We start from the raw sequence: 57,671 nt of genomic DNA on the forward strand, positions 1-57,671 counted from the left end.
CATTTGGAAGCCAGAGATTTTTGGTGTGCCCAGAAGGACACAAACGTGATTACCTGGAAAAGGCATTATTCACTTTGTTTATAGTTATCGCACAGGCAACTTCTAATGGTTGCCTTAATTCCGTTATTTGTTGATTTTATTATTTCTAATAAACAGTGTGATTTTAATTTCAACAATGACTCATGTCCGCTTATTTTATGCCCAAATTATGGTACTATAGCCCAATTTGAGATCATGAAGCACAGGTTTAGCGAGCAAGAATGTTACCTAAAGAAATAGCTGAATTACTCCAAAATTTAAATTCAAGCAAGGCTGACATCAGCCAGACCAGACTGAATAAAAAAATCATCCAGTATTTAAGTTCAAAAACAGATTATGATGAAACGCTTCTCAAAAATGTCATTAAACAACTGAATGCGGGTTGCTGTGCAGGTTATACCGCATTGTGGGGTTATTCTCATTGTCTAACCAACCAACCTGTGCGCAAAACGGATGATAATACGCCTATCCCACGAAATGACATTGTCTATTTCTACGATCTGCTGAGCGCTTTGTCCCTATGGGATGGCGAGTCTCCATTGGATGAAAAACTGGATAAGGAAATGGAGTATTTCCTGGGAAACCTGCTTTTTTTCCAACAACTCAATGAGTTCCTGCGCGTAGGCAATGGCAATTTGAGTGCTTTAGAGGATACGCGACGGGGTAACCAGTCTTTCCGGGAGGAATACTCCATTGCGGCCATGTTTAATAAGGAGCAATTGGAAAAACTGCTCCAAAACCACGCCGTATTTCCTGAGAATAAATTCATCAATATTACCCACAGTGTGCTTTCAGACAACAGTTATACTCGTTATCACGCATTAGGATTAATGAGGCGTGGCAATCGTTATTATTTATACAATTCAAACAGCCCCAAGGGTGAGAAAGAGTTTACCTCCATTCCTGCATTGGTTAATTACCTCTTTCAAGTTTCTGCCGGTTCTGTTCCATGCCAATTTCTGCCTTTTAGTTTTAAAATCTTTGATATTCCCTCCGATAAAACGCATGAGTACCCTCCCCAACGCGGCATTTTAGACAATCTTAAAAGTGGCATAGAGCGTGAAAATGGATGGGATGGCTTAGCAATGGCCGCATGGGTAGGCTGTGAACAGTCCGCGAAGTATTTCCTGGAAAAAGGAGCCAAACCTTATCTTCTCAACCTGTGGAACACAAACCCTATTGCCATCGCCGTCCGAGGCGGGCATGCCCCCTTGGTGAAGTTGCTGGTAGACAAAAGCCCTGTTAACGAATTATTGAACCTTTTCTGGACAGCCATTCGCTTAGGCTACACTGAAATTGTTAAAATTTTGGTGACAATGACGTCCATTAAAAACCACCTCAATGTATCACGGCGTGGTATTACCCCCTTAATTTCTGCAATCAAGCATGATCACCTGGAAATCATCGCCATTTTATTAGAGGCTGGGGCTGATTCCACCGGAGGCCCTTTGATGCATGCCGCAGAAAAAGGGAATTGCCAGGTTTGCGCGCTGTTATTGGAAAAAGGGATAACCGGTTACTTGTCTGGAGGAATAGGGCCACTGGAAAAAGCGGCACAACAGGGCCATGGTCAACTCGTTGATTTATTCATCAGCAAAGGGTATCAACCCTCATTACAAGCGGTACAGCTCGCCATATTTGGCGGGCATTTTGACTTGGCCGAAGCGCTGCGCAGCAAGCTCAAGGTGCATGAAGGCACCCCTACTCCTGCCTCTAAAAAAGAAAATCCCAAGGCTGAAATCCCGGATGTAACCAGCACAGCCGAATACAAAGCGTACACCGCAATGAAACAAAAACAACGGTTGAACTCCCCTACTCCCCCCCCTGCAAAGCCAGGACTTCCTCCTATGCCAGCAACGAAACCGCAACCTTCCAACAACCAGGATGAAGCCCAGCTTGAAGAAATAAAAAAAATAAGAGCAGAAAAAAACCGGCAGTTTAAAGAGGACAAATTCATGTCTTCTGTGCGGGAATCCGCGCCGAAGTTTTTTAGCTTATTACTCAAAATTCCTCAAACCAAGCATTCTGCTCATTGCTTTTTTGGGGGAACGAAGGCAAAAAGCGACGCCCAATTTTTTCACCTGCAAATCAAGAAAATAAAAAAAGCGTTGGACAATAAGACCGTGAGCGTAGAAGAGGCATTATGGCAAGCTTTCACATTGGCTCATTTTGTGGGTTCAAAGCCCTCTCAAGCGCAGTTTAATGGCCACTTTGATCAATTTGTGCAACAAGCCTTTGCCACAGCCCCTTCAACGCACAACCATACTGAGACGATTAAAAAGGACATTTTTCAGTTAGTGACAAAAAACAGGGAAATAAGTCAGGAGCAGATTTTATGGATCAAGGCGATGTATACGCATCAACGTCAGAAGCAATGGTTCTCGCGTCAAAGCGCCGCATCCGGTGAAATTTTAAATGCCACAGACAATTTAACGGATGAAGAACGCTATCAGAAGCTTAGCCTCTATTTTTTTAATGGTGAGAATCAACATCGCCGTCTTCACAAGATTATGCAAACTGTATTTTTAGATACCCTGACCATTACTCAACCTAAATAATTCCTCACAGCACTAGTATTCAGTTGAATAACGGCCAGGCATGATCTGGCGATTATGAATCGCTCTCAGGCAGGCCGCCACATCCTTTCTTTACAAAATCGCCAAGTTAAATAAAAACCAGATAAGGGTTTTCATCATAGGATTTACCATTTTCATCAACGTACTCTTTGTGCATCTGCTTGGCCATGCTGTTTGCTTTTTTACAGGTCTCAGCCATTTTTGCTGCATCGCCTCGATTCAAATAATGCCCTATCAGCGCGCCAACTTCTCGCGGCAATCCGGGGTTGTCTTCTGCAGGCGATAAATCATTTTCCAAGCCGGCATAAGGTCTCCACATCATGAGCATCCCGCTGGCTGCTCCAAGCGAATAGGCCTTTTCTTCTTTGGAGTGATAACGTGCGTCATTATTACGCCAGCGAGTCAACCGATTACACAGCAGGATTTCGCTTTGATTTAATTTCATGATTCTTTATCTCTCAATAGGCCGATTCGCTTATGTATTTGTCCATCAGCCTATGCCATACTTTTAAACAGACCGTTTTAGCTCAAATAGCCAGGAATAGCATGGCCGATATTATTAGTCTTAAGAAAAAAAGAAAAGCGAAAATTCGTTCTCAGAAAGAAAAAAAAGCCAGTGAAAACCGCATCAAATTTGGCAGAACCAAAACAGAGAAAAAACGGGATACGCTGGAAAAAGAAAGGCATGAACGCCAACTGGATGGCCATAAGCTGGAAAAGGAATGACGTCTGGCCTTATTGCACAGAATACCCAAACGTCATGCCCAAAACCCAGAATGATTGATGGTTTAGACCTCCATACTCAGTCTGCGCAACGCATCGCTTTGTGTGTTTTCCTCTCCTTTAGAAGGTGTAGGTGAGGATGAAAATGCAGCGGTATCTGGAATTGCCGCCGCAGTCTCTGGACATGAAAAAAAGGACGACTTCCATTGGTTTGAATTGACTAACGCACCCCGGGTAATGCATCGTTGCTTAGGTGAAGCAACGACTCCTTCCGGTTTTTTAGCGTCGATCAGGATGGTTTCATTGTCCATTAATAAGGACTGAATCGTTGCTAAAAAAGCCTCACGTTGCTCAGGTTGATACATCCACTCGCCAATATTGCTGACATAGACCGTATCAATACGCATGGCATTATTAATCAGCAGATTTTTAACGGATTTAAACACGTTATCGGCACAAATGCTTTCGGTGATGACAGCGATTTTATCGGTCACTGCCAATGTGCGAATGTGCTTATAACGCTCGGTCGTGTAAAGCCAGCTTGTTTCACGACGCCTTTCCAAATCGACCTCTTCAAGCACAGTGAAATGATCAGGATAAGGCGGTTCGTCACTGACATTAAGACAAAATTTGATGCTTTTTGGCTTTATTTTACCCAGAACCGAGGAGCGTGACGTATCCCTGCTGCCGCCATAATGGTATTTTTTAACAAACGCAGTCATTTTTTCAATGAAGGCGTCCTGGTCCTCACACTGTCTCACGTATTTTAAGGCTGTGGCTAAGAACAAGGTGTTTTCAGGATTAATATCACAGATTAACCCTCTGGAGGATAAACGTTGAGCCATGATGTCAAAATTATGCCAGCCAGAAAAACCAACGTGCACCCCTCCTTCCACGCGAGGGAATAAATCCAAAGTCTGGGCAGTCTGTACAACACCACTTTCATTGGTGTTGATGTATACCCCGCTTTGATTGGGGAAAGGATATAAAATGGCGTGATTTTCAAATTGACGAAGCCGTTTTGAAAAGGGATCTTCTTTCATTCCTTTGATGGGTTTGCGGGGAACCGGTACATAGTCTACCGACGATTGTTCAGGTTTCGATTCTGTTTTAAAGTTTTGCATGGCGTACAGCATCAATTCGACATGCACTACATTATAAGGGCGAATTATTAAGAAAAGATTAATCAGAGGTGTGAAGAGTATCCCAAACTGGATCTATCCCGAAACGTTCAGACGTTAACCCCTGTTAACGGTCCCTCTGCCGACAGCGGCAGAGGGACTAAACGCGGGCAATGGCTTAAGCATTCTGAGGTTGAGGAATTCTCTTCAGTTGCGCTTTCACTAATTTCGTGATCTCGTCCAGCATGTATTCGCAGGCATCCTGATTGTGCGGGTACTGTTTGTAAATCGTATTGGTTAAAAAAGCCGACAACGCCTGGGCAACCAATTGACGGCTCCGCAAAGGTTGCGGCAATTGCTCTACCGATTGCTGCAGGGATGACAACAGGTGTTGGCCGACAAAATTCATCGCTTTGGTATACTCTTCGGCCGTTAAGGCATCGTTTTGAGTCGCGTTCATGCTCTGTCCTTTCAATTCATAAGGCCCGCGATTATAGAGTGTCTCTCCACGGACTGCAATGCAAAGTCTCCGGTTAAAACATAAACAGGAAAGGCCAACTTTGCAGTTGCCTTTTAAAGGGTCAAATACCCTCTAAGGGATTAATTTGAAAATCCTGTAGACGGGCTATCGCCTGGCAATTCAAAACTCGCCAGTTTGCTCTGACTTTTTTCCAATGCTTTAACCTGGGAATTAAAAAACAGATTACCATGACCACAGATCTTCGTCCATTCCTCATCCTCTTTTGCTGTCACCATGACGCCGGGGTGCCACTCTTTTGCATTGGCCTTTTCTGTTTCTATCCTCATTTTCTCCCGTTTTAATGCCGGTTTTAATTCGATAAGTAATCGAATAACCATGTCTGCCGTTTTCTTTTCCCTGTAGTCCATCTGCAGGTAAACGTCATTTTGATTATCAACCAGCGGGTTTCCGTGCTCGAGATAATTTCGAAATGCTCTTAATTCAGCGTAGGCATTCGCTATCAAAGGACAAAGGGCTATTTCCTTGTAAGTCTTGATGGTTTCCAGGTGTTGCAGGACCTGGCCGATGTTGTATTCCAGTGCATCATTCAGGGTGGGCTTTTTCACCAGGCGGCCTGACAGAGGTTCTTTCCCCTGCTCCTGCTGCTGTTTATCCCAGTCCGCGGTCGATTTAAACGGTGCGTTGCTAATCCAGTACCCTTCGTTTATCAAAAAATCTTCCATGTCAGCCAAGGATTCGAGGGCGGCCTCCATGCGTTTCAACGGATTGAGTTGATGCTCTTTTTTTACTGGCTCAAGCAGGTATTTCGCTAATTTTCTAATGCCCTCCAAGCCTTGAAACCTGGCTTCTCTCTCATTCTCTCTTTTCTCGCTGGCTTCTTTTTCTTCCAACCGTTTCTTTTCTCTTTCGGCGAGCGTTAAGGAGGGTTTGGTAATGGCTTTGTCCAAAAAGGCGCTTAATTCCTTGTATTTTTCCCCTAACTCCTTGCGGGGCAGACATTGCAGAATCATCCCTTTTTGCTTTTTAGAAACCACCCCTGCCTGACCTGCAAAAATGGCTAAGCAGAGTTCAATAATGTCCGGAGTGGCTTTAAACTGTTCCAAACAGTGGATGAATTCCTTCTCATTTGCTGACAAGGCCTGTTTGGAAGACGGATCTTTCGACTCAATCTCCTGTTTACCCGAGTTATTGTTGCTGCCCTCACTGCCCTTCTGTACACTGACCATCTCACGTTTTAGCAGGTGTTGCCAGTAAGTTTCCGGATCATGGAGGTATACTCCAAGACTCTGTTCGCGTAACCAGATGAGATGGTTTAATTTTTTTCCAAACTCCTGTAAATCCTTGCCGAAAACCTGTTCCAGCCAAACGTTGTTGCTTAGAAATTGTCCTATTCGGTATTTTAAATCCCTTTCGTCCTGGTGAGTAATCGCATCGCGTATGACAATGAAAGCACGCCAATCCGTGCCTGGATCCAGATCAATTAAGAATTTGGAAAAATTTTTGCCGGTGATGAGCTCACCCAGGCTCTGAAGCCGGCGCAGAGCGGCATGTAATCCAACCTTTTTTGAAATATCAAAGGCAGAATTTCGACAAATTAAATGAAGGTGCTGTGGATCAGCTTCTTGCCATACCGGTATTTTCATTCGCGCATTGGTGTCGTGACTCAAATTCAATAATTTAATCAGACTGAAAATATCATTCAGGTAAGCAATAACGCATTTACTGACTGTCAATTCAGGTTTCGGAACTGCGACAGGCTTCTCAGGTGCGGTAAGAACCATACTTACCCCGTGAAAAAAATCCCTTAATGAAGGAAGATCTTTTTCAACAATGGACAACGCAGCATAGGGAATGAGCAATTGCAAATCACCCGCTTCGGCGATCAAATGGACCGCGCTGTCAAACAATTGCTTTGATTTTCCTTCACTTAACGAGGTGATTGTCTTCGCGGAAAAAGGTATGCTCGCCACTTTTTGCATGGACGGCTCAATCATGATGCCGCCAAGATGATCGAACGCAAGCCAATTAAACGATGATGCTTCAAGCACCTTATCAAATCTTTTTTTCAAATCCGGGGACAGTTTTTGAATCACGGAGCACATTTTGGATATCAGGATGCGGTTTTGTGCATCGCGTGTATCCTTTATAGCCTGGATTGCCAAACTGGAAAGCGTCTTAGGCATTTTTTTAAAGCGAGCAGCAATGTCATGGTATTTGATCAGAAAATCAATCAATTTGATAAGGTACAGCACCCGTTCCGCATCGGTTGGGAGGGTCTCAACGGCCTGCTTTTCGAGAGAGGTATATTCCTGCAAAAATTCAGGATGCTGGTCTTTCTCAAAAGAAGCAGTCGCCTTACGCTGTTTCATACCCATAATGCGATCGGCTTCCTCATCCTCTGCGCCGGCTGAAACCAGATGATAATAAAGATTAATATTGCCGTTATCCGCAACCAATCGTAATGGGCTGTGCGAATGCTGTTTCAAATTAACATTAATGGCGAGCGCTTGGCGATGGAGCAACAGTATTTTTATTAATTTCAAGCCTTCATTATCGTCTACCCCGCAATGCCGGCACGCCTGGTAAAATGCTTTGTCAAATTGATGCTCGGTCAGGAGTTTATAGATTGATTGACCATTGCTTACCTTACCAAAGTTAATTTTTTTAATGTCGAGCAATACTTCTTCAAACATGTTTCACCCCGATACTACCATTAATACTGCTGCATTCTAGTGATGAAACATTAAGGCAAAATTAATATGAACAAAAACAAATCAATCTCTGGCGATGCCCGCCGCTTAAGCTTCCCATAAGATTCAATTTGTACAATAGAGTCACTTTAAATTCATTATGATTTAAATCATGCCCTTTAGTATTGACCTGAAAACCGTGCAACAAACCAAACAATGGACTTTCAAGCACACCGAAGAAGCCCAGCGTCTACAAGCCCTTCTCGACCAAGGTGACCGCAAAGGTTATATCCAGCGGTTGCGTGAACTCAACGACAAGCACAAGTTCACCCGCACACAGGGTAAAGTGTATGAGTTGTTTGATGAAGGGGAAATGATTCAGGTCCCCATCAAGTTTCAAGTCAAAAAATCAGTCATTACCTGGTCATTTATCGCCCCTTTCGATAAAACCCACCAATCCTTTCGCGATGAGGTTTTTAATACCGCCGCTAAAGCGCATGCCTGTGTTGCCAATTCCTGTGAAACGTATTACCGGGGTACCGACCACCTTCATTTAAAAGAAATGCACAGCTACGCTGAAGAAGCCTTTTTCAATCACAACCACTACCGTACAGCCAATGGCGGCCCCATTACCCCGGTTGAAGTGTATGAGCATCTATTTGGTTTTTACGCGCAGCAGGAAGGCAGAAAATTCATACCAACCCCGTGGGAAAGGGATAACATCATTTTAACCTTTGCTGTGTACTGGGCTCATTTTAATGCCGATATCCGCTATGTTGCGTTTTCTTTTCTTCCTCACGAAGGGGGAAGCGAACAGGTGCTTCATCAATTAAAAGAAATTGCGCGTATTGGACGATTAACACCCGATCAGGCTGAAAAAGAAATGGATGCTTTTTTTGACTCTGAGCATGGACAAAACATGCTGCACCTTGCGAAGAATCACGACTTTCCCGATATCGAAAAAATCAAAGCGTTTATCACATCCAATTACCGCAAACTGTATAACAAGTACGCGCCAGCAATTGAATTGGAAATTGCGTCCAATACGTCGATGGAATCCTACGCAATGGCATCGACAACGTCGTCGACATCCAGCAGCAGCCGCTCAAGTCCCAGAGACGAATACTTGGCGGGCCCCGATCAGGCCTTTGATGAAATTGACCACCTCGAATACGAAACCTTTGCTCGCGATTTGACGAAGCACTGCCAAAGCGTCAGGAAAGAACTGCTGCAGGATTTGGATCTGGTCGATTTCCGCAAGGGACTCATGCTTTATTATGCGCTGTGTACTGCCCAGAAATGCGCTTTAGCCTACCCTAACGACAAGGGCATACGATTTCACAAGGACTTTTTAACCAACGAGCTCATTGAGCAAATGCTGGATGAATTGCCCTGCCTGAAACCGGGTGCATCATCTGTTCCGGGAAGCGATTCGTTGAATAAACTGGTTAACTGGATCAAAGAGGCACCGCCTGAGCTTGAAGCATGGATTAATTGGGTTCGTGTGAATGGCTCACGCGGTCTGGGTGCAGAAATAGGCGGAGTTCGCTCAAAATCAGGTCAAGTGGATCTCAGTCAGGCCATTCCCAAGGAAGACCGAAAGGCTTCTGACAATGTGGCAGAAATTGATTTTGAAAAAGTGGACCTACGAGAGGTTTTCTCTCCTCGCTCCTATTCATCCAAGGACGAAATCGAGGAGAGTCAGATTGATCCCGACGCCGAGGTATTGATTGATCAGCTCAACCGATATCTGCTGGACACGGTGAACCAACGATTAATCTCTTCCTCGCAACCGATGGAACCGTTTAAATCCAAAATTCAAATTATCGAATTGGCCTTGTCCGTGTTAAAGAACAAAGATGATGTCAAAAAACTCATCAGCTTGTCCACCTCTGAATTGGAGTGGAAAGCTTCTTCTACTGGCTTTAAAAGCAAACTGGAAAATCTCATTGAGGATGTGATTCGCATTAAGTCTACGACATCACAGAGTGAGTTGGTTGTAAATATAAAACTGTAACCTTGCCATGGTAGTATCCCTTCGTTTTTTTTGCTAAAGTAGCGCAAATTTAAATCATTATATGAATTATGCCGAAAAATGAGGGGAACTCCCACGAAAAACAATCCGTGCCGACGGGTGGCGCCAGCTGCAAACAATCAGAGCCTGAAAAAGAAAACGTCGATGCCTATGCAAAAAAACTGCAATGGCTTGCCTTGGGCAACGGCAGTTACAATCGGGTATGGCGCTCAACGGAACCGGATAGAGCAGGGCTTTATCGGGTCCTTAAGTATCCCCTGCTTTCTAACGACTCCTGCGTCAATGCCTTAAGTCATAATCAGAGAGGCGTAAGGCTCTGGAATGAAATTAATTCGCCATCCCGGACCGGCCTGCCTGAGGCCATAACCAGTCAATCAGGCTGGATAGCTCCCTACATTGCTAATACACGCCCAGCCACCGACGAAGAGACCGCCAATAAAGTGGTAGAAGTGTATCAGGCTACCCGACGCATAGTGCTGGATGCGGCAACCCGTGGCAATGTATTAACCCGTCTGGATACGGGAGAGGTCATTGTGGTTGACGTTGACTTGGCACTGAACCTGCGCAATTCCACTGCCAGCCTGAACTTTGCCGAGAATCTGCATGAGCGTTTTCAAAATTACTGGAATGATCTCGATTTAAACAAAAACATGCCGAACACATTGGAGGTTACTCGAAACCTGATTTTTCTTGAAGAGCAGTTACCAAGCAGAGACATTGATGTACTGATTTACGAAAATCATCTCACCCTGACCACCCTTAAGTCATTAAGCTGGTTAAGAAGACATAATAAGCCACTGACTCCGGGATTGTTTCTTAAGCTTTCAACACTCCGCCAGGCTGACATTGAGATCAGCGACATCCTATTTGAAAGCCTGACCAGCATTAATGAAGAAAAACAAAAAGGAAAGGAAAAAGAAAAGAAATCAGGAGCATATCCCTTTTTCATGCACGCCAACCAGGCCGCTATTCAAAACGAGCAAGGTAATCCAGAAACCAAACTGGCTTGCTAGTGTAAGATGGCTTGCGTAAACTCTCCACTTGTTGCGAGTGCTCGTCTGCGGACGCACTCATGAAAGACACTATAAAAATAAAGGTCATTGTTATACGATATTTCATTAGACTCTATGTAATGAATTATTTATAATTGTGGCGTTTATTTGTTCTTAGAATTCAAATAGATAGATTCATGCTTTATTTATCAGCAGTTAAGCGACCTAAAGGAAAGGATACGAAATGGGATATTCAGACACAGAATCATCAGACAACGAGCAAGGAATTACGTTTCTTACTCCTTCTGCTTTCTATCCGTTACCGGATCATCATAAAGATCGCATTCAACCGCCGACACGGACTCTCCCCACGCGAGGGACAAAAGCAGAGGCAGCTCCTGATAAATTAACCGGGCAACTCTTTGTTGCCATAGCCAATGGGATTACAAGTTATAACAATAAAGAGAAGCGGCAAGGCATTGATAACGGCTATCTCACCTTGTTTCGGCATGGTCATTATGGAGTAAAAAAGGCAGACAAATTAGAAAAAAGCCTCTCCCAAAAATCATACGGTGAAATGCTTAACCTGCTGGACGACTTTTTTAATTCATCGAATACTCACTACAACAACCATTCACTTGCTCTTTATTTATTGGACAAACTCAACGAGTTTTCGAAAACGCTGGACTCCGCTTACCAGCCTGAAACAGGCAGCATGGCATGGCCTTCCATACTAATGCACCTTAAAAAGTATGAGCAGGCGGACGAGTGCCTGAGCGTTGAGATAAAATCCACACTCTAGGGGTAAGCGATGTCGAGTCTGAAAAACAAAATTATCCTGATTACGGGTGCCTCCAGCGGCATTGGCGAAGCCTGCGCCCGGCTTTTTGCTTCACAAGGGGCGCAATTGATTCTGACGGCCCGCCGAGTGGACAGGCTTAAAGCCCTGGCAACGCAATTACAAAGCGAGTATGGCATTGCGCATCATGTTCATGGTCTGGATGTCAGCGATCCCGTCGCTGTCAAAACCTTTGTGGAAACCTTGCCCATGACCTGGCAAGGCATTGATGTATTGCTCAATAACGCAGGACTTGCCTTAAGCAGCGATCCGGTTCAGCAAGGCGTAATCGACAATTGGGAAACCATGATCGACACCAACGTCAAGGGGCTTCTTTACATGACTCGTCATGTTCTGCCCGGGATGTTGAAACGGCAGCAAGGGCATATTGTGAATATTGGCTCCATTGCAGGCCAGGAGATCTATCCCAACGGCAATGTGTATTGTGCGAGCAAGCATGCGGTCAGAGCCCTGTCCAAATCTATACGCCTTGACTTGATGGGCAGTCCCATTCGAGTCAGCGAAATTGCGCCCGGTGCGGTTGAAACGGAATTCAGTCTTGTCCGTTGGCAAGACGCGGAACGGGCGAAAACCTTTTATCAGGACTTTACCCCGCTTTCGGCGAAAGACGTCGCTGATGCCGTTTTCTATTGTATTTCCGCGCCGCCACACGTCAACATTGCCGAAATCACTATTCTGCCCACCGACCAGCGGTCAGCCAATCACATTCATCGCAGAAAATAACATCCTCTGACGACGCAAGCGTCTTTCTGTTTTCTGAATGACGACGGCAAGGCCCTGGGCGGATTCCTCACCAGGCAAGCAGGGAATAACATTTTTTATACAGTAGTCTATAGTTATTACATAATTCTCACGTTTGTCCGTTGTACATGGCCCCAAAAGAAAAACACCCATTGAAACAGACCTTTGAGGCCAGCAAAAGTGCATTCATTTATGTTGGGCTTTTCAGTCTTTTTATCAATGTCCTCATGCTCACAACCCCTCTCTACATGATGCAGGTTTTTGACCGGGTACTTACGAGCTATAGTTACGATACCCTGATCTATTTAACCTTGATTGCAGTATTGGCTCTTCTTATTTTAAGCCTGCTGGATGCAATCAGAACCTACATTATTATCCATGTCAGTGTCTGGTTTGAGCAGAAGTTGTCACCGCCTGCCCTGGCGCTCAGTCCTGACCAGATTCTTCTTGGCAATACCTATCCCGAACATGCCTTGCGGGATATTGCCGCAGTTAAGCAGTTTATTGGCGGCTCTGCCGTTTTTACCTTTTTTGATTCACCCTGGGTGCCCGTCTATCTCATCGTTATCTTTATGCTCGATCCTGTCTTGGGCTGGATCTCGACGACAGGGGCTCTCATTCTTTTTTTATGCGCGCTGCTCAATGAACTGTGCACCCGGAAACTGTTGCGTGATGCCAGTGAGATGGCGATAAGCACGCAACAGGAAATGGCAGCCAGTTTACGTAATGCCGAAGCCATTCAGGCCATGGGCATGTTGCCTGCCCTAATCAGCGCCTGGCACAAGAACAATGAAACGATTCTCAATTTCCAGATTAAGTCCAGCAAAATTTCCGGCAATATTCTAGCCCTGAGTAAATTTATCCGCTCTTCTCTGCAAATTTTTATCCTGGGTGTGGGCGCTTACCTGGTTTTAACCAATCGCATCACCTCCGGAATGATGATTGCCGGCTCCATTTTAATGTCGCGTGCCTTAGCGCCGGTTGAGCAAGCCATCAGTGCCTGGAAACAATACCAAAGCGCAAAACATGCCATTGACAGGCTTAAACCCCATCTGGCTTTTCAGTCGCAACGTTTAAGCGGTATTCAATTGCCTGCACCCAAAGGCTATTTGTCCATTGAAAATCTCTATTACATGCCGCCTGCCCTTCAGAAATTCGTGATCAACGGCATCAATCTCCACATCAAGGCCGGGGAAATGGCTGCTCTCATTGGTCCCTCGGCCGCAGGAAAATCAACGCTTGCCCGACTGATTGCCGGGGTTTTAAAACCCAATAACGGCAGTGTAAGACTGGATACCGCCGATGTCTATCAATGGGAACGAACCGATTTTGGCCGATACGTGGGTTACCTGCCCCAGGACATTGAATTATTCAATGGCAGTGTGAAAGAAAACATCGCCCGCATGGGAACAATCAACGATGCCGCCGTCATTAAAGCAGCAAAACAGGCTGGCTGCCATGAGCTCATTCTCAGGCTCCCTCAAGGATATGATACGGTGATTCACCGCAACAGCTTTGGTTTATCCGGAGGGCAACGTCAACGCATTGCTTTAGCCCGGGCCTTATATGGGGATCCGCAGCTTGTAATTCTCGATGAACCCAATTCCAATTTGGACAGTGACGGTGAGCTGGCACTTCTTAATGCCCTGCAGGAATTAAAGCGTCGTCAGGCCACAGTGATCCTCATCGCCCATCGTCCCCACGTCATTCATTTTGTTGATACTCTGGTTGTCCTTAATGAAGGCAAAATTCAATTCTCCGGTCCCCGCGATCAGATACTGAATAAGCTTAAAGAATTAGCCGCCGCTCAGGCTGACGCATCCTCTCAGTCCAAGGGGAATTAATGGACACTAACCAACTACCGCAAACTCCGGAAAAACCTGCCATAAGCAACGTGATTAAAGCAGGGCTTTCGATTCTTTTGTTTTTTATTGGCGGATTTCTCTTATGGTCCTTACTGTTCCATCTAGATGCCGCTGCCGTAGCGCAGGGCAAACTGGTGGTAGAATATGAACGCAAAACCATTCAGCACATGGAAGGCGGCATCATAAAAACCATTTATATTAATGAAGGCTCTGTGGTTAAAGCCAACACGCCCCTCATTCAATTGGACGACACACAGGCTAAAGCCACACTGGATTTATTACAGGGGCAACTGTATGAAAATTTAGCCGCGGAGGCACGCATTTTTGCCGAACTCAATAATGAAAAGCAAGTCCATTATCCCGCGCAATTACAGAAGGTAGCCCATGATCCTAAAGTAAAAAAAATCATTGAAGGCCAAAACAAATTATTTATCGCCCGTAACAAAAGTTATGAAGGACAAAGCAAAATTTTAAATGAGCGAATCGAGGAATATAAAAAAGAAATCAGCAGCCTTGATGCTCAGGTGATCGCCAATAACGAACAGCTCAAATTGATTGAAGAGGAGATCAAGGCCGTACAATACCTGGAGGAAAGGAAGTTAATTGATAAACCGCGGTTGCTGGCGCTTAAACGCGAAGCCGCGCGTTTAACCGGTGATCGCGGAGAACACCTGGGTTTAATTGCCAAAGCCCATCAGGGCATAGGCGAAATTCAGTCGCAACTGTTTACCATGATTGAAACCCGCCGCAAGGATTTATTGGAAGAACTCCGCGAAGTGCAACAAAAGCTTGCCGACCTGACGGAAAAATGCAAAGCAGCCGAAGATGTTTTAAAACGAACATTGATTACAGCACCGCAATCAGGTACTGTCATTGGCCTAAAAAAACACACCTCGGGCGGCGTCATTACCCCGGGACAAGACATCCTTGACATTATCCCGTCGGGTGATCAACTCATTGTTGAAGCTCAGATTGAACCACTGGACATTAATTCAGTTAAACCGGGCTTAACGGCGAAAGTCAGGCTTGTCGCTTTCAAGCAGAGAAATACGCCCCTGGTTGAGGGTATCGTGACTCAGGTGTCCCCCGATGTCTTCGAAGACCAGGCAACTAAAAAGCAATTTTACAAAGCCCGCATCATCCTTAACAAAGATGAACTCAATAAACTTAAACACGTTGCTCTCTATCCCGGCATGCCGGTTCAGGTGATGATTATTATTGAAAAAAGGACCGCATTTAATTATTTCATTACCCCGCTTCATGACAGTTTTGAGCGGGCATTCCACGAAGAGTGATGATGTAAAGACCGTCTGTAAAAACCATGCCTGGATTCATTTTTGCAATCTTCTTGATTAAAATTTATACAATACTATACTTTAATTTGTCTTAGTTGTAGAGGTGTAGCCATGACGATTATAACGGGCACCAACGGTGCTGATGTTATCGAGGGTGGCGCAGCAAATGACTTACTGCTAGGTGGTAATGGTAACGATACACTGAACGGCGGTTCCGGGAGTGATCTGCTCGATGGTGGTAACGGCAATGATCTGCTTGATGGAGGTAGTGGTTCGGATATTTTATTGGGAGGGAACGGCAACGATACTCTCCTTGGTGGTGCCGGAAATGATTTGCTCGATGGGGGCAATGGCAACGACACGTTAAATGGCGGCGATGGTACCGACATTCTCAACGGCGGCAATGGCAATGACGCCCTGGATGGCGGCGCCGGTTCTGATCTTCTTAGTGGCGGTAATGGTAACGATACCTTTACTTACCATGTCGAAAACAATCTCAATGCGCTGGATATCTACATTGGTGGTAATGGCAATGACACCCTCATCATCGAGGGTACTTCCCAGTTTTTTGCCCGCGCGGATGTTCAACAGGCACTTGCTGCATTTCAGGACGCCTGTAATAACCTGCTGTTTAATTTTGCCGCGTACGTCGAGGGTTGGAATTTAATTGTCAACACCATCGAGAATGTCATTCTTAAAGTAGTTGAACCCCTGAATGTCGCACCGGTTGCCAATGGGGATATTGTGAATGCGGTAGAAGACACGCCGCTGGCTATCCCCGTCGCCAATCTCCTCGGCAACGATACCGATGGCAATAACGATGCATTAACCGTTCAGTCCGTTGGCAATGCCGCTCACGGTACCGTGGCGCTTAACGATGGCGTTATTACTTACACGCCCGACAGTAATTACAATGGCTCTGACAGTTTCACCTACACCATCAGTGATGGGCGTGGCGGTACCAGCCAGGCCACGGTGACTGTGACTGTTGCAGCTGCCAATGATGCGCCAACAGGGGCAGTCATCATTAGCGGTGAAGCCATTGAAAATCAAACACTCACAGCCGACGCCAGTGCCATCAATGACATTGACGGTCTGGGTGTTCTCACTTACCAGTGGAAAGCAGATGGCGAAACGATTGATGGCGCTACGGGCAGTACCTATACGCTTACTGACGCAGACGTCGGTAAAGTGATATCCGTCGCTGTGAATTATACTGATGGCGGGGGGACCCAGGAAACCGTGGTTTCAGCAGTCACCGATCCCGTGCTCTCAGACAATGTCGCACCCGTTGCCATGGATGATGTGATTGATGGCAATGAAGACACCCCGTTGGTGCTTGCCGCGGGTGTATTACTGGCCAATGACACCGATGCCAATAATGACGTGCTGACCATCCAGTCGGTTGGCAATGCCACCAATGGCACAATCACCCTGGATAATAACGGTAACGTCCTGTTTACGCCAGCAGCCAATTACAATGGCCCTGCCAGTTTTACCTACGTTGCAGCAGATGGCGATGGTGCAACCAGTGAGGCCGTGGTTCACATCAATGTGGCTGCCGTCAATGATGCGCCCACTGGCGATGTGACAATTCAGGGGACACCTCAGGAGGGCCAGGTTCTCACTGTTAATGCCAATCTGGCGGATGTGGAAGGCCTTGGCGCCTTTGACTATCAGTGGTTTGCCAATGGTAATGTCATTTCAGGTGCTAATGGCAGTACTTACACATTAACTGAGGGGGATATCGGTAAAACGATCACCGCGACAGTCAGTTATACCGATGGAGCAGGCACTCAGGAAACAGTGCAATCCCTGGCAACTGGTCCTGTGGCTTCTCTTTTCGATGTGGATACAGACACCGCAACCGCTGTGAAACTGGAGAATGGGCAAGTGTTTGCGAACGATGTCCTGCAAACAGGGGTTGACAGTATTCGCACCAGCGATTTGGACGATGTCCTGGTGGTTAAAGACGTCATCAATGGGCTGGTTGTTAATTTGGCTGGCGAAGTGAATGCTGACGCCGTCGATTTGCGGGGCATTTCCGGTGTGACCTACACTGCCAGTACCGATGTGATCAGCAAAGACACCGACAGCATGACGGTTCATGATGTGGAGAACTTCCTCATTGGCGATCGCGGCAATACCTTTGTGATTGACCAGGGCGGCAACTACACGTTCCTGTTTGATCAATCCATCCCAAGCTCGATTACCGGAACCAATCCTCAGCCGTCAACAACCATCCAGATGATCGAAGGCACAGGTGCCACCAATGTGGGTTTGTTTGTTTACAATTCCGCAGGGCTTCCGGCGACTTCCAATGATATCCAGAAAATCAATCTGCAGATGCAGTTTAATAATGCGGGTCCCAACATTGACAACGTCGCGACACTGGATTTCCAAAACGGTGCTTATGCGTTCAATGCAACCGCCATTGAGTATGGATTAATTGCAGCCTTAATTGCGCTTGCGGCGATTGCCGCGTTGCAAAACCTCGGCATTCCTCAATCCACCTTCACGCAACAATCCTTCGGGGATGTTAAATTGTCATTAACCAGCAGCGGTCTTGATGCCACTCAGGATTCCGTGACCGCCAAACTGACAGGACTGCGTGAAGTGGTTGTCCCGGTAGGAAATGATGCAAGCTTTAAGCCCTGGACGATTATCTCCAATGACAGCGGTTTAAAAGGCATCGTCGACTTGACTCAGTTAGTCAGTATCAATGAAAACAACAGCAATCCTCCCCACTTGCAAGTGAATTGGGATGCGTCTGTGGACAGTGATCTGCCCGCTGTGTTGATTAGTGAACAGGGTCTCCTGACGTCCAATGAGCATGCCTTTTATAAATTTCAACACTACAAGTTGGGTCAAGGCAGCGATACCTTGAACGTGACAGCCTTGGATACCAATCCCAATGCCCTCGTGGAAATGGGCGAAAAAGCGGATGGCAGCGACCTGGATACGCTGAATCTGTTTAGGATTGGCGACCTGTTCAATCCGGTTGTCGCAGCCACCTACAATGGCACAACCGGTTTGTTGCAGATGGGATCCAATCAAATGCACGTGACGGGTGTCGAAAAGATTGTTGGTACCTCGCTGGCGGATAATATCACCGGCGATAGCGGCAACAACATTATCGATGGCGGCGCAGGCAATGATACACTGGCGGGCGGTGCAGGCAACGACACCTTTGTTTATACCGCTATGCCATCCGGCAATGACACCATCAGTGATTTCAATCTGATTGAAGATGCGTTACAGCTCACTGGGGTAACCATTGAGAGTATTAATTACTTCGGTCCCAACACCATCATTGATTTAAGCAATAATGGCATTGTCACGTTGCTCGGGGTTGTCGCCACCCAGGAGGACTTGATAGGATAATCCCCTTCTCTCTCCGAAACTACCCTGCCTGCAGGGTAGTTTTTTTGTCATGGACGATTTACTTATCCAGCATCAAATTACTGGTTTTGTTTAACCATCTGCTGCTGCACCTGGGCAATCTGTTGCTGCAGGCTGGTTTGTATCTGCTTCATTTGATTCTGGGTTTGGGCATTGACGGTTTGAATCTGAGTCTGCAATTGCGTTTGGACCTGTTTGATTTGTGCCTGAAGCTGCGTATTTAAAGCCGCCAATTGCTGCTGCTGTTGAGCCTGCAATTGCTTTAACTGGTTTTGAATTTCCGTGTTTAATTGTTGAACCTGATTATTGCCTGCGGCGTCAGCAGCATACAGAGTGTGAGTGAGGACAATACCACTCAACAGAGCGAGAATAGTTTTCATGATCAATTCCTTTTTTAAATGATTCCTTGTCACTTTACCGAATAACAGCGCCCTTGCAAAGACTAGGACAAATCGAGCAATCGCCGGGTAAAGGCTGTACGCAAGTAAAAACCACGGGGCAGCGTGAGAATTTTATTGCCTTCACTGTCAAATCCATAACACAATGAACGGGTGTTGGCGGCTTTGGGACGTACCTGCAAATAATGGCCGAAAGTCGCATCAATCTCTTCCAGCCGGCCCGTGGCAATCATGGTGGTCAAATCATGCCAGTCCGAGGCGAGTATGGCCTCTTCTTCGGCATTCGGCGACCACAGTATCCCACGCCCAATCCGTCGTTGCTCAAAAGGAATACGATTATCCCCTTCAACGGGTATCCACAAGACACGTTTTAATTTTTCAAAGCATTGCGAGTTAAGCCATTGCTGCTGATGGATAGTCATTAAGGGAATGCTGGTGACAAATGTGGACTCTGCAGGCGTACCCTGATGGCTTAGCGGGATGGTTTTGAGTTCTATGCCAAGGTTCTTGAAATCAGGCACCGGTTGACAACCGGCTGTTGCACCTAATGCCTGCTCAATGGCCAGACCCGCCCACCCCTTGCGCCGCGCGGCTTGTTCAGGGATGGACAGCGATAATTCAGCCGCGAGCTGGGCAAAATTCAACCCCTCAATGGCTTCGCAGCGTTGCAGCAACTCCGTTTCGCTGGCGGGGCTGCTATTTAATGAATAAGGCCTCATGTTCACCTTCTTTAATCTCCACACTGATGGGGGGAATCGGTGGTTTAATGCCGGCAGCCTTGAATTGAGCGGCAATGGCAAACAGGACTTTGGAGCGTATTTCAAAACGGGTATGCAACTGCACGTTAATAAAATAACGCACTTCAAATTCGATCAAGGCGTCATCAATTTGTTTCAGGAAAACCTGGGCCGGCGGATCGGCGACAATTTCGGGAATAATGGCCAACACATCCAGAATCAATTGCTGAATCATGACCGGATCATCTGCACGACTGACCTTGATAGGAATAACGGTGCGCACAATGCCGTCCTGGTGTGTCCAGTTAGTGAAGGGTTTGTTGAATGTTTCCGCATTGGGAATCAACACTTCCATGTTGTCCCAGGACGATACCCGCATGGAGCGTATGCCGATATGAGCCACCCGGCCTTCATAATTCCCAAGTGTAATGAGATCGCCTTCACGGACCGGGCGTTCAATCAGCAGCATTAAACCACCCACCACATTACTGGCAAAATCACGCAAACCAAACCCCATCCCTACCGCGAGACCGCCGATGACCATGGACATGCCGCTGAAATCAAATCCCAGCGCCCTTAAGGTGACAAACCCGCCAATGAGAATGACGGCGTATTGGGTAAATACCGACAGACTATTACGAATACCGGGATCACGCGCATCGCGATACAGCCAGCGGTAACTGAATTCGCGTGTCCATTTGGAAGCCCACATGAATACCGAAAGCAGGATTAAAAAATTAAGGATGCTGAAGGCTGTGATGTGTATCCCGGCCATGTTGATTAAGGGGTAATGGCCAAACTGGACCAGTTTAGCCATCACCAGAGAATCCGAATGCCAGCCAAACAGTTGAAACACGACATAGATTGAAGCGGCCAGCAATCCAACACGTAATATTTTATCCAGTGGTTTAAGCCAGACTTCAATCCAAAGCCAGCCATTGGTCATGGTGGAAATCATCCATTCCGACAACAGCTCCATGGCATCAAACAATAAACCGCGCATCAGCACGTAAGCAGACAATAACAGCAGCAACTGCATCTGGTAGCGGCTCAATGTCCAGGCCAGATTGATGTAACCGACCATGCCGATCACAGCGATAGCCATCAGGGTCAAAGGAATGAGAATGACAAGCAGCATCACCGCGTGTCGGAAATAGCGTTTCTTACTTTTCAAAACCGGATGAAGCAAATGGGTAATGATGTGACGGTTTTTCCAGGAAAGAATCGAAACCGCTACTAAAAACAGCATGAACAGTCGATTGAAAATATCCTGCAACAGCGTTGATAAGGGCAACAGGTAACTGATCACCATGAGCGCTGTTGTCCACCCGCCGGCTAAAAGCAGCCATTTTAAACGGTGATACAAGCGCACATCCGTCCCCGAGGAGTCGGTTACGCGCTCTAACAACACGAGCCTTGCAATCTGAATCAAGGTGCTGAATGCAAGTCCGACCAAGCTTAATTGCATCAGCATCTGGTAGTTTGCAAAAGGAATGTGGTTAAAATAAAACAGGCAGAGGAAAGCACCGGTGACGCCTAATAAAGGCAAGTTGCGGTTAAACAGTGTCAGTGTGCCTTCATACAAATGACCCGTTAACCGTGACCGCTCCTTGTCGCGGCTGCGTTGTTTCAATAAGCGGTACAGCACAGTAGTGGTGACGGTGATGAAACTTAGGGCCATCCACAGCAACACCGTCGGTAAAGTATCCAACCACTGGTAATTATCCCTGATTTTGAGTGTAAGGATCTTCAAATAACCATAGACCTGACTTGGAATCTTACTGGTCTGGCTTAAAATTTCTGGCCAACTGTCAAGACGGTATTCGGATAAGCTTTGCCTCACCGACAATTGTTTTTTTAACTCCTCCTGATGATTTTCCAGGTCCTCCTGCAGCGTTTGTTCCTGAATACCAATGCGGGCGATGCGATCATTGATGATGCCAGTTAACGCGGTGAAACTTTTTTTAAGCGCCTGTTCACTGACATGACTCTGTTCATTTTTCAGCATCGTGCGCATTTTACGCAAGGATTGTTCCATATCAGAAAGCTGGGCGATGGTCGTTTTATAGGTTTCAGCCACAGACTGCAACGTACGGATATCCGGATTTTTCTTAAGCAGAAAATCCGCCTTGGCCAATTTACGCTGCAGGTGGAGTTCCGCCATTTTATGCTGGGTCAGATTAATCAATTGGTTATTTAATAAGAGGCGGGCTTCCAGGGCATAGTTATTACGGAATTCCCCTTCACTTTTAATCTGCTGCTGCAGATCAATGCTCTTGTCATACAGGCTGAGCAGGCTGTCATTTAAACGTGTTTCCCTGGCATGAAGCGCATCCAGCTCTGCGCGCAACTGCTCTTTTGACTTCCACAGGCGCAGTGCCTGCTGGCGGCTTAACAGCAGTTGCTGATAACGCTTGGCCAACTCAATGTTGTCATTGAGCAGGCTGATGGTTTTTTTATTGATGTCGTTTAATGTGTTAATTTTTTCTATCTTTTGCTGAGCGTCCATGGGGGTCAGATCGGCCCCGGGAAATTGCTGCAACTGCTTTAAACGTTGAGTAAAATCATCCTGCAGTTTCGTCTGATTGACGAGGAAATTCTCATAGCTGGCTATTTTGGCTTTATTCAGTGCGATTAACGCGTCATTCTGCTCAATTAATTGCTTGTATTCGGTTTCATTCGACGGGATGGAAGGCAGTCTGGACTCATTCAAGACCAGGGTCAGGTTATTTTTTTCCTGAGCGAGATACTCGATTAATTGCCCGCTGTTCCCCTCAGGCTTGGCTAAAACAGGGGCACTTACAGCGAAGCACACTACACTGATTATTGCGTAGAACCAGTTTCTCCAGGAGGAAAAACCGGTTCTAGCCATTCTATTTCTGCACATTGGGAGCGAGTCGTATGCCTAAATCACCAAGCTGAGTCGCACTGACTCCGGTTGGTGCATTGGTTAATAAACACGATGCCGATTGCGTTTTAGGAAAAGCAATCACATCACGGATGGAACTGGAATACGTGAGCAGCATGGCCAATCGATCCATTCCCAGTGCGATACCGCCATGAGGAGGACAGCCGTATTGCAACGCATCCAGTAAAAAGCCGAATTTTTCCTGTGCTTCCTGCTCGTCAATACCCAATAATTCAAACACGGCCTGTTGCAATTGCGGTTGATGAATGCGGATGGAACCGCCGCCGATTTCATACCCGTTAATCACAATATCGTAAGCCTTCGCCAAGGTTTTAGTCGGTTGCTGCTTGAGCGACTCGATGTTCAGTTCCTGAGGGGAGGTAAACGGATGATGCATGGATTGTAATAACCCTGATTTGGCATCTATTTCAAACATGGGCCAGTCTACCACCCAAAGCAAACGCCAGCCGTCTTCAACCAGGTGCCGATCATGGCCCAGTTTGACACGCAAAGCCCCCATGGATTCATTGACGGTTTGTTCCTGACCCGCTCCGAAGAACAGGACATCACCGCTTTGCGCTTCAACACGGTCAAGAATGGCTTGTACACTGTCGGGTTTCAGGAACTTGATAATCGGCGATTGCAATCCATCCATACCCTGACTTCTATCATTGACTTTGATATAGGCTAAGCCTTTCGCGCCATAAATGCCGACAAATTGACCGTAGCCATCCAGGTCTTTACGGCTTAATTCACAACCATTGGGTAAACGCAGGGCAACCACTCGGCCATCCATGCGGTTTGCCGCCTCGGAAAAAACCTGAAAATCAGAATCCTTCACCAGGTCATCCACATCAACCAGTTCGAGCGGAATACGCAGATCCGGTTTGTCGCTGCCATAGCGGCGCATCGCCTCAGCGTAAGTCATGCGCGGCAGTTTTTCCGGTAAATCAACCTGCATTAATTCTTTAAAGACCTTTTTCAGCATGCCTTCAATCAGATTCTGAATAGCCTGTTCGTCGATGAAGGCCATCTCGATATCAAGCTGGGTAAATTCAGGTTGTCTGTCGGCACGCAGATCCTCATCACGGAAGCAACGAACTATCTGATAATACTTATCGAAACCCGACATCATCAGCAGCTGTTTGAATAACTGCGGCGATTGCGGCAAGGCATAGAACTGCCCGGGATGCACGCGAGACGGGACCAGGTAATCACGCGCGCCCTCCGGAGTCGCCTTGGTCAGCATGGGCGTTTCGATATCCATGAACTGCTGTTCGTTTAAGTAGTCGCGAATGCAGCGGATCATGGTGTGGCGCAGGGTCAGATTATGCTGCATGCCGCTTCGGCGCAAATCAAGGTAGCGGTAACGATAACGCAGATCTTCACTCACAGTCTGATTCTCATCCGGCAGGAATGGCGGTGTTTGTGACTGGTTTAAAATCTGCAGCGTCTGGCCAAGGATTTCTATCTTACCGGTTGGCATTTTTTCATTGATCATCCCGGATGGTCTGAGGCGTACTTTGCCTTCGATGCGAACCACGTATTCATGACGCAGTTTTTCAGCAATCGTGAACACGTCAGCCAATTCCGGTTCATACACCACCTGAACCAGGCCCGAGCGATCGCGGATATCGAGGAAAATCACGCCGCCATGGTCACGGCGATTATGCACCCACCCGCAAACACTGACGGATTCGTTAAGTAAAGTTTCATTGACTGATGTGCAATAATGTGATCTCATAAAACCGCCTGTTTAATTCGCTTGAGTTAATATTTCCGGCGTCAGCGTAGGAGGCATGACCCCCAGTGAAATGATGTATTTCAACGCCTCGTCAATCGTCATCCCAACTTCAATGACGTCCTTTTTTGGTACCATCATCAAAAAACCGGATGTCGGGTTTGGTGTAGTTGGTACAAAGACCGATACCATTTCCTCCGTGGTATTGGCAAAAAGCTGCGGCCCTGGGTTTCCTGTCATAAAAGCCAGTGACCATGAATCCTTGCGAGGGTATTCTATCAAAAGTACCTTGCGGAAAGCCTGGCTGTTGGTTGCAAAAACAGCCTGAATCACCTGTTTGGACGCATTGTAAATGGAGCGCACCAGAGGGATTTTTGCGAGCAATGCCTCACCCCAGCCAAACAGCCGCTGCCCCAGAATATTGGTCGCCACAATGCCGGTTAAAATTAGCAGCACCAGGGAAAAAATAACACCGAAACCGGGAATATCCACACCTAAAAGCCGTTCAGGCTGATAAGCGGAGGGCAAGAGCGCAATGGTGCTGTCCAGCAGGTCCACCATAAAACGCAAGACAACAAAAGTCACGAGAATTGGCAGCCAGACCACTAAGCCGGCAAACAGATAACTGCGTATGGATTTAGACTTCAATCACTTTCACCTTTGGTTTTCGTGCTGCCGGTATCGCTGCTTCCTGTGGCGCTATCTGCTTTCTTCTGACCGCTGGCGTCACTGCCGCCGGCCTCCGTTTTTTTAATTTCGGGCTTGTTTTTATTTTTAAAATCGGTCACATACCAACCGCTGCCTTTGAGCTGAAAGCCTGCTGCAGAAACCAGACGCACAGCGGTATTTTCAAAACACTTCGGGCATTGTTTTGCAGGCGCGTCGCTGACCTTCTGCATCAAATCAAAATGATGATGACAATTCGTACATTCATATTCATAAATTGGCATCAAAAATCTCCCAATGGTTGACAATGGCCCATTACGCAATGGAACCAAGGAATAAACGTTTTGAAAAAACAACGCTAAATTATAACGGACAAGTGGCGTGGCGACAACGGTCAAGCCAGTGGTTTAAGACGATAAACTACGCTGGAATGTGTTTCATGATCACGCTTATCTTGACATTATGCCTCGCAAACCAGACAGAGCTTGTCAAAAATCAATCGGTTCTGGCAGCCATTGCCCCTGAAAGGGAATATGGCCCAAATAAGGCATCCCCATCTTCTCGCGCAGGGTGTTAAGGTTTTCATCCAGGCAAAGCATGTGTTCATCCAGGCAGTTGGCAATCCAACCTGCACAGGGAATGGCATGCGCTTTTAACACCGCGGCCGTCAACAGCGCATGATTGATACATCCAAGCCGCATACCCACCACAATGATGACGGGAATTTGACTGAGTGTCAAAAAATCAATCCAGGTCTCCTGAGCATTGATGGGGACCATTAACCCCCCTGCCCCTTCGATCAGCAGCAGGTCAGGGCGTTTTACTGCTTTCGTCAGGCAATAATCAAGAATAGCCCTTGCATCCACAACCGTTCCTGCCCGCTCGGCAGCGATATGCGGTGAAATCGGCGGTTCAAACAGCCAATGACTGTTGTCTACGTCACTGCCGTCATGGTGCTTAAGCCGGCGGGCATCTTCGCTGTAAAGGCCACCATTCTCTTGGATGCACCCGGTGGCTAATGGCTTTAATGCCAAAACCTGCCTCCCCTGCCGACGATAAAAATCGATCAATTGGCAGGTAGCATAGGTTTTACCGCAATCCGTATTGGTACCGGTGATAAAAAAAGTCTTCATAACAGAAACTCAAATAATAATTGCAAATAATCGTCCTGATGCGACAGGAAGGGCATGTGCGCCGCCTTTTGGAAAAGCCGGTAATGAAAATCGGGGTATTTTTCTGCCATGACCTCCAGGGTCAGACGCGGCGTAATGGCATCAAGGCGACCGAAGACAAAACAGGCAGGCTTTTGGTAATTAAGCAAGGCTTCTCGTAAATCCCAATCGTTTAAAATCGTAAGACCTTGCTGCAGGGCTTCAATTGAAACCTTATCCGGAATCGGTGGAATCAGCGAATGATGACGGGATTGCAGTTGAATGAAATTCCTCATTGTCTGTTCGGGATCCCGCGCTAAATTGCTGAAAAAGCCGTCAAACACCTGTTTTTCAATTCCTGGCCACTGGTCTTTGCGAATAAAATGCGGTGAGGAAGCGGTAACCATCAATCGGGATACCCGCAGCGGCTCCTCGATGGCAAGCCGCATGGCATACAAACCGCCCATGCTCCAGCCGGACACAGCAAATTCGGCAGGCAAGGCATGAAGAAGCTCCTCTTTAAAGGAAGTCCACGCCATTAACGACGAGCGGCCAAACCCCGGCAGATCAACCAGATACACCGTAAAATGCGCGATCAGTTCGGCCGCCAGGGGCTCAAAAACGCGGTGGTCAAACCCCCATCCATGCAGCAATACCAGGGCCGGCCCTTTTCCTCTAATTTGAATGTTCAGTGTCATAAATGGCGTGGAGCTCGTTAAATAAATGGTCAATGTCTTTCGCTTCGTGCCGACAATTGAGTACCATGCGTAACCCGCTGTACTTGCGCGGTACCGTTGGTTCGCGAATGGCCTGACAAAAAATCCGGCGTTTGCTTAATTCCTGAGCATAATTCAGGGCTGCATGCGGACATCCCAGTTGCAGTTGCTGGATAGCAGTCATCGAATCGGCGAAGCGCAGCGGACTTTGCGCGGCTTTTTCACGAAAATAACGGACCAATCCCTCTAATTGCCGCCGCCTGTCATCGGCATCGTAAATCAACTGGAACGTCTTTAAAAGGCCATACACCAGGGCAGGACTGATGGCGGTGGAGTAAAGGTAGGGACGTGCATATTGCACCAGGGCATCCACCCAATCGCCACATCCAGCAACCAGCGCACCCTGTCCGCCGAATGCTTTGCCAAAGGTAATGATCCGAAGCGGTATCTGCTCTTGTGTTAGGGAAAAATGCCTGACCGCGCCCAGACCATGTTCGCCCATCACGCCAAACGAATGCGCTTCGTCGACGAGGCAGGGGACCTCGTGCGTTTCGCATAAATGACTGATGTCCTGCAACGGCGCCACCTGACCGCTCATACTGAAAAGTCCTTCGGTCACCACAACCGCCTGCGCGGTGTGGGCGAGTTTCTGCCTTAAATCCTCCGTGTCATTGGAGCGATAGCGGCTAAAACGGGCATCAGCCAGCTTCATGCCATCGTAAAACGAGGCATGGATGGCCTTATCAACAAGCAGGTGCCGTTCGAGCTGCGACAACAGATTAACCACAGCCAGATTGGCCGCATAGCCGGAGCCGAATACCATCGCCGCATCCGTTGCCAGCGCTGCGGCGATGGTTTGCTCAAACTCCGCATGAATGGGGTGGTAACCGCAAATGACGCCTGATCCGCCGCTGCCTGCGGGATAATATTCAAACCCCTGCTGATAGGCTTTTTTTACGCGCCGATCATTGCTTAACGACAAATAGTCATTACTGCAAAAATGCAGATAAGTACCGTCCACCGGCAATACCTGGCGCGTGCGGTGAAGGCCTTGTTGCTGCAATCCCTGTATTTTCTCCGAAAAAAGGGCAGAAAACTGACTCAAGAGAAGGTTTCCAGACCTAATTTACCAAACAGGCTATTGTCTTTATCGCGTTGCGGGTTATCTTCCGTCAGCAGTTTATCGCCAATGAAAACCGAGTTGGCACCGGCAAAAAAGCAGAGGGCCTGCAACTCATCGCTCATTTCAGTACGGCCTGCAGTCAGGCGAATCACGCTGTCAGGCATGATAATTCTGGCCGTGGCAATAGTCCTTACCAGCTCAATGCCCTCCACCTGGCGGGCTTTCGCAAGCGGCGTCCCTTCAACCGGAATCAGACGATTAATCGGCACGCTTTCCGGAGGGGTTTCCATGTTCGCCAGCGTCATGAGGAATTCGATACGGTCTTCGCGGGTTTCACCCAGACCCAAAATCCCTCCGCAACACACACGGATGCCCGCTTTTCTAACCTGTTCAAGGGTATCCAGCCGATCGCTGAATTTACGGGTCGTGACCACCTTGTCATAATAGGACGGCGAGGTATCAATGTTATGGTTATAATAATCAAGGCCGGCCTCTTTGAGGCACTTCGCCTGCTCACCGGTTAACATGCCAAGCGTCATGCAGGTTTCCAGCCCCATGTCTTTAACCCCCTTAATCATTTCCTGCAGCTGAGGCATGACTTTATCGGGAGGACAACGCCAGGCGGCGCCCATGCAGAAGCGCGTAGCGCCACCCTCTTTTGCTTCCCGTGCCTGTTTAAGCACCTGGTCAACCGGCATGAGTTTTTCTTTTTCGACGTGGGTTTGATGATGTCCGCTTTGCGAGCAGTATCCGCAATCTTCGGGGCAGGCACCGGTTTTAATGCTGAGCAGCGTCGCTAATTGCAAGCCATTGGCCGGGTGATGCGTGCGATGAAGGGTGTGCGCCTTGTGCAATAAATCGTTAAACGGCTGGGTATAAATGGCCGCGATGTCACTCATCGTCCATCCTGCGCTGGGTTTGTTCATAGACCTTCTCTTTTTATTTCAGTGCCGCCATGATAAAGTCGCCAATTTTCTTGTCAACCGAAAATTATATTATGGTTAACATAGCGCAGGTCATCGCGAAGGATTTAAACCATATCTGGCATCCCTGCATGCAGATGAAAGAGTTTGAAACCTACCCGCCGCTGGTAGTCCATGAAGCCAGGGGCAGCTACCTCTATACGGATCAGGGCCGCCTCATTGACGGCATCTCAAGCTGGTGGTGTAAATCCTTAGGGCATGGCCATCCTGCCATTGTTGATGCCATCCGGCAACAGTTACAGTATTTTGAACAGGTGATCGCTGCCAACACCACGCATCCCCTCCTCGCCGAATTTGGCGAAAAAATCGCCGAAATCACCAACAAACAACATGTGTTTTTTGCGAGCGACGGTTCCTCAGCCGTTGAGATTGCCATGAAACTGGCGCTTCATGCCATGCAGATCCGGGGCGAGAAGGAGCGTAACCAGTTTATTGCCTTACGCCATGCCTATCACGGAGAAACCTTAGCCACCATCAGCGTCAGCGACTTGGGCCTCTATAAAAAACCCTACGAAGGCTACGGCGTAAAATGCCACTTCATTCAGGAAGTACCTTATGTTCAAGGCCGTTTCGACCCCTTATGGGATGACAGCGAGGCGGCATGGCAGGCGATTTTGCCGCAACTGGAAAAGGTAAAGCACCAGACCTGTGCTGTCCTTGTCGAACCCCTGGTTCAGGGCGCAGGCGGTATGCTCTGTTACAGCGCCGACTTTCTTAAAAAACTGGCGCAGTGGGCAAACGATAATCGCATTTATTTCATTGCCGATGAAATCATGACCGGCATGGGCCGAACCGGGCAATGGCTGGCCTGCCAATGGGCAGGCGTTGAACCGGATTTGGTGTGTCTGTCCAAAGGATTAACTGCCGGCGCCCTGCCCCTGAGCTGCGTATTGATTGACCATGATGTGTATACTCTTTTTTATGATGATTATGCCTCGGGCAACTCATTCCTGCATTCGCATACGCACAGCGGCAATGCCCTGGCCGTCAGCGCCGCTTTAGCGGCCATCAAGGTCATGGAGGCAGAGGGGATTCCTGAGCAGGCGCGTGCATTGGGTGAGTTGATGCACGCCCTGATGCTCGACATTGCCGAAACCACCGGGAAACTCAGTCAGGTGCGAAGCCTCGGGGCGATTGTCGCCGCCGACATGGAGTCATTGCCAGGGCAGCGAATCAGTCAGCGATTTTATCAGGAGGCCTGCCGGCATGGCGCCTTATTGCGTCCGCTGGGCAATACTCTTTACTGGCTGCCACCCTTGAACGCGGAGGAGAAAACGATTAGGCAATTGGCGGAAATCACTCTAAACTCTCTGTATGGGGTGTATAAATAACAAAAAAATGATAAACGACATCCACAGCAGGCAGTTAAGCGCACAACAAACGTTAACCATCAGCTGGTTCCTGCTATCGCTTATCGTGCTGTTCCTGGCTCTTTTCTATGAATGGCGGCATTACCGTGAAGCCCGCGAGGATCAGATGGAACTGGTCGCAAAGGAGCGGGCATTTCAGTTTGATGAATTCATGGAAAATCTGATTCAAGGGACGTTTGCTTTAAATTTTACCCCTGACGAGTTCAATGCCTGCCAAACTCAGTTATTGCCAGTACTCACTGACTGGTTGTTTAACAACCCCAATGTCTCTGCCATTGCCATTACCGATCCGAAGGGAAAGACAACGTGTTCCACCTTAAACCTCACACCGCCTGTTTTTTTTCCTGCCTCATCGGCGCCTCATCTTCATGGGCCTTTTGAGTCTGGCCATCACAACCAACCGACATATCTGTTGCAGCAGAAGCTTGGGCAATACCATTTTACGCTGTATATTTTAAAAAGCATTTTTGAAAACCTGTTAAGGCCTCTCGAAGCCACCAGTTTCAAAGCCATCGCCCTGTACGACACACACCATAAAAAGCAGGTTTTTCAACTCGCTCAGCAGCAGCCTGATCCTTCCCCGGAAAAAAGCGTGATGCTGCGGATCCCATCCCAGACCCTGGATGATTACCAACTGCTGTTTACGGCAAAGCGTTTCGTTTATGAAAAACACTTTATTTATACCGAATTAATCATTGCCGCGGTGATTATTCTCCTCTCACTCCTCATTTACTACATTCTGCGAAAAGCCTTAAACCACCGCTTTTCGCTGGATTACGCCCTGCAGAATGGACTAAGGCAGGGGCATTTTGAACCGATGTATCAACCGGTTGTGGATGTAGCGAATAACCGGTTCTGCGGCGCTGAAGTTCTCATCCGCTGGCAGATGGATGCCAAACAGACCATCATGCCGGACTTGTTTATAGAAGAAGCTGAAGCCTCGGGGCTTATCGTACCCATGACCCTGCAACTGGTTGAAAAATCATTTCAGCAATGCGCTGAACTTCTTGGCAGCAATGAAGACTTTCACCTGGCGTTCAATGTCTCCGTCAATCATTTTCTCGACAGGCGTTTTTTTCCGCAATTCTATCAACTCTGCCGGCAATACGGCGTTAACAATCAGCAAATTATTCTTGAATTGACCGAACGGCAGCTTTTTAATAAAGAAGACAAAGACAGCATGCGCATCATGCAGGATCTCCGTGAACACGGCTATTCACTGGCCATTGATGACTTTGGTACAGGGCATGCCAGCATTCATTATCTGCAGCACCTCCCCTTTAATTACCTTAAAATTGATAAACTGTTTATCCAGGCCATTGGTACTGGTGCAATCACCGAAACCCTGAATCAGGCCATCATTAACATGGCAAATTCGCTTGACTTAGCCATCATCGCCGAAGGTGTGGAAACCATGGAACAATATGATTATTTGCGGCGTCATCATGTAGACTATATACAGGGATGGTACTTTGCCAGGGCCATGACAATTGAGCAGCTCATCACATTCATTGAGGAGAAAGCCAATGAAGCGATTCTTACAGCAGGCAGCTAGCCTGGCTTTATTCTGCGTTTCAGCCGCATCCATCGCACAAACACCGTCAGGAGACAACTTCTGGCTGTGCAAAGCCCATGATCAGGCCAATCGGGAATGGCTGGCGCAGAGCGTTTATTCAATTACAGCCATTAACAAAGCCTATGACGCCTGTAAAAAACAAAGCGAATACCCGGAAACCTGCAAAACGTCCAAGGCCGATTGTGAAGCCTTCGTTGATGGACGCTCCACCCGCCCGATGTGGCAATGCACGGCACTGGATTTTTCAGGAACCCCCTGGCTAAGCGACATCTACACGCACCGCGATGATGCTGCCCTGGGCGCCAAAGCCTATTGCATGGATAACAGCGGTATTCCCGAGACATGTTACATTAACATGATAACCTGTCGAAACATCAATGCGGCGAAACCCTGATGTATTGCATCGGTTTAACAGGGAACATTGCCAGCGGCAAATCCAGCGCTATCCGTTGTTTTAAAAATTTAGGCATTCCGGTGATCATTGCCGATGAGGTCGCCCGCGAGGTCACGGCCCCGGGCCAACCGGCACTTCAGGCCATCCAGCAGCACTTTGGCGATAAAATGCTTCACCAGGGCCGCTTGAACCGGTCAAAATTACGTCAGCTAATTTTTAAACACCCGGAGGAACGGCGGTGGCTGGAAAATCTGCTTCATCCCCTAATCCGGCAACGGATAGAAACCCGGGTTACGTCGTTTGAAGCCCCCTATTGCGTGATTGAAATTCCTTTATTGCTCGATCGCAGCCATTACCCCTATTTAAACCGAATCCTGGTCATTTTAAGTGAGCCTGAACGTTTGATTGAGCGGGTGATGACGCGCGATCAGCATACCCGGGAAGAAGCCCTGGCTATTTTAGCAACCCAACCTGACGAGGCCGCCAGACGGGCAATTGCTGACGATCTGATCATAAATGAAGGTTCCCTTGTAGAATTAGAACAGACTATTAATGATTTGCACGAAAAGTATTTGTTTCTTGCAGGCCAACCGTTGAATTCCACTCGCTAAGTATTGATTATTTTTAAAAACTCTTGTAAAGACAGGTTTTTATACTTTAATATTTCAAGTACAAAAAAACTGTTTAAACGTTGGCTAAGGATAGCATTTTTTATGCCTCAAGATACGATCACCTTTCAACTGGCAACCCATTTTTTGCCTAAAATTGCCTTGCGCCTTGAATGCCTTTATCAAACCATTGATCAAGCCTGTCAGGAAACTCATCCGGTCATCCATCATTATGCGTTAAAAAACATCATTGAAATCATTAAACTGATCGAAAAACCGGAATTAAAAAGCCGTTTTCTTAAAGAATTGATGCGGATAGAGCATTCAATCAACAAGTCCAATACCATCGTTGCGAGCACGCTTTACGATAATCTTTATACTCAGATTCAATCCTTAACCCACGCAGCCGGCCTGTTTGGCGAAGGCATTCATCAGAATCCGTTTCTGCAATCAATTCGCCTGACACAGCCTACCCAAAGCAATGATTGCGAAATGTACTCCCCGCAATTGCTTCTCTGGCTGGAATCCAATCCCGGCGAGAGACAACGCGATTTGGCCATCTGGTTAAACCACCTGCGTACCCTGCAGGGCACCGTCAACATTTACCTGCGCTTACTTCGCGATACCGCCCAATTCGATGAAATAGACTTATTCAGCGGCTTTTACCAACGTGCTTTACCGCCGAAGACCTCGTGTCATCTTATTCTTTTGCGCATCGACAAAACCTTTGGCATTGTCCCGCGCATGCAACTGGGTCATCATGGTTTAAGCCTTCGCCTGTGTGAAGCATCCACCATGAGGGAAATTCGCGAAACACATGCCCGATTGGATTTAGGCATTTGCCAGATATAATCCTGCGATAACTGTACGGGGGTATTTGCACTGACAATCCAAGCCATATTATGATTTGGGCAATGACAGGATTTGGCCAGGGGTTTTCTTTGTATTCACGATCGAAAGGCATTCTTTATTGCCTGTTGTCAGGATTATTTTTTGGTCTAATCGGTTATTTTGGAATCAATGTGATTCATGAGCATATTTCCGTTTATACCATGTTATTCTGGCGATTCATGGTGGCCGGATTATTTATTGCCTTGATCATGCTTTGGCAAAGGGATGGGCTCAAATTAACCCGCAGGGATTTTTTAACCATTCTGGGGCATGGGATTTTTTTCTATGGTGCCTGCTCCATCCTGTATTTTATCGCGGCAAACCACATCGGTTCCGGATTGGCCATGGTCGTGTTCTTTACTTACCCCGCCCTGGTCATGTTAATCAACAAGCTCGTCTACAAGCTCCCTTTTAACCTGATTTATTGTGTTTCCCTGTTGATTATTTTCAGCGGCATGGTGTTTTTGGTGCAGGGCGGGCAGTTCAATTTTAATCCATTAGGCCTTGTTTTAAGCATTCTATCCGCGCTGCTTTATGCTTTTTATATTTTGGCCAGTAAGAAAAGCCGTGTATCACCACTGCCCTCGACCCTGATTCTATGCCTGGGATGCATGATCATTTCCTTGATTACCGCCCTGCTTGATCGGTCCTTCACCTTGCCTGAAACCCTGTCCGTTTGGAGTAATATTTTGGGCATCGGCATCCTGTGCACGGCCCTGCCCATTCTTCTGTTGTTAAATGGTTTAAAACTGATTAGCTCCACCCAGGCCTCCATTTTATCCGTTCTTGAACCGGTGTTTGTGGTGATCTTCGGCATCCTGCTCCTGGGGGAACAGGTAAGCCTCCTGCAGATGATAGGTGTCAGCATTATTCTTTTAGGCTCTCTCCTGTCGCTGCTCAATGAACGGCACTAATGATTGAATTGGCTATTCATTGAGCGATGCACCCCAGCCCAGCGTTTAAACGAGGTCTTTTAACGTCCTTGACGAACAACCTGCTCAAGATCAATGGTTCTTTCAGAAGAGACTGAGGGCGTCATGCAGCCCACGATGCCGCGGGCAAACGGGTAAATGCAAAACACTCCTGTGGCTATTCCAATCAGTGTAGAGACCGGCGTTAAAGCCAACCACATCATGCGGATGTCCGCATCGACCTCCGCGGCACCAAGAATGTAATAGGTTGCCACATGAACGCCAGTGGAGAGCGTCATGCTGGTACAGGCCGACACTTTATGGAAAAAGCGGCTGCTTGTCACCTGCGACGTTGTGTCTTTCACTGCTTCTTTCCTGGCCTCCACCTCACGTTCATAGTGTGATTTTTCTTTTCTGATTAACGCATCAATTTGAGGAGTAATGTAGGTTTGCTCAATACCGGGATCAATTTCTCTGTCATACAGAGCCAATAATTTTTCAGGATGGTTGTTTTTCAGTGATTGTGCAGCAAGTATTTTTAACGATAAAACGGTCATAATCCACTCAATGATTGTTTACAAATTAACAAAGTTGATTATTTTATTCTAATTCGATAGTAACGGGTATACCAAAGACCTGATATATTTGGGGGATCGCCTGATCGGGACGAATAATGGCAATCAATTTATTCTCGCGGGTAGCTAACGGATTAATCTGCGACAGAGGCACTTTCTCCGCGTAACTGGGTGTGTTGATGATGCGCCCTTCGATTTTCTCATTGCCAGGAAAAGTGATGGTGACCTGTTTGTTCTGGTACACTTCTTCAGCGTATTTTGGATCAATGAAAGCAATGATACGCATATTTCGTTCAGTAACAATGGTCATTAAATTTTGACCGGCCGACACGTATTCATCCTGATGCGTCGAAATACTCATGATGGTGCCGGGTTGAGGGGCCAGGATAGAAAAATGAGCTATTTTATCTTTCACTTCCGCAATATTGCTTTCAATTTCTAAAATCTTACGTTTGTAATTGACCTCAAGGAGCGTTTTGGATTGCAGTTTGGCTTCCTGAATCTGCTGTTCAAGCGCTGCATAATTTCTCTGCGCGTTCACCCAGTTTTTCCTGGCCTCTTCCAACTGCAGCTCCGCCATATCCCCTTTATTGACATATTTCACAAAACGATCGTAAACCGCTTTGCTGGAATCAATGTCCTTTTTAGCGACATCCAGTAAATTTTCCAGATTTTCTGGCGTTTGATCGCCTAAAGAGTTCATCAGATTGGTGATGCGTTCTTTTTCATTCTCCAGGTATTTCAGTTTGGTCAGCGTTTCCGGTGAAATGAATTTTAAAATCATTTCGCCTTTCCTGACCTTTTGCCCCGGTTGCACATTCAGATTTTCAATGTAGCCTTCATCGGGCGCGCGGATAATGATGGTGTCGTAAGCAATTAATCCGGAAAAACGGATAAAGACGTATTCATTAATTAATTGATACAACAAAATAGCCAACGGAATGCTTAAAATAAGTACCAGAAGAATCCAGCGCATCTTGGGAGGCGTACGAATCCCTTCACCATATTGGACTGGCAATGTTTCTGACGGCGCTTTTTTACGAAAGTGAATTCCCATATCACCTGGCTTTTATTTGGTTCTCTTTATAACCCACCAGGGGGCCATTGAAGAATCCTTATGTCCTTTAAAAATAATTTCGTTCAAAATAAAAATGGTGGCCATGTAACGCATAAACTGCTGATAAATTGGCATTAAAAACACCCAGCCTATCATTTTGGCATCCTGTCGCGGCCTTTCTGAGACCAACAGTAAAAATAACACATACATCAATAGTCCGGTCACTAAATAATAACAGTAAACCAGGATGTTAACAGCGACAACCACCGTCAGGCTATATTGCAGAAATAATAGAATGCTGTAAAGCAGAACGATAAACGGCAGCACCAATTGGTAATACAGACCATACCAGCTAAAGAAGAACATTTTCATGCGATTCATTAGTGCCGGGCTGAATTTACGCCAATGCCGCCTCACATAAATATAATACAAATCCCCATCCCAGCGTAAACGTTGCTTCAGCAGGTTTTTTAATTTGACAGGCGCCGCCGTCCAGGCAATGGCGAAAGGCTCATGGACTATTTTTAAATGGGAATAACGACTGACGTAAACGTGCAGGCGCAGGGTTAAATCCAGATCTTCAGCGGTGCCATTTAACCAGCCGCCAATCTGTTTTAAAAACCCAGTGCGGAAAATGCCAAAAGCGCCGGAAATATTATTGGTTACATTTAATTCGGTTAAGCCGAAACGACCAAGCTGAATACCGATCATGTATTCAATGGCCTGAAGTCTTGTCAGTATGGAGTCTTTGTAATTTCTTACCCTGACTGCCCCGGAAACCGCAATGACATTGGGATCAATAAAATGAGCCGCGGCCTTGGCGACAGTCTGATTGTCAATGGAGGTATCCGCATCCAGCATAATCAATACTTCGCCCTTGGCCAGTTTAAGACCCAGGTTCATGGAACTGGCGTGGCCGCCGCGAGTCTGGCGTTCAATGACTGTGAAAAAGCGATTAGGCAGCTTCCCATACTGCAAGGCCAACTGTTTAGCATATTGCGCTGTTTTTATATTTTTTATGGCATTATCGACAATGATCATTGTTTCGATTTTACCAGGATAGATTTGCTCCCCTACCGCACGCATCGTGGTCAGGATTTCTTCATAGGTTTCGTTGTAAGCAGTAATGACGATGGTTACAATCGGATAATAGCCTCGCGCAAACTCGCCTTTAAAATGCAGGTTAATCCAACCCCGGATACTGTAAAGTATCGTCAGAACATAAAATGGCAACTCAAGCAAAAACACAAACGGAAAAAAGATAAACAGGAAGCTTTTGATGTTTCCCATGGAAAACAGACTGGTGAAATAGTAGGCCAGTCCATAAAGAAAATCATTCATTGCTGGTGATCCGGTTATATAATTCCGCCAGCAACAAATCCGATCCGATGTCGTTTTTTATCACATCCCAGGACGACATCATACCGACATTGATATTAATTTTATTTTCAGACTGAATTTCAGCAAACGCTTTGATGCGCTCATGGATGATATCGCAGCCCTGCTGTGGAGTCATGGGTAAGAAGAAAATGATGGTTTTATTGTCACGGGTCACCAAGTCACTGTCCCGTAATAAGGTCCTCACACGCTCGAAAAACTCCATCAGCAGTTTTTCTGTTTTAAACATCCCCAGCTTATTAATTAACTCTTCTTCGTTGGTTACTTTTAGGGCAAAGAGACTGTAAATTAATTGATCATAACGGCGGGCAAGGATGGTTTGCCATTTGACAACCATCATAAAAATACTTAGATCAATGAGCTTCAAAAACTGGCCCAGTTCTACAATCAAATGCTGATCAATCCCCTTGGCGAGAGACTCACCGCGACGAGCGAGCCGGTATTCATACAGGCGTTTCGCCTGCAAATCACCGGGGTCAGAGAGCTTCTCACACACCATGCAAACGGCATTGACCGCAGCTTCAAAGAAAGCATGTTGGCAATCCTGGCAAATCTTATCCTCCATCGGCTTGTCATAATCGATGCCGATGTGCCGGAGTTTCACATGGCAGCGGCTGCAGACCAATTCTTCGTGGTGAAGAAATTCAGACAACGGACCGACATTTCCACAGGAAAAACAATGAATGAATGATTGCACGGCAATATGGACAGACTGGCAATTGGGACAGCAATTTTTAAAGTTTAGCAAACCGGATCGGCAATGCGGGCAGGTCTGGATTTCATCAATTAAAGTCTCATGCTTTAGGAGTTTTCGTGACTCCATCCCCTGCAGCATGTACCAATAGTGCTGAGCATCTTCATGAAATCCAAGAATATCCAGCAAGGGGTATTGGAAGCCGGAAGGTGAGCGATAATCCAGAAAACCTCTCAGAATGTACTCTTCTCTCACGAACAGGTAACTGCATATTAATTGCTCGAAATCGCTGATTTTTTCTTTATGGACGGCTTTAACTAACTGGATTTTATCCTGAATGGCTTTGGCCCGGGCAAACAGATCGTCAGTGAAAGGACCATCCAGAAGCTGCTCGGCATGCTCAGGCGGCGTACCGGTATAGAAAACCGGCGACAATTGGTAATTCTCCTGCTGCCGGATGTCATGAACCAGGCTCAGGGGATAGCCTTCATTGAAATCAATAAGGACAAAAAAACAGCCCTGAGGAGGCAGCCGATTGATGTTTTCAATGGGAATAATCCCGTCGGGCAGTGTTTTCCCGGTCAATTGGCGAGTAATCAGATACCCGTTATTATCCTGCGCCATGTTGTTATCCTTTTTTAGCAGGAGTTGTTTAAAAATTGTTTTAAACCATCCTCAATTTGCGTTTTAGCTCTAAACCCCAGTTGCTTTTGTGCCAGTTCCGTTTTGCCCAGGGAGTGTACCAAATCGCCGCCGCGGGCAGGCAGGTAGTCAATGCCAGCCTGTGAATCAGTTAATTTAAGCATTAGCCTGGCTAAGGATTCAATAGTTATTGCCTCCCCGGTGCAGATATTAAATACCAACGCCTCGGAACAATCGATGCTGGCGGCTTTAATTAACGCATCCACCACGTCATCAATGTAAATAAAATCGCGTGTCTGCTGGCCATCACCATAAATAGGCAGGTTTTGGTGTGTCAAAATCGCCTGTTTAAAATGGCTCATGACACCGCTGTAGGGATTGGATGCTGATTGGCCGGGGCCGTACACATTGAAAAAACGCAGCCCTATGGAATGAATGCCAGCCATTCGTGACATCATCCCCGCATACATTTCATTGCAAAGTTTGTCGCAACCGTAATTGGAGACAGGATGAGCGGGCTCTTTTTCTTCAAGCGGCAGTGTCCTTGACTCACCATACACCGCCGCCGAGGAGGCATAGACCAGTTTAGGACGCTTATCCAGCAGCCTGATTTCATCGAGCAGATAATTAAACGCCAATGCATTCACGGCATGGCTGAAGAGCCAATCCCGCTCGCACAGGGCAATGGACGCCAGGGCAGCCAGATGAAAACAGGCATCGACCTCGTTGAGCAGATCATGCAACAGCGCTTTTGACAACACATCGCCCTCGATAATCAACGCATCACGCACGTCATAATACCCTGGCTTGTCGATGTTTTTATCAAGAATGATGACCTCGACCCCTGCCTTAAGCAGCCGGTGAGTCAGATGATTGCCGATAAAGCCCATTCCTCCTGTAACCAGCGCTTTTTTCATGATAATGAAATCCCTCCACTACCGTTTAAGGCTTTCCGATGAAGAATGAATGCAGGAATTGGGCCAGATTGTGTGAGTGAAGAGCGGAAACCGCGCTACTACAAAGAATTTAAGTAGCGCGGAAAGAGGATTAATGAATGATAGCAACTTTCTCGTCGTTGTGCCGTTGACAAAATTGCTTAACGAGCTGCAAGTCGCCGCCAATTGTGTCTTTTAATCGGCCTTGTTGCAACGCGGCGAGCTCGTTGTCATTCAGAACGTATTGGGCGTCATCACAACCCTGCAAAATTTTTATTGCTTTTTTTGCGGCACTAATTTTGACGGTTGCGCTGCGGGAATCGAATGCGAAAAATCGGGCCGCGGAGCTATTGTATTCGCTGTGGGACACTCGGCGTTCCCCTTCACGAAGCACCACGTAGTTGCATAATTTCGCTAAAGAAGTCTCTTGCAGTTCGCTCTGCAGTTTCTGACTGACTTTCTTTGGATTATCAGGGTAATCGACCTGCCATTTATTCAGAGGGCTAATATACGCTTCTCGAACGACCAGGCATTGGGGAGGATTCTTTATTTCTTTGGTGGCTTCGGCCACCTCAAGAAGATTATCCAGACTGTCGTCAAAATAGGTAATTTCCAAATCATCCGTTTCCAGCATCCCAAAGAGTGCCCGTCTTAAATGATCAAATTGCTCTACTTTGCCTTGCGGATAAAAGGAGGCAGGGTCTTCTTTTTTCATAGACTCTTTTTTTTCAACACCATCCCAAACCAAGGTGATTTCTTCGTCATATTGTTTCGATAAAGTAGCCGGTAACTTGAAGTCTTCTCCGTGTTTTACTGAGCCGGCTGCCTTTTTTAATTCGTTTTCAAAGCCTTTCAGCACATCATCAAAGTATTGCATGGGCTTGCCATCTTTATAGAATGGATCAATGGAGGTCGATACTCGGATGGTTTTACCCAGTGCCGCCCCAAGCTTCTCAACCACATCGGGCGTATTAACAAGATCGCCTTCGTTCACGCCAGATAACTGGTATTTACGTGGGATTTGCCCCCTTTGAAGATAGACGCTTCGTTGCGTAAATAAAATGATTTCATCATACTCACGGAGCTGTTCAACCAACGCTTGATTCAACTTGTTTTCATGAAGAATACAACCATCAACATCCACCAATGCTACTTTTTTAGTCATAACTCACTCGTCTGGTCATTTGCTGCCAGTATAACGGCCTTGAATTAAGGGATTATTAACACCATTGAAAACAGGAATTGAACAACTTATGAATTTCGGTCGCGCGTGAATCTAATTTACAGTGAATGTTCAGCGGAAAAAGAGGCATGCGCTTTTAGTAATTGCACAATTTTATAATTGGCTTCAGGGAATGAGTAATTGGAGAGTTGCTCAAAAGGCACCCAGCATAAGTCCATTTGATTTTCACGACAAGTCGCGAGCCCCGTGAACTGGTCCACCAAAAAAACAACCAGCGTCACTGTTCTATGGGGATATTGGTGATCAATTTCGCCAAGGAATGAGCACTTGTTGATTTGAATGCCCACTTCTTCATCAATTTCACGAGTCAAGGCTTGATCGGCTGCCTCGCCTTCTTCAAGCTTACCACCGGGGAATTCCCACATCCCCCCATGGCTGGCATGGGCGGGACGGCGGGTAATCAGAATACGCTGATCGTTGTCGACAATGACGGCAACAGCGACTTTCACACCAGACTTCCGTGGCAACTCTTGTATTTCTTACCCGAACCGCAGGGGCAAGGATCATTGCGTCCTATTTTTTGTCCTTCACGGCGATAAGGCGTATGGTCTTCCATGCCTTCCGCCGTCTCCTCGCCGTCCTCTTCGCTCTGACGCAGTAACTGCACGTTCTGGACCTGCTCGGAACGACGCTGCTCTTCAATGGCCTGGACGTCCTCTTCCGTTTGGACCTGCACCGAGGTCAACAAGCGGATGATTTCGTATTTGAGGGTATCGAGCATCATGGTAAACAGAGCAAAGGCTTCACGTTTATACTCCTGTTTAGGATCTTTCTGAGCGTAGCCGCGTAAATGAATGCCCTGACGCAAATGATCCATGGACGCTAAATGTTCGCGCCAATGATTATCCATGGTCTGGAGAATAACCGATTTCTCAAACTGCGCCAGCACTTCGCGGCCAGCCTGTTTCTCTTTCTCCTGGTAGCGTTCATAGCATAAGTTAAAGACACGTTCTTTAATCTGCTCCGGTTGCAGGGTATGATCTTTTTCAACCCAGTCGACCACATCGGCTCTGACCTGAAAATCTTCAAACAGGGTTTTGGACAGCCCATCCAGATTCCATTGATCCTCGAGACTTTGCGGGGGAATAAAATTATCCACCAGGGTATAAATGACTTCCTCGCGCATGGCATCAACCACTTCCTTCGGATCGGTCATGGCCATGATGGCCGCGCGCTGAGTATAAATCACCCGCCGTTGGTTGTTGGCCACGTTGTCATAATCCAACAGTTGTTTACGGACATCAAAATGATGGCCTTCGAGTTTACGCTGCGCATTTTCAATCGCTTTGGTGACTAGGTTATGCTCAATCGGCTCTCCCGGTTTCATGCCTAAACGACGCATCATGTTAATGACCCGTTCGGAAGCGAAAATACGCATTAAATTATCATCGAGTGATAAATAGAATCGGCTGCTGCCAGGGTCGCCCTGACGGCCGGCACGGCCGCGTAACTGGTTATCGATACGACGGGATTCATGGCGTTCAGAACCGATAATGCGCAACCCCCCTGCCTTAATCACGTCATCGTGACGTGTTTGCCAATCGTCTTTAATGGCCTGACGCTCTGCGTCAGAAGCCCCTTCCGGCAACATGGCCAGCTCCGCTGCCAGGCTGCCGCCAAGAACAATGTCGGTTCCTCGTCCTGCCATGTTGGTGGCAATGGTGACTGCACCCGGGCGCCCGGCTTCTGCAATAATCTGCGCTTCCTTCTCATGGAATTTGGCATTCAACACCTGATGTTTAATGCCCGCTTTCTTCATTAACTGGCTTAATAATTCGGATGCTTCAATGGAAGCCGTTCCGACAAGAACCGGCTGCTTGCGCGCCATGCAGTCCTTCACGTCGTCGATAATGGCCTGGTATTTGTCTTCAAGGCCGAGATAAATCAGATCGGCCTGATCCTGCCGACGCATGGGTTTGTTGGTCGGAATAACCACCACTTCAAGATTGTAAATCTGCTGGAACTCATAGGCTTCGGTATCCGCTGTACCGGTCATCCCCGCCAGCTTGTCGTACAATCTGAAATAGTTCTGGAAAGTAATGGATGCCAGCGTCTGGTTTTCATGCTGAATAGGCACCAGTTCTTTGGCTTCAATGGCCTGATGCAGGCCTTCTGACCAGCGTCGACCCGACATGGTACGTCCAGTATGTTCGTCAACAATCACTACCTGACCATCTTTGACGATATAATCTACATCGCGATGGAACATGGCATGCGCTTTCAACGCCGCATTGACATGGTGCATCAGGATGATATTGCTGGCGTGGTATAAACTTTCACCTTCATCCAGCAGGCCTTCTTTCATCAACAGCTCTTCGATATGCTGGTGCCCGGCTTCGGTAAGGTGAGCCTGTTTCTGCTTCTCATCCACCGTGTAATCGCCGCCATCCCCTTCTTCTTCCTGCTTTTTCAATTGGGGAATCAGTTTATTGACCTTCATGTACAACTCAGAGCTTCCTTCCGCCGCACCGGAAATGATGAGCGGTGTTCTCGCCTCATCAATCAGAATGGAATCCACCTCATCGACGATGGCAAAATTCAATTCCCTCTGAACCTTGTCGCTTAAGCTGAAAGCCATGTTGTCGCGCAGGTAGTCAAAACCAAATTCATTGTTGGTACCAAAGACTATGTCAGCACGGTAAGCCTGCTGTTTCGCAGCATGCGTCATCTCCGGCGCAATGACGCCCACGGTTAAGCCCAGAAATTCGTAAATGGGTCCCATCCACTGGCTGTCGCGCTTGGCCAGGTAATCATTCACAGTCACGACATGAACCCCGCGACCGCTGATGGCATTTAAATAAGCCGGTAATGTACCAACCAAGGTTTTACCTTCCCCGGTGCGCATTTCAGCAATATTCCCTTCATGCAGAACCATACCGCCAATCAGCTGCACATCGAAATGACGAAGCCCCATGGTACGGACAGACACTTCACGCACGACAGCAAAGGCCTCTGGCAACAATTGGTCAAGTGACTCACCCCGGGAAAAACGTTGTTTGAACTCCGCTGTTTTCGCGGCAAGCTGTTCATTGGACAAAGCCTTCATTGCAGGCTCAAGGGCATTGATGCTGAGGACGGTTTTTTCCATGCGCCGCAGAGTCCGCTCGTTACGACTCCCAAACATTTTCTTTATCAACGTATTCAGCATGACCTTGCAAATCCTCTTAATAATCGTGGCAATCAAAATCGCTTAATTTACTAGAAATTGAGAAAAATTACTATGAATATAGTGATTCATCCGCTTTACCCGCCGGACTTTTGGCTTATTGGTTATTCTCTCAGCATCTAGGACGCCATGGGTTTAAAAATAAAATACACAGCCCCCAGCAAACAGAGCGAGGCCCATAAAAAATTCAAATGCACCCGCTGCCCCATATAAAAAACAGCGAAAGGTAAAAACACCGACAGGGTAATCACTTCCTGCATGATTTTAAGCTGCGGTAAACTCAGGTGAGCCTGGTTAAAGCCAATGCGGTTGGCGGGGATCATCAATGTGTATTCAAAAAAGGCAATCAACCAGCTTAAAAGGATAATCAATACCAGCGGCTTGCTGCTCTGCTGTTTCAAATGCCCATACCAGGCCATGGTCATGAAAGTATTGGACCCCACCAGCAAGATTATTGTTGTCAGCAACGCATTCATTCAACCGACTCTCCCTGTTTTGTTTTTTCCATCGCCTGCAACAGAAAAACGGCGTCCTCCATCAAGCCAGGATTTTTTTTCTGCTGAGCGCAAACCAGCAACTCTTTAAAACGCCGCGCTCCCGCCAACCCATGCGCGAGATTAAGAACCGGCTTAAGCAGAATACTCAAAGGCACACCCTCTTCGTATTGCCGGACCACATAGCGATGATAATTCTCCATTACAGCACCGCGGCTTTGAATGATGACATCGGGATACAGGAAACGATGAAAGTCGGCTAAAGCATAAGGATTATTGCAGGCAAGACGCCCCAGCATCACGCCGTCCACCGCCTGCCAATGCACCCTGGCTTCCTCCACCGTATTGATGTTGCCATTAATAACCACTGGCAACTCGGGGAATGCCCTCTTGATACGATAAACATAATCATAATGCAGAGGAGGAATAGTGCGGTTTTGTTTAGGGCTTAAACCCTGCAGCCAGGCTTTGCGGGCGTGAACAACCAGCTTGTCACATCCTGCGTCGATTAAATGCCGGGCAAAGGCTGAAAAAAAGTCATAGCTGTCCTGCTCATCAATACCGATGCGGGTTTTTGCGGTAACTGGAATACGAACCGCCGCTTTCATGGCCTTGATGCTTTGAGCCACGTGCTCGGGTTCTGCCATCAGACAGGCACCAAAACGCCCCGCCTGCACCCGATCACTCGGGCAGCCTAAATTCAGGTTGACTTCACTGTAGCCTTTTTCCTCCGCTAAAATGGCGCATTGGACCAAGGCCTCTGTATCTGACCCGCCCAACTGCAGGGCCAAAGGCAACTCACAATCGTGAAAACCGAGGGCTTTTTTGGGATTGTTCAGCACAGCCCCTGTGGTCTGCATGTCAGTATAAAGAAGCGCCCGAGGTGCGATAAGCCGCATCAACACGCGAAAATGGGTATAGCTCCAATCAATCATCGGAGCGACCGCCAAAGGCGAAATTAAGGCATTAGTCAAAACTTGGGTATCACACGAAAAAGAATGCGGAAATTATACACTAAAAAAGTGCGGCTGGAGACGAAATGATGCAGTTTTCCGATTGGATTGAATAGGGTGCTCGGGGGAACAGGCAGGCAATGACTGCCCATCCAGTCGGTGCCTCCTCCATGGATGGATGCCCGCCTGCGCGGGCAAGACATCAGGAAGAGAAGCCATACCCCCAACCTGTCCTGCCTGCGCAGGCGGGCATCCATTCGAAATCGCGAATGGGGGTACTTGCGGCCAGGCAGGCAAGGGCCTGGGGGGACTTTCAATGACTGCCCGTCTGCGCGGCATCAAAAAGAGAAGCCATACCCCCAACCTGTCCTGCCCGCGCAGGCGGGCATCCATTCGAAATCGCCAATGGGGGTACTTGCGGCCAGGCAGGCAAGGGCCTGGGGGGACTTTCAATGACTGCCCGTCTTCGGGAGGAGCGCTAAGCTCGCATTCATTAACTCACTGGATTTAAGGCTTCAATCATCAGTTGCAAACGAGTGCGTCCCTGGTAGACATTGATATCCAGACGATAGGCGGCATGCACTTCCCGGACACGGTGGTTCGGCCATTGGCTGCGGTCGACATTAAAGGCGATGGCATCGACAGTGCCGCCGGTCTCAGGCAGTGCGAAAGTAAGTTTAAGGTGATTTTGTCCGACGACGCGCTGATCCAGAATTTCAAACACATTATCAAAACAGGGCTCTGGAAACTGTTGGCCCCAGGGGCCCGCCTGTTGCAGCAGATGGGCAGTTTCAAGATTGAATTCAGTGTCTTTCAGGGGGCCGTCCGTCAATAACTGCCCTTCGCACTGGCTGATGTCCAAATGCCGTTCCACTTCAGCAAGAAAAGCCGCCTGAAACGCGCTGAAAGAGTGCACCGGTAAACTTAAGCCCGCGGCCATGGCATGACCACCGAATTTGCTAATTAAGCCAGGGTGGTCTTTATCAATAGCAGCCAGCACGTCCCGGATATTCAAGTCCGTCACTGAACGGGCCGACCCTTTCAGTTCGGTTTCACTGACCATGGCAAAAGCAATCACCGGGCGATGGTAACGCTCTTTCAAGCGCCCAGCCAGAATACCGATGACCCCCTGATGCCATAATTTATCCATCAGGCACAGCGCCACAGGCAGGCGTTGGCCGTCAATCTTTTTAATGAGATCATCCACAGAAGCCAATGCCTGCTCTTTCATCTCCGCTTCAATCAGGCGGCGCTCCTGATTGAGTTCATCAAGGCGCTCGGCAAGCACTCTGGCCTGCTTTTCATCCTCACACAACAGGCAGGCAATACCCAGCGACATGTCATCCAGCCGGCCGGCTGCGTTAAGCCTTGGCGCCACCGCAAACCCCAGATCACTTTCACGCAGGCGGGAACACTCGCGCCCGGCGACAGTGATCATGGCTTTAATACCCGGGCGGCATAAGCCCTGGCGAATACGTGTCAATCCCTGATTAACCATAATGCGGTTATTCTGATCCAGGGCAACAACATCGGCGACAGTGCCTAAAGCCACAAGATCAAGAAATTGTGCCATGTTGGGCTCAGGCAACTGCTGAGCGGCAAACCAGCCGCTATTGACCAGATGACGCCTTAAAGCCAGCATGACATAAAAAATAACCCCTACACCCGCAATGGATTTGCTCTCAAACAGATCCCCCGCCTGATTAGGGTTCACAATGGCGCAGGCATTGGGTAACTGCTCGCCCGGCAAATGATGATCGGTAATCAACACATCAATGTTGGCATGATTGGCGGCATCTACCCCTTCGATACTGGCAATGCCGTTATCCACCGTGATGATCAAATCGGGCTGCCATTTTTTCGCGACTTCGACAATCGCAGACGTCAGGCCATAGCCAAATTCAAAACGATTAGGCACCAGAAAATCAACATACTGAGCGCCAAATGCTTTCAGTGCCGAGACCGCCAGTGCTGTCGACGTGGCGCCGTCGGCATCAAAATCACCAATGATTAAAATGCATTGCTGTTCGCGGAGCGCCTGCTCAAGGCGCAGGCAGGCTTTATCAATGTCTTTCAGGGCGCTGAACGGCAGCAGGGTTTGCAGGCGCCGATCCAGTTGCGCTTCATCAGTGACCCCGCGGGTCGCATAAATACGCTGCAGAATAGGTGGTAACGAATGGAGTTGAGGCATTGCCTCGGGTATTTCACGTTGTTTAATGCGCATCAATCATTTCTTCCATAATCTTAACCACCAGGGGAGGCGTCTGCATTGATAGGCCACATTATTCCAATACCATTGAGTGCGTTTTTTCCTGGCCGTTGCCTTCTGTAATTGCGCCGTGGCAGCGGCTTGATCAGTCCCTATCACAACAACGCTGTCTGTGGGGAGTGTCTGTTCATGAAGAGGCTGACATCCCGGGAAAGCGGTGAGTAAAATGTCATCGTTGCTAAGCAGCAGTTTAGAGTGATTTTCATGCAGTGCCCCGCCACCCCAGAACCACAGGCCATTGATCGGCACGGCTCTGTTTTTGGCAGAGTTCAGCGGGTGGGTACTCATGAACATTTGTAATTCAGTCAACAGCTTTTGCCAGAACATTGATCCGTCCATGGTTTGCAACACCGGCATCATGGATTGATGAAGCATGGTATGTAGTGCAGGAAATTCGGCAGCGGCTTTCTCCCCGGGATTGACCAACCAGAGATCCGGACTGTGATAAACAAGCTCGAATCCGTCTTCTTTTAACAACTGGGATACTTCGGCAAACCAGATTTTTGCCAACGAATCATCGAGCGACAGCTCATCCCCGGCCGCGACAATCATCGCATCATTGTGCGTGGCCTGCCAATGAATGGGGGAAGCAATCAACCAATCCCCTGCCAGTGAGTGATAGCGCCGCAAGAGATCAGCCAGGGGCGGGCTTGCGGCTTCATAACCTAATGCCACCAGCGCATTCGTCAAATAATGTCCCTGGGTCGCTAAGGGCAGACTGCGGGCAGGCACTTCATCACAGGTGCTATTAATGATCACATCCATGCTTAAACTGCCTGCTGGTAACCGTCCCGTCGGAACAGGGCTTTGATGTTGCGCAAAGCCTGGCGTGTGCGCTGGTTGTTTTCAATAAGGCCGAAGCGGACAAAATTATCGCCCTGCGCACCGAAACCAATGCCCGGGGAGACGGCCACATGCGCTTCCTGCAGCAGGTATTTGGCGAATTCAAGCGACCCCATGTGACGATAAAACTCAGGGATCTCGGCCCAGACAAACATGGTTGCTTTCGGACGGCTAACAGGCCAGCCCAAATCGTCAAGGCCGTCACATAACACATTACGGCGTTGCTCATACAGACTGCGTATCTCTTCCACGCAATCATCCGATCCCTCCAGTGCCGTAATGGCAGCCACCTGGATGGGGGTGAAGGTTCCGTAATCCAGGTACGATTTAATGCGGGTCAATGCCGCTACCAGTTCCTCATTACCACAGGCAAATCCAACCCGCCACCCAGGCATGTTGTAGGATTTCGACATGGAATACGTTTCAATGGCGATATCAATCGCGCCGGGAACCTGCAGAATAGAAGGCGCTTTATAGCCGTCAAACACAATATCGGCATACGCCAGATCATGAATGATCCAGATGTTGTGGCGCTTGCCCAAAGCCACGACTTCTTCAAAAAATCCATACTCCACGCAATGGGTGCTGGGATTGGCTGGAAAATTAATTACCAGGGCCTTGGGGCGAGGCCAGGTTTGTTCAATGGCGGTCTGTACTGCGGCCAGAAACTGCTGTTCATCAATCAGGGGAATCTGTTTCACATTCGCGCCGGCAATAATAAACCCATACGTATGAATGGGGTAAGCAGGATCAGGCACCAGCACGGTATCCCCGGGGCCGCTGATGGCCAACGCAAGGTGTGCAAGTCCCTCTTTGGAACCAATTGTCGTTAAAACCTGCTTTTCGCTGTCCAACGTCACACCGTAATGACGCTCATACCAGCCGGCCATGGCCCGACGAAGCCTCGGAATGCCCTTGGACATGGAATAACGGTGGGTATCGGGGCGTTGTGCTGTTTCGACGAGTTTGTCGACGATGTGCTGCGGTGTAGGCTGATCCGGGTTGCCCATGCCAAAATCAATGACATCTTCTCCGCGCGCCCGCGCCTCCGACTTTAACTGGGTCATCGTGTTAAAGACATACGGTGGTAAGCGTTTTATACGCGGAAACTGGCTCATGTTGGCAACCCCCTGTGTTATACTGGTCAACAGTATAAATTATTGATTCGTCAAACACCATGCAAATTAATTTAGAATCCGGCGATCCCTTCGCAGTGGAAGCCTACAGCGACACAGCAATCCAAATCAACTCAACCCTTTACACGCAAAGTCTGGTTGTTTCGACTCATGAACTCATCAGCGACTGGCCTGTCCGAAGCATCGAGGAACTCAGCGATGACACCTTGCCTTCTCTGCTTAAACACCAGCCGGAAATCATTCTCATCGGTCATGGCAACACCGGTCAGTTTGCGCCACCCGCCATTTACCAGCAATTGGCCGCTGTACGAATGGCTCTGGAATGCATGTCCATCGGCGCTGCCTGCCGTACCTTTAATGTGCTTTTAAGTGAAGGTCGGCGCGTGGTACTGGGTATTATTTTGTGATCAACGGGCAACTTGCTGTCATTTTATCAGTCAATCAATCAACACGGCGTTGACCGGCTTCCCTCACCAATGGCAGTATGGAATAACCCCCTCCTCACAGGATGTGATTATGTCATTTGCAAAAGGCTCTCGTCAGGCGCTTATTGATAGGCTTACTCTCAGTAAAATCCATTGCCGTACAGGCACATGGACCAACTACATGGAAACCGTGACGCATCGTGGGGCTCTTGTGGTTCAGGTTGATACGGAGGAGCAGGTAAAGGAAATCATGCTCGCTGTAAAGGAACAGAACGCACTGCATACTCATCACCGGATCACCGTTCGGGCCGCCGCCGGATGGAATGACAAAACCAGCAGCAACTGGTGCTGCTTTCCCTGGAAACAGGCGCAGGAGGAACGCTACAACGGCTCTTTCTCGTTCTCCCCAATCGCCCGCGGCGATGATGTGGTTATTCTGTTCAGTGAAAAATACCAATCCGTTCACGTCGAGGGCCAGGCACCGCCCCTGCCTCCCAGCAAGACAAACCCCATAAAAAACCTGCCGGCATCCGTAGTCAAAGTCAGCGCCGGTGTTCAGATTGCCAAATTAGCCGATGAATTGCGGAAGAAAAAATTATCATTGTCCACAGCCAGCATGATTGCCTGGGTAACTGCCGTGGGACTCGCAGGGACAGGAGGTCATGGAACAGGGCAGGATGAAACCGCATTCAGCGGCCTTATTCTCAGCGCAACCCTTTGCGACATGGATGGCAATATCCGCGAAATTGATTCGAGCCATGAGGATTTTCCACTGTTGTTCGGTGCGCATGCCGGTATGCTGGGTGTGGTGTTAAACATTCGGTTGCGTGCGGTAAAAGCCTTTAATCTTGAAGAAACAGTGCATAATTTCAAAGACGTTGAGGATCTAAACACCCACCTCCCTGATTATTTAAACAACAATCACTATTTTACGCTCATGCGAATTCCAACGTACAGTAAAATTCCAGTGGATAAATGGCATGTCCGCCTGTGGAACTACACCACCCAATCGCGAACCACGAACGACAATGCCCCTTACGCGGCAGATGCCAGTTCCTTTGCCCAGGAGCTGAGCGTACGGGTTGGCGATTCGATTCAGGACAGGCTGACGGAACCGGATTTACAGCATTTGCTGCCTGCCTTTATGCAACTCACCGCCGCGATTGTAACCAGTACGCGCGGCACCAAAACCGTGGTGGATTATGAAAATCACATCACCCATTACCAGGTCGGATTTCCCAAAGCCATGCGCGATGTCAGCTACCTCATTCCTGTCGATAAGGAGAAGGCAGCGGCGTTATTGGCTGAGATTTGTAAAAAACTGGATGACATGCTGCAGGAAGCCGGCGAGCGCGGAGAATACCCGCTGACCTATGCTTATTATGTCCGTTATTTTAAAGGCACCAATGGCGGTTTATCCACTTCCGCAACGGAAAACGACAATCAGCGCGTGTTTGCCATCGACATGGTCACTCATCCTCAAGCGCCAGGGATCGCCCGTTTTGAAACAGAATTCCTTGCTTTCCTTAGGGAAAAAGGCATTCATCCACGCCACCACCTGGGTAAAAATTTTCCGCACGGTGTAGTCAATTATGCCGATTTTCTGGACAAGGAGGCCTTAACTGCCTATCGCCAGGCTCTCGTTCGTTGGTACGGCAGCGAAGAAAAGCTGAAACAAAGCCCCTTCCTTACCCCTTACATGCATGACATGCTCTTTTCTGAACCTCAATATCAACCCGATCTTGAGCCGGTGCTTAAGCAATCAAAATCGCCTGTCTCACTCTACTCCAAGTCAGAGGACAAAGCGTTCTTAAACCGATTGGTGAAGGAAATCAGCCAATTCCCGCTGCCTCACGAACTGGATACGATCCGTGATGAATTCCTCCGCCAGTGTAAAGAACAGATTGAAACGCCGGACGTGGCTCTTGTGCTTTAATGGATAGTCCACTGGTCAGGGTCTGCCGGCCCTGACCTGAGCAACACGTAAAAGACCAGGGTTAAACCTGCCTCCTTGCCTCCAGCACATTGGGAATCTGCTCAAGACGAGTCAGCAGGCGAGACAGGCTGTTTAAACCATCGATTTCCACAGTCAGAGTAATGTAGGCACTGTTATCCTGTTTGTTGCTGTGTGTCTGCAAAGCGTACACATGGGCTTTTTCATTGGACAATAAAGACGTCACATCCCGTAACAAGCCCGGCCGATCGAAGGCTTTAATAAGAATATCCACCACGTAATGATCGCGAGTGGCACTTCCCCAGCTGACCTGTAAAAAACGCTGTTTCTGCTTTTCAGTCGCATGCAGGATGTTAGGGCAATCCTGACGGTGAACCGACACGCCGCGACCAATGGTAATGTAACCGACAACCGTATCACCAGGTACAGGCTGACAGCAGCGGGCCATGTGAGTCATCAAATTACCCACGCCCTCGATGCGTAAATCACTGCCGGTGACCTCCGGCACGCTCTGCGGCTTGACAATGTTTTGAATGCTGGGCTCAACCACCTCTGCCGGTGACAGGCGATTTAATATCTGGCTGAGTTTGATGTCGCCTCGTCCAAGGGCGGCCAGCAAATCATCCAGACGTTTGTAGTTAAACGTTTTGACGACATCCTGTAATTTTTCCGCTTTAATACCCAGGGTTTTCAATTCCTTGTCAAGAATATCATGGCCTTCCGCACGGTTTTTATCGTAATCCTGCATCTTAAACCAGTGCAGTACTTTCGCTTTGGCGCGAGAGGTTTTTAAGTAATTCAAGTGCGGATTAATCCAGTCACGGGAGGGGCGCTCGTCTTTACCGGTTAAAATTTCCACCCGATCCCCGGTTTTTAAGGCATACGTCAAAGGCACGATTGAGCCATTGACTTTAGCGCCGCGGCAACGATGACCTACTTTGCTATGCACATGATAAGCAAAATCCAAGGGCGTCACTCCGGCCGGCAAATCAAGCACATCCCCGTCGGGTGTGAACACGTAAACCCTGTCTTCAAGGAATTCCGTCTCAATTGCCTCGGAAACACCGCTTGTCGTGGCCATTTCCCGATGCCAGGCCAATACATCCCGCAGCCATTCGATTTTTCGTTCGTGACTCTGTTTATGATGAATGCCGCTCTCTTTGTATTTCCAATGCGCCGCCACACCCATCTCAGCCAAATCGTGCATCTGGAACGTTCGAATCTGCACTTCAAACACCCGATCTTCAGGCCCTACGACCGCCGTGTGCAGGGATTGATACCCATTGGCTTTGGGGTTGGCGATGTAATCGTCGAACTCGGCCGGCACCTGTTTCCACACATCATGAACCATGCTCAACACTTCATAACACTGCTCTTTGGTTTCCAGCAAAACCCTGACCGCCGTGGCATCGTAAATCTCATCCAGGGAGACGTTCTTGCGCGTCATCTTTTTATAGATGCTGTGGATGTGTTTGGAACGGCCATACACGGCAAAATGATGCACGCCCAACGCCTGAATGTATTTATTGAGTTCATCGACAATCAGGTTGACGTAATGATCCCGCTCAAGCCGCTTGGCTTTTAATCCTTTGGCAATGGCCTTGTAATCGTCGGGATGCAGCAGGCGGAAGGCTAAATCTTCCATCTCCCATTTGATGGCCCCGATCCCAAGGCGGTTGGCCAGGGGGGCATAAATTTCCATGGCCTCGGTCGCAATTTGCTTGCGCAGCGTCTCCGGAAGCTGGCTTGAGGCACGCAGCACGCTCAATCGCTCCGCCAGTTTGATCAGTACGACACGGACATCATCCACCATGGCCAGCAGCATTTTTCGGATGTTGTCGATCTGGTGCTTGTTTTGCGGGTTATTCAAGGCCTGCAGGTTATGCATGGCGCTCATGCGCTCTACCCCTCTGACCAGCTTGGCAATGGCGGGATTGAGCTGTTCTTCCACATCATCCAGCGACAGTTCAGCATAGTGAACACTGACGAAAATAATGGCTGCGGTCAATGTTTCCTGATCCACTTCCAAATCCGCCAGAATATCGGCCATGGTTAAACCCTGCTGCAGGCAGGAAACACCGGTTTCAGTCGCATGATCAAGACCACTTAACTGACTTAAAGTGCAGGCATTACGGATCATCGCCAGATCTTGAAAATACCCTTTGCTGCCGAGTTGATGGAGCCATTGCTCCACATCAATGCCGCCGTCTGACAACCAGGGCGTACTTTCTTTCACTTTAACCATCACTGTTTATCCTTTTCAAATAAGGCAATGGACTCCACGTGAGCCGTGTGCGGAAACATATCCATTACCCCAACTGCTCTCAAACGATACCCATGATGATTGACCAGAATATCGGTGTCGCGTGCCAATGTCGCTGGATTGCAGGATACATAAACAAGCCTTATAGGATTAAGTTTATCGATTTGGCGGACAATTTCCAGTGCTCCGGAGCGCGGCGGATCAATCAGCATTTTATTAATGGGTTGTCTGATTATCGCTGCCAACGCATCAAGCCGGTCCAAATCAGCACAGTAAAAACGCGCATTGCTTAGGCCATTGTAGTCTGCGTTCATCGCCGCACGTCTCACCATGGTCTCGCTGCCTTCAACCCCAATGACCTCTTTACTGCGACGAGCCAGGGGCAGGGAAAAGTTGCCGAGACCACAAAACAGATCAAGGACGACATCGTCAGCATTTAAATCCATCAATTCAATCGCTTTGCTGACCATCAAACGGTTTAAACCGGCATTAACCTGCGTAAAATCAGTCGGATGAAAACGAAAACGGACCTGTTCATCCGGCAATTGGTAATGCAGGTACTCCCCGCTGTCCGTGGGTGAATAAAACAAGGTGACACTGTCGGGTCCTTCGGGTTGCAGATACAGTTTAAAACCGGATCCTTCACCAAAACGGCGTAGCTTCTCCTTGTCCGTTTCACTGAGCGGCGCCATGTTTCTGAAAATCAGTGCCACCTCGTCATCCCCGGCAGCCACTTCAATCTGAGCAATGCTCTGAGGCGAATCAAATGAATCAATCAGAGCACGCAAAGGCAGAATTTGCTCATCCACACGGGCATTTAAAACCGGACAATGCTCAATCTCAGCAATATAGCGCGGGTTGCTTTTTTCACGGAAACCCACCAGAGTGCCCTGCTTTTTTTCAACATAACGCACGCTTAAACGCGCCTTGTTGCGGTAATGCCAGCTGCCGGCGCTTAAAGGAGGCAGTATCGATTCCGGTTCAACTTTACCGATGCGGCGAAGCAAATCCAGCAGCAGTGTCTGTTTCTCATGGATCTGCGCTTTTTCATCAAGGTGCTGCAAAGAACAGCCGCCACAGGCACTGTAATGCTGGCATCGGGGTGACACCCGGTTGGCGGCGGGCGACAGAATCTCAAGCGCGCGCCCTTCATCAAAATCATTTTTGGTACGTGTGTACTGAAATAACACGGTTTCTCCCGGCAGGGCATCCTCAATAAACGTCGTCTTGCCATTCAGGCGGGCAATGCCGCGGCCATCGTGGCTGAAATTGACAATTTCCGCGGTTTGAACGGTTCTCGGGGGTCGTTGCTTTCGTCTGGTCATCCAACTACTCTACTCTAATTTAACGTCAAATTCGTCAAGGACTTATGTTACCATACTGGCTTGAATACGCTTTATTCTATGCGCTTAAATAGGTCAAACATTCAAGGAAAAATACAATGATAAAGGATATCATAGCCAAATTGCTGCTGTCATGGTTCATCATTGGCGTGACCAATGCCGGTCCTCTCAATCATCCTTCAATCGAAGAACAACTGAAGCAGCATAATGCCGGATTTGCCAATCTGGAACACCGTGATTATGGCAACCAGGTTCTTCTTCGCTGGGCCCCCCTTTCGCCGCCGCAAAATAACCGCTTGACGCTTCCCAATGGATTGCAGTTAAGCTATGGGGAACTGGTCATGTACGCGGGCGATTTGTTCGGCGACCCCTACAAACCCATTTCAAACTGCAAAACCCAGCAACAGGAAGCCTGCTTTCTTCGTCAGTTTAATGCTCTCGGCGGGATGAGCAGTGACAACACCTGCAAAACCCCGTTGACTCTGGTCAGCGAGTACAGCCAGTTCTTTGAAAAATTGGAAACGGCGCTTAAAGCAGCCGAAGCCCAAGGACAAAAGCCCTGGGAATTTTATAAACAGCACTTCAGCGATCTGTCTCAATCGTTAAACCGCATTGGCTGCGGTGGGACCGCCATCAATGGTTATCTGCCCCTGGGCCTTTATCTGAAGCTGGCCCAGGTTAATTTTGATCATTTTGTTCCTGATTCCCTGACTGCTTATCGCGCAGGTCATGCCGTCGCGCTTCGCTCAGCCTTAAAGGCGCATCATTACCTGAACGAGGGCAACCTGGCAGAAGCGGACAAGGCTCTGCACCTCGCGTATGCGCAAAATGCCTTTGCCAATCACTTCCTGACGGATTCCATGTCCTCAGGCCACATGAGAACGCCAAGACGAGCTATCCATAACGACATTGCCCTTCCAGCCATTCTGAATCTGCTGATTGCCAACCTCATGCACGATGAAGATTCAAGGTACGGACTCGAAGTCAGCAATGCGCTGGGTTTAAGCTGGAGAGCCTATGGCGATGATTATTTAAGCCACCCCGATGCCGCAAGGCACGTCGAAATCCTGACGCACATCATGCAGCTTTCTGCCGATGCCATTTACCACACGTTCCGTGACGGCACGCTGCCTGTCTCCTACGAGGAATTACGCTGGTTGCCTGACTTCGACAAAATTGAACAATTATCGAATCATTCTCCTTTATTTAAAGTGGACAATGGCGTGTTACTGAAACGCGTCAGCAACCATGATCCCGACGATCACCATTGGACCGCCCTCTGGAGCGGA

General features: G+C 48.0%; 48 protein-coding genes (1 of these 48 only partly in view). 19 read left to right on the plus strand and 29 right to left on the minus strand.

Translation table 11 applies throughout. The features are described from left to right. Positions 1–260 precede the first annotated feature (260 nt). Positions 261–2,597, plus strand: a complete 2,337-nt coding sequence (locus Lrub_RS02490) for an ankyrin repeat domain-containing protein (protein ID WP_058530629.1) — start codon at positions 261–263, stop codon at positions 2,595–2,597. A 106-nt stretch (positions 2,598–2,703) separates the two neighbouring features. On the opposite strand, the gene Lrub_RS02495 is transcribed toward Lrub_RS02490, so the two are convergent. Further along, on the minus strand, positions 2,704–3,060 hold the full coding sequence (locus tag Lrub_RS02495) for a hypothetical protein (RefSeq protein ID WP_058530630.1): 357 nt from the start codon (positions 3,058–3,060) through the stop codon (positions 2,704–2,706). Between the two features lie 101 nt (positions 3,061–3,161). On the opposite strand from Lrub_RS02495, the gene Lrub_RS02500 reads away from it, so the two are divergent. Then, complete coding sequence (locus Lrub_RS02500) at positions 3,162–3,341, plus strand: DUF4169 family protein (protein WP_058530631.1); 180 nt, start codon at positions 3,162–3,164, stop codon at positions 3,339–3,341. Positions 3,342–3,403: 62 nt separating this feature from the next. Here Lrub_RS02500 and Lrub_RS02505 read toward each other — a convergent pair whose 3' ends face one another. The 3 genes from Lrub_RS02505 to Lrub_RS02515 all read right to left on the minus strand — a co-directional run bounded on the left by Lrub_RS02505 (position 3,404) and on the right by Lrub_RS02515 (position 7,633). Next, positions 3,404–4,462, minus strand: a complete 1,059-nt coding sequence (locus Lrub_RS02505; protein ID WP_133134076.1) for an LIC_10091 family protein — start codon at positions 4,460–4,462, stop codon at positions 3,404–3,406. A gap of 175 nt (positions 4,463–4,637) precedes the next feature. Further along, positions 4,638–4,919 carry a hypothetical protein gene (locus tag Lrub_RS02510; RefSeq protein WP_058530633.1) on the minus strand — a complete coding sequence of 94 codons (282 nt, stop codon included), beginning with the start codon at positions 4,917–4,919 and terminating at the stop codon, positions 4,638–4,640. Between the two features lie 140 nt (positions 4,920–5,059). Further along, complete coding sequence (locus tag Lrub_RS02515) at positions 5,060–7,633, minus strand: hypothetical protein (protein ID WP_058530634.1); 2,574 nt, start codon at positions 7,631–7,633, stop codon at positions 5,060–5,062. Between the two features lie 169 nt (positions 7,634–7,802). Here Lrub_RS02515 and Lrub_RS02520 point away from each other — a divergent pair, with 169 nt between their 5' ends. The 7 genes from Lrub_RS02520 to Lrub_RS02550 all read left to right on the plus strand — a co-directional run bounded on the left by Lrub_RS02520 (position 7,803) and on the right by Lrub_RS02550 (position 18,801). After that, the gene (locus Lrub_RS02520) at positions 7,803–9,647 is read left to right on the plus strand and encodes a hypothetical protein (RefSeq protein ID WP_058530635.1); all 1,845 of its coding nucleotides are present in this window, start codon (positions 7,803–7,805) and stop codon (positions 9,645–9,647) included. A 68-nt stretch (positions 9,648–9,715) separates the two neighbouring features. Beyond that, entirely contained in the window at positions 9,716–10,678 is a 963-nt protein-coding gene (locus Lrub_RS02525) for a hypothetical protein (RefSeq protein WP_058530636.1), read from the plus strand. Positions 10,679–10,901: 223 nt separating this feature from the next. Further along, the gene (locus Lrub_RS02530; RefSeq protein ID WP_058530637.1) at positions 10,902–11,459 is read left to right on the plus strand and encodes a hypothetical protein; all 558 of its coding nucleotides are present in this window, start codon (positions 10,902–10,904) and stop codon (positions 11,457–11,459) included. 9 nt (positions 11,460–11,468) lie between these two features. Beyond that, positions 11,469–12,239, plus strand: a complete 771-nt coding sequence (locus Lrub_RS02535; protein WP_058530638.1) for an SDR family NAD(P)-dependent oxidoreductase — start codon at positions 11,469–11,471, stop codon at positions 12,237–12,239. 146 nt (positions 12,240–12,385) lie between these two features. Then, positions 12,386–14,101, plus strand: coding sequence for a type I secretion system permease/ATPase (locus Lrub_RS02540; protein WP_065235700.1), 1,716 nt, complete (start codon positions 12,386–12,388; stop codon positions 14,099–14,101). After that, the gene (locus tag Lrub_RS02545) at positions 14,101–15,417 is read left to right on the plus strand and encodes an HlyD family type I secretion periplasmic adaptor subunit (RefSeq protein ID WP_058530640.1); all 1,317 of its coding nucleotides are present in this window, start codon (positions 14,101–14,103) and stop codon (positions 15,415–15,417) included. Before Lrub_RS02540 ends, Lrub_RS02545 begins: the two co-directional genes overlap by 1 nt. 111 nt (positions 15,418–15,528) lie before the next feature. Beyond that, complete coding sequence (locus tag Lrub_RS02550) at positions 15,529–18,801, plus strand: cadherin-like domain-containing protein (protein ID WP_058530641.1); 3,273 nt, start codon at positions 15,529–15,531, stop codon at positions 18,799–18,801. A 77-nt stretch (positions 18,802–18,878) separates the two neighbouring features. Here the strand turns inward: Lrub_RS02550 and Lrub_RS02555 are convergent, their stop codons facing one another. The 10 genes from Lrub_RS02555 to bioB form a co-directional block, all read right to left on the minus strand. After that, a complete protein-coding gene (locus Lrub_RS02555) occupies positions 18,879–19,199 on the minus strand; it encodes a hypothetical protein (RefSeq protein WP_058530642.1) in 321 nt (106 codons plus the stop codon). 62 nt (positions 19,200–19,261) lie between these two features. After that, positions 19,262–19,936: a DNA mismatch repair endonuclease MutH gene (gene mutH, locus Lrub_RS02560; RefSeq protein WP_058530643.1), complete on the minus strand. Its 675-nt coding sequence runs from the start codon at positions 19,934–19,936 to the stop codon at positions 19,262–19,264. Next, the gene (locus Lrub_RS02565) at positions 19,914–22,826 is read right to left on the minus strand and encodes a mechanosensitive ion channel domain-containing protein (RefSeq protein WP_133134077.1); all 2,913 of its coding nucleotides are present in this window, start codon (positions 22,824–22,826) and stop codon (positions 19,914–19,916) included. The genes mutH and Lrub_RS02565 overlap by 23 nt, the downstream gene beginning before the upstream one ends. A gap of 1 nt (position 22,827) precedes the next feature. Next, positions 22,828–24,606, minus strand: coding sequence for an aspartate--tRNA ligase (gene aspS / locus Lrub_RS02570; protein WP_058530645.1), 1,779 nt, complete (start codon positions 24,604–24,606; stop codon positions 22,828–22,830). Positions 24,607–24,618: 12 nt separating this feature from the next. After that, positions 24,619–25,251 (minus strand): DUF502 domain-containing protein, encoded by a 633-nt coding sequence (locus tag Lrub_RS02575; RefSeq protein ID WP_058530646.1) that lies wholly within the window; start codon positions 25,249–25,251, stop codon positions 24,619–24,621. Next, a complete protein-coding gene (locus tag Lrub_RS02580) occupies positions 25,248–25,553 on the minus strand; it encodes an FmdB family zinc ribbon protein (protein WP_058530647.1) in 306 nt (101 codons plus the stop codon). The genes Lrub_RS02575 and Lrub_RS02580 overlap by 4 nt, the downstream gene beginning before the upstream one ends. Positions 25,554–25,757: 204 nt before the next feature. Next, complete coding sequence (gene bioD / locus Lrub_RS02585) at positions 25,758–26,402, minus strand: dethiobiotin synthase (protein ID WP_058530648.1); 645 nt, start codon at positions 26,400–26,402, stop codon at positions 25,758–25,760. Beyond that, a complete protein-coding gene (locus Lrub_RS02590; RefSeq protein WP_058530649.1) occupies positions 26,399–27,118 on the minus strand; it encodes an alpha/beta fold hydrolase in 720 nt (239 codons plus the stop codon). The genes bioD and Lrub_RS02590 overlap by 4 nt, the downstream gene beginning before the upstream one ends. Continuing rightward, a complete protein-coding gene (locus Lrub_RS02595) occupies positions 27,096–28,241 on the minus strand; it encodes an aminotransferase class I/II-fold pyridoxal phosphate-dependent enzyme (RefSeq protein ID WP_058530650.1) in 1,146 nt (381 codons plus the stop codon). Before Lrub_RS02595 ends, Lrub_RS02590 begins: the two co-directional genes overlap by 23 nt. Next, on the minus strand, positions 28,238–29,185 hold the full coding sequence (gene bioB / locus Lrub_RS02600) for a biotin synthase BioB (protein WP_058530651.1): 948 nt from the start codon (positions 29,183–29,185) through the stop codon (positions 28,238–28,240). The genes Lrub_RS02595 and bioB overlap by 4 nt, the downstream gene beginning before the upstream one ends. 71 nt (positions 29,186–29,256) lie before the next feature. Between bioB and bioA the strand changes: the two genes are divergently transcribed. The 6 genes from bioA (at position 29,257) to Lrub_RS02630 (ending at position 34,995) form a co-directional block, all read left to right on the plus strand. Then, on the plus strand, positions 29,257–30,573 hold the full coding sequence (gene bioA / locus Lrub_RS02605; RefSeq protein WP_058530828.1) for an adenosylmethionine--8-amino-7-oxononanoate transaminase: 1,317 nt from the start codon (positions 29,257–29,259) through the stop codon (positions 30,571–30,573). 7 nt (positions 30,574–30,580) lie between these two features. Continuing rightward, complete coding sequence (locus tag Lrub_RS02610) at positions 30,581–32,167, plus strand: EAL domain-containing protein (RefSeq protein WP_065235709.1); 1,587 nt, start codon at positions 30,581–30,583, stop codon at positions 32,165–32,167. Next, positions 32,139–32,582: a hypothetical protein gene (locus Lrub_RS02615; RefSeq protein ID WP_058530653.1), complete on the plus strand. Its 444-nt coding sequence runs from the start codon at positions 32,139–32,141 to the stop codon at positions 32,580–32,582. Before Lrub_RS02610 ends, Lrub_RS02615 begins: the two co-directional genes overlap by 29 nt. Beyond that, positions 32,582–33,193, plus strand: coding sequence for a dephospho-CoA kinase (gene coaE, locus Lrub_RS02620; RefSeq protein ID WP_058530654.1), 612 nt, complete (start codon positions 32,582–32,584; stop codon positions 33,191–33,193). Before Lrub_RS02615 ends, coaE begins: the two co-directional genes overlap by 1 nt. 102 nt (positions 33,194–33,295) lie before the next feature. Further along, positions 33,296–34,042, plus strand: a complete 747-nt coding sequence (zapD, locus tag Lrub_RS02625; protein WP_058530655.1) for a cell division protein ZapD — start codon at positions 33,296–33,298, stop codon at positions 34,040–34,042. A gap of 62 nt (positions 34,043–34,104) precedes the next feature. Then, on the plus strand, positions 34,105–34,995 hold the full coding sequence (locus Lrub_RS02630; RefSeq protein WP_058530656.1) for a DMT family transporter: 891 nt from the start codon (positions 34,105–34,107) through the stop codon (positions 34,993–34,995). 59 nt (positions 34,996–35,054) lie between these two features. On the opposite strand, the gene Lrub_RS02635 is transcribed toward Lrub_RS02630, so the two are convergent. The 10 genes from Lrub_RS02635 to dusA all read right to left on the minus strand — a co-directional run bounded on the left by Lrub_RS02635 (position 35,055) and on the right by dusA (position 46,170). Then, positions 35,055–35,549 (minus strand): hypothetical protein, encoded by a 495-nt coding sequence (locus Lrub_RS02635; RefSeq protein ID WP_058530657.1) that lies wholly within the window; start codon positions 35,547–35,549, stop codon positions 35,055–35,057. Between the two features lie 43 nt (positions 35,550–35,592). Continuing rightward, positions 35,593–36,624 carry an HlyD family secretion protein gene (locus Lrub_RS02640; protein WP_058530658.1) on the minus strand — a complete coding sequence of 344 codons (1,032 nt, stop codon included), beginning with the start codon at positions 36,622–36,624 and terminating at the stop codon, positions 35,593–35,595. 12 nt (positions 36,625–36,636) lie between these two features. After that, the gene (locus Lrub_RS02645) at positions 36,637–37,965 is read right to left on the minus strand and encodes a glycosyltransferase family 2 protein (RefSeq protein WP_058530659.1); all 1,329 of its coding nucleotides are present in this window, start codon (positions 37,963–37,965) and stop codon (positions 36,637–36,639) included. After that, entirely contained in the window at positions 37,958–39,340 is a 1,383-nt protein-coding gene (locus tag Lrub_RS02650; RefSeq protein ID WP_058530660.1) for a TackOD1 domain-containing metal-binding protein, read from the minus strand. The genes Lrub_RS02645 and Lrub_RS02650 overlap by 8 nt, the downstream gene beginning before the upstream one ends. Positions 39,341–39,354: 14 nt before the next feature. Beyond that, the gene (locus tag Lrub_RS02655) at positions 39,355–40,275 is read right to left on the minus strand and encodes an NAD-dependent epimerase/dehydratase family protein (RefSeq protein ID WP_058530661.1); all 921 of its coding nucleotides are present in this window, start codon (positions 40,273–40,275) and stop codon (positions 39,355–39,357) included. A 130-nt stretch (positions 40,276–40,405) separates the two neighbouring features. Continuing rightward, a complete protein-coding gene (locus tag Lrub_RS02660) occupies positions 40,406–41,458 on the minus strand; it encodes a hypothetical protein (protein WP_058530662.1) in 1,053 nt (350 codons plus the stop codon). A 116-nt stretch (positions 41,459–41,574) separates the two neighbouring features. Further along, a complete protein-coding gene (gene mutT / locus Lrub_RS02665; RefSeq protein WP_058530663.1) occupies positions 41,575–41,985 on the minus strand; it encodes an 8-oxo-dGTP diphosphatase MutT in 411 nt (136 codons plus the stop codon). After that, positions 41,982–44,684: a preprotein translocase subunit SecA gene (secA, locus tag Lrub_RS02670; protein WP_058530664.1), complete on the minus strand. Its 2,703-nt coding sequence runs from the start codon at positions 44,682–44,684 to the stop codon at positions 41,982–41,984. The genes mutT and secA overlap by 4 nt, the downstream gene beginning before the upstream one ends. A gap of 137 nt (positions 44,685–44,821) precedes the next feature. Next, positions 44,822–45,178 carry a DMT family protein gene (locus tag Lrub_RS02675; protein ID WP_058530665.1) on the minus strand — a complete coding sequence of 119 codons (357 nt, stop codon included), beginning with the start codon at positions 45,176–45,178 and terminating at the stop codon, positions 44,822–44,824. Then, positions 45,175–46,170 carry a tRNA dihydrouridine(20/20a) synthase DusA gene (dusA, locus tag Lrub_RS02680; RefSeq protein ID WP_082651420.1) on the minus strand — a complete coding sequence of 332 codons (996 nt, stop codon included), beginning with the start codon at positions 46,168–46,170 and terminating at the stop codon, positions 45,175–45,177. Before dusA ends, Lrub_RS02675 begins: the two co-directional genes overlap by 4 nt. Before the next feature lie 119 nt (positions 46,171–46,289). Here dusA and Lrub_RS02685 point away from each other — a divergent pair, with 119 nt between their 5' ends. Then, a complete protein-coding gene (locus Lrub_RS02685) occupies positions 46,290–46,469 on the plus strand; it encodes a hypothetical protein (protein ID WP_058530666.1) in 180 nt (59 codons plus the stop codon). 173 nt (positions 46,470–46,642) lie between these two features. Here the strand turns inward: Lrub_RS02685 and recJ are convergent, their stop codons facing one another. From recJ to alaC, 3 genes are read right to left on the minus strand one after another with little or no spacing between them, the layout of a single operon-like run. Continuing rightward, complete coding sequence (gene recJ / locus Lrub_RS02690) at positions 46,643–48,373, minus strand: single-stranded-DNA-specific exonuclease RecJ (RefSeq protein ID WP_058530667.1); 1,731 nt, start codon at positions 48,371–48,373, stop codon at positions 46,643–46,645. Between the two features lie 3 nt (positions 48,374–48,376). Then, positions 48,377–49,183 carry a hypothetical protein gene (locus Lrub_RS02695; protein ID WP_058530668.1) on the minus strand — a complete coding sequence of 269 codons (807 nt, stop codon included), beginning with the start codon at positions 49,181–49,183 and terminating at the stop codon, positions 48,377–48,379. A 2-nt stretch (positions 49,184–49,185) separates the two neighbouring features. Then, positions 49,186–50,379: an alanine transaminase gene (gene alaC / locus Lrub_RS02700; RefSeq protein ID WP_058530669.1), complete on the minus strand. Its 1,194-nt coding sequence runs from the start codon at positions 50,377–50,379 to the stop codon at positions 49,186–49,188. Positions 50,380–50,438: 59 nt separating this feature from the next. Here alaC and Lrub_RS02705 point away from each other — a divergent pair, with 59 nt between their 5' ends. Continuing rightward, positions 50,439–50,804: an Mth938-like domain-containing protein gene (locus Lrub_RS02705; protein WP_058530670.1), complete on the plus strand. Its 366-nt coding sequence runs from the start codon at positions 50,439–50,441 to the stop codon at positions 50,802–50,804. 109 nt (positions 50,805–50,913) lie between these two features. After that, positions 50,914–52,758, plus strand: coding sequence for an FAD-binding protein (locus tag Lrub_RS02710; protein WP_058530671.1), 1,845 nt, complete (start codon positions 50,914–50,916; stop codon positions 52,756–52,758). Positions 52,759–52,819: 61 nt separating this feature from the next. Here Lrub_RS02710 and relA read toward each other — a convergent pair whose 3' ends face one another. Together relA and rlmD are read right to left on the minus strand one after the other, a co-directional pair. After that, positions 52,820–55,021 carry a GTP diphosphokinase gene (gene relA, locus Lrub_RS02715; protein ID WP_058530672.1) on the minus strand — a complete coding sequence of 734 codons (2,202 nt, stop codon included), beginning with the start codon at positions 55,019–55,021 and terminating at the stop codon, positions 52,820–52,822. After that, positions 55,021–56,364 carry a 23S rRNA (uracil(1939)-C(5))-methyltransferase RlmD gene (gene rlmD / locus Lrub_RS02720; RefSeq protein WP_058530673.1) on the minus strand — a complete coding sequence of 448 codons (1,344 nt, stop codon included), beginning with the start codon at positions 56,362–56,364 and terminating at the stop codon, positions 55,021–55,023. Before rlmD ends, relA begins: the two co-directional genes overlap by 1 nt. A gap of 116 nt (positions 56,365–56,480) precedes the next feature. Here rlmD and Lrub_RS02725 point away from each other — a divergent pair, with 116 nt between their 5' ends. Continuing rightward, positions 56,481–57,671: the 5' portion of a hypothetical protein gene (locus Lrub_RS02725; protein ID WP_058530674.1), read on the plus strand. Its footprint extends 39 nt past the window's final position; only the first 1,191 of its 1,230 coding nucleotides appear in the window; it begins with the start codon at positions 56,481–56,483; its stop codon lies beyond the right edge, outside the window.

Origin of the sequence: Legionella rubrilucens, assembly GCF_001468125.1 — a bacterium.
Classification (GTDB): Bacteria; Pseudomonadota; Gammaproteobacteria; order Legionellales; family Legionellaceae; genus Legionella_C; species Legionella_C rubrilucens.

Coding starts and splice junctions, on each gene's coding strand:
- Lrub_RS02490 (WP_058530629.1), top strand. CDS start 261: ATGTTACCTAAAGAAATAGCTGAATTACTCCAAAATTTAAATTCAAGC.
- Lrub_RS02495 (WP_058530630.1), bottom strand. CDS start 3,060: ATGAAATTAAATCAAAGCGAAATCCTGCTGTGTAATCGGTTGACTCGC.
- Lrub_RS02500 (WP_058530631.1), top strand. CDS start 3,162: ATGGCCGATATTATTAGTCTTAAGAAAAAAAGAAAAGCGAAAATTCGT.
- Lrub_RS02505 (WP_133134076.1), bottom strand. CDS start 4,462: ATGCAAAACTTTAAAACAGAATCGAAACCTGAACAATCGTCGGTAGAC.
- Lrub_RS02510 (WP_058530633.1), bottom strand. CDS start 4,919: ATGAACGCGACTCAAAACGATGCCTTAACGGCCGAAGAGTATACCAAA.
- Lrub_RS02515 (WP_058530634.1), bottom strand. CDS start 7,633: ATGTTTGAAGAAGTATTGCTCGACATTAAAAAAATTAACTTTGGTAAG.
- Lrub_RS02520 (WP_058530635.1), top strand. CDS start 7,803: ATGCCCTTTAGTATTGACCTGAAAACCGTGCAACAAACCAAACAATGG.
- Lrub_RS02525 (WP_058530636.1), top strand. CDS start 9,716: ATGCCGAAAAATGAGGGGAACTCCCACGAAAAACAATCCGTGCCGACG.
- Lrub_RS02530 (WP_058530637.1), top strand. CDS start 10,902: ATGGGATATTCAGACACAGAATCATCAGACAACGAGCAAGGAATTACG.
- Lrub_RS02535 (WP_058530638.1), top strand. CDS start 11,469: ATGTCGAGTCTGAAAAACAAAATTATCCTGATTACGGGTGCCTCCAGC.
- Lrub_RS02540 (WP_065235700.1), top strand. CDS start 12,386: ATGGCCCCAAAAGAAAAACACCCATTGAAACAGACCTTTGAGGCCAGC.
- Lrub_RS02545 (WP_058530640.1), top strand. CDS start 14,101: ATGGACACTAACCAACTACCGCAAACTCCGGAAAAACCTGCCATAAGC.
- Lrub_RS02550 (WP_058530641.1), top strand. CDS start 15,529: ATGACGATTATAACGGGCACCAACGGTGCTGATGTTATCGAGGGTGGC.
- Lrub_RS02555 (WP_058530642.1), bottom strand. CDS start 19,199: ATGAAAACTATTCTCGCTCTGTTGAGTGGTATTGTCCTCACTCACACT.
- mutH (WP_058530643.1), bottom strand. CDS start 19,936: ATGAGGCCTTATTCATTAAATAGCAGCCCCGCCAGCGAAACGGAGTTG.
- Lrub_RS02565 (WP_133134077.1), bottom strand. CDS start 22,826: ATGGCTAGAACCGGTTTTTCCTCCTGGAGAAACTGGTTCTACGCAATA.
- aspS (WP_058530645.1), bottom strand. CDS start 24,606: ATGAGATCACATTATTGCACATCAGTCAATGAAACTTTACTTAACGAA.
- Lrub_RS02580 (WP_058530647.1), bottom strand. CDS start 25,553: ATGCCAATTTATGAATATGAATGTACGAATTGTCATCATCATTTTGAT.
- bioD (WP_058530648.1), bottom strand. CDS start 26,402: ATGAAGACTTTTTTTATCACCGGTACCAATACGGATTGCGGTAAAACC.
- Lrub_RS02590 (WP_058530649.1), bottom strand. CDS start 27,118: ATGACACTGAACATTCAAATTAGAGGAAAAGGGCCGGCCCTGGTATTG.
- bioB (WP_058530651.1), bottom strand. CDS start 29,185: ATGAACAAACCCAGCGCAGGATGGACGATGAGTGACATCGCGGCCATT.
- bioA (WP_058530828.1), top strand. CDS start 29,257: ATGGTTAACATAGCGCAGGTCATCGCGAAGGATTTAAACCATATCTGG.
- Lrub_RS02610 (WP_065235709.1), top strand. CDS start 30,581: ATGATAAACGACATCCACAGCAGGCAGTTAAGCGCACAACAAACGTTA.
- Lrub_RS02615 (WP_058530653.1), top strand. CDS start 32,139: ATGAAGCGATTCTTACAGCAGGCAGCTAGCCTGGCTTTATTCTGCGTT.
- coaE (WP_058530654.1), top strand. CDS start 32,582: ATGTATTGCATCGGTTTAACAGGGAACATTGCCAGCGGCAAATCCAGC.
- zapD (WP_058530655.1), top strand. CDS start 33,296: ATGCCTCAAGATACGATCACCTTTCAACTGGCAACCCATTTTTTGCCT.
- Lrub_RS02630 (WP_058530656.1), top strand. CDS start 34,105: ATGACAGGATTTGGCCAGGGGTTTTCTTTGTATTCACGATCGAAAGGC.
- Lrub_RS02635 (WP_058530657.1), bottom strand. CDS start 35,549: ATGACCGTTTTATCGTTAAAAATACTTGCTGCACAATCACTGAAAAAC.
- Lrub_RS02640 (WP_058530658.1), bottom strand. CDS start 36,624: ATGGGAATTCACTTTCGTAAAAAAGCGCCGTCAGAAACATTGCCAGTC.
- Lrub_RS02645 (WP_058530659.1), bottom strand. CDS start 37,965: ATGAATGATTTTCTTTATGGACTGGCCTACTATTTCACCAGTCTGTTT.
- Lrub_RS02650 (WP_058530660.1), bottom strand. CDS start 39,340: ATGGCGCAGGATAATAACGGGTATCTGATTACTCGCCAATTGACCGGG.
- Lrub_RS02655 (WP_058530661.1), bottom strand. CDS start 40,275: ATGAAAAAAGCGCTGGTTACAGGAGGAATGGGCTTTATCGGCAATCAT.
- Lrub_RS02660 (WP_058530662.1), bottom strand. CDS start 41,458: ATGACTAAAAAAGTAGCATTGGTGGATGTTGATGGTTGTATTCTTCAT.
- secA (WP_058530664.1), bottom strand. CDS start 44,684: ATGCTGAATACGTTGATAAAGAAAATGTTTGGGAGTCGTAACGAGCGG.
- Lrub_RS02675 (WP_058530665.1), bottom strand. CDS start 45,178: ATGAATGCGTTGCTGACAACAATAATCTTGCTGGTGGGGTCCAATACT.
- Lrub_RS02685 (WP_058530666.1), top strand. CDS start 46,290: ATGACTGCCCATCCAGTCGGTGCCTCCTCCATGGATGGATGCCCGCCT.
- recJ (WP_058530667.1), bottom strand. CDS start 48,373: ATGCGCATTAAACAACGTGAAATACCCGAGGCAATGCCTCAACTCCAT.
- Lrub_RS02695 (WP_058530668.1), bottom strand. CDS start 49,183: ATGGATGTGATCATTAATAGCACCTGTGATGAAGTGCCTGCCCGCAGT.
- alaC (WP_058530669.1), bottom strand. CDS start 50,379: ATGAGCCAGTTTCCGCGTATAAAACGCTTACCACCGTATGTCTTTAAC.
- Lrub_RS02705 (WP_058530670.1), top strand. CDS start 50,439: ATGCAAATTAATTTAGAATCCGGCGATCCCTTCGCAGTGGAAGCCTAC.
- Lrub_RS02710 (WP_058530671.1), top strand. CDS start 50,914: ATGTCATTTGCAAAAGGCTCTCGTCAGGCGCTTATTGATAGGCTTACT.
- relA (WP_058530672.1), bottom strand. CDS start 55,021: ATGGTTAAAGTGAAAGAAAGTACGCCCTGGTTGTCAGACGGCGGCATT.
- rlmD (WP_058530673.1), bottom strand. CDS start 56,364: ATGACCAGACGAAAGCAACGACCCCCGAGAACCGTTCAAACCGCGGAA.